Annotated in this window: 52 protein-coding genes (1 of these 52 only partly in view); 19 read left to right on the forward strand and 33 right to left on the reverse strand. The window is 63.6% G+C overall.

What is annotated here, in order from left to right; all coding sequences use genetic code 11:
- The 4 genes from CCR82_RS14965 to CCR82_RS14980 form a co-directional block, all read right to left on the reverse strand.
- Nucleotides 1-973, reverse strand: a 973-nt coding sequence (locus CCR82_RS14965; RefSeq protein ID WP_201246610.1) for an IS481 family transposase, incomplete at its 3' end; no start/stop codon positions are given.
- A gap of 2 nt (nt 974-975) precedes the next feature.
- Entirely contained in the window at nt 976-1215 is a 240-nt protein-coding gene (locus tag CCR82_RS14970; RefSeq protein WP_201246611.1) for a type II toxin-antitoxin system PemK/MazF family toxin, read from the reverse strand.
- Complete coding sequence (locus CCR82_RS14975) at nt 1215-1463, reverse strand: AbrB/MazE/SpoVT family DNA-binding domain-containing protein (RefSeq protein ID WP_242513520.1); 249 nt, start codon at nt 1461-1463, stop codon at nt 1215-1217. The genes CCR82_RS14970 and CCR82_RS14975 overlap by 1 nt, the downstream gene beginning before the upstream one ends.
- A gap of 385 nt (nt 1464-1848) precedes the next feature.
- Nucleotides 1849-3138 (reverse strand): CAP domain-containing protein, encoded by a 1290-nt coding sequence (locus CCR82_RS14980; protein WP_201246612.1) that lies wholly within the window; start codon nt 3136-3138, stop codon nt 1849-1851.
- A gap of 128 nt (nt 3139-3266) precedes the next feature.
- On the opposite strand from CCR82_RS14980, the gene CCR82_RS14985 reads away from it, so the two are divergent.
- Nucleotides 3267-3800 (forward strand): Uma2 family endonuclease, encoded by a 534-nt coding sequence (locus CCR82_RS14985; protein ID WP_201246613.1) that lies wholly within the window; start codon nt 3267-3269, stop codon nt 3798-3800.
- 20 nt (nt 3801-3820) lie between these two features.
- On the opposite strand, the gene CCR82_RS14990 is transcribed toward CCR82_RS14985, so the two are convergent.
- Entirely contained in the window at nt 3821-7567 is a 3747-nt protein-coding gene (locus CCR82_RS14990) for a DUF7948 domain-containing protein (RefSeq protein ID WP_201246614.1), read from the reverse strand.
- A 214-nt stretch (nt 7568-7781) separates the two neighbouring features.
- Nucleotides 7782-8927 (reverse strand): SPM autocatalytic domain-containing protein, encoded by a 1146-nt coding sequence (locus tag CCR82_RS14995; protein ID WP_201246615.1) that lies wholly within the window; start codon nt 8925-8927, stop codon nt 7782-7784.
- A 303-nt stretch (nt 8928-9230) separates the two neighbouring features.
- Between CCR82_RS14995 and CCR82_RS15000 the strand changes: the two genes are divergently transcribed.
- Nucleotides 9231-10802: an AAA-like domain-containing protein gene (locus CCR82_RS15000; RefSeq protein WP_201246715.1), complete on the forward strand. Its 1572-nt coding sequence runs from the start codon at nt 9231-9233 to the stop codon at nt 10800-10802.
- Here CCR82_RS15000 and CCR82_RS15005 read toward each other — a convergent pair.
- Nucleotides 10799-11371 carry an NUDIX hydrolase gene (locus tag CCR82_RS15005; RefSeq protein WP_201246616.1) on the reverse strand — a complete coding sequence of 191 codons (573 nt, stop codon included), beginning with the start codon at nt 11369-11371 and terminating at the stop codon, nt 10799-10801. The genes CCR82_RS15000 and CCR82_RS15005 overlap by 4 nt on opposite strands.
- Nucleotides 11372-11585: 214 nt before the next feature.
- On the opposite strand from CCR82_RS15005, the gene glgX reads away from it, so the two are divergent.
- Both glgX and gnd read left to right on the forward strand, forming a co-directional pair.
- Nucleotides 11586-13658, forward strand: a complete 2073-nt coding sequence (gene glgX / locus CCR82_RS15010) for a glycogen debranching protein GlgX (RefSeq protein WP_201246617.1) — start codon at nt 11586-11588, stop codon at nt 13656-13658.
- A 118-nt stretch (nt 13659-13776) separates the two neighbouring features.
- Entirely contained in the window at nt 13777-14805 is a 1029-nt protein-coding gene (gene gnd / locus CCR82_RS15015; protein WP_201246618.1) for a phosphogluconate dehydrogenase (NAD(+)-dependent, decarboxylating), read from the forward strand.
- Between the two features lie 3 nt (nt 14806-14808).
- Here the strand turns inward: gnd and CCR82_RS15020 are convergent, their stop codons facing one another.
- On the reverse strand, nt 14809-15345 hold the full coding sequence (locus tag CCR82_RS15020; protein WP_201246619.1) for a hypothetical protein: 537 nt from the start codon (nt 15343-15345) through the stop codon (nt 14809-14811).
- Nucleotides 15342-15812 carry a YbhB/YbcL family Raf kinase inhibitor-like protein gene (locus CCR82_RS15025; RefSeq protein WP_201246620.1) on the reverse strand — a complete coding sequence of 157 codons (471 nt, stop codon included), beginning with the start codon at nt 15810-15812 and terminating at the stop codon, nt 15342-15344. Before CCR82_RS15025 ends, CCR82_RS15020 begins: the two co-directional genes overlap by 4 nt.
- 273 nt (nt 15813-16085) lie before the next feature.
- Between CCR82_RS15025 and CCR82_RS15030 the strand changes: the two genes are divergently transcribed.
- Complete coding sequence (locus CCR82_RS15030) at nt 16086-16826, forward strand: HAD family hydrolase (RefSeq protein WP_201246621.1); 741 nt, start codon at nt 16086-16088, stop codon at nt 16824-16826.
- Between the two features lie 60 nt (nt 16827-16886).
- On the opposite strand, the gene lgt is transcribed toward CCR82_RS15030, so the two are convergent.
- The 3 genes from lgt to CCR82_RS15045 all read right to left on the reverse strand — a co-directional run bounded on the left by lgt (nt 16887) and on the right by CCR82_RS15045 (nt 23087).
- Nucleotides 16887-17732: a prolipoprotein diacylglyceryl transferase gene (lgt, locus tag CCR82_RS15035; protein WP_201246622.1), complete on the reverse strand. Its 846-nt coding sequence runs from the start codon at nt 17730-17732 to the stop codon at nt 16887-16889.
- 22 nt (nt 17733-17754) lie between these two features.
- The gene (locus CCR82_RS15040) at nt 17755-21387 is read right to left on the reverse strand and encodes a sulfite exporter TauE/SafE family protein (protein ID WP_201246623.1); all 3633 of its coding nucleotides are present in this window, start codon (nt 21385-21387) and stop codon (nt 17755-17757) included.
- Nucleotides 21388-21668: 281 nt separating this feature from the next.
- Nucleotides 21669-23087, reverse strand: a complete 1419-nt coding sequence (locus CCR82_RS15045; protein ID WP_201246624.1) for an OprD family outer membrane porin — start codon at nt 23085-23087, stop codon at nt 21669-21671.
- 352 nt (nt 23088-23439) lie between these two features.
- Here CCR82_RS15045 and CCR82_RS15050 point away from each other — a divergent pair, with 352 nt between their 5' ends.
- The 5 genes from CCR82_RS15050 to CCR82_RS15070 all read left to right on the forward strand — a co-directional run bounded on the left by CCR82_RS15050 (nt 23440) and on the right by CCR82_RS15070 (nt 27076).
- Nucleotides 23440-24315, forward strand: coding sequence for a metal ABC transporter solute-binding protein, Zn/Mn family (locus CCR82_RS15050; protein WP_201246625.1), 876 nt, complete (start codon nt 23440-23442; stop codon nt 24313-24315).
- Nucleotides 24312-25088, forward strand: coding sequence for a metal ABC transporter ATP-binding protein (locus tag CCR82_RS15055; RefSeq protein WP_201246626.1), 777 nt, complete (start codon nt 24312-24314; stop codon nt 25086-25088). Before CCR82_RS15050 ends, CCR82_RS15055 begins: the two co-directional genes overlap by 4 nt.
- Nucleotides 25081-25938 (forward strand): metal ABC transporter permease, encoded by an 858-nt coding sequence (locus tag CCR82_RS15060; RefSeq protein ID WP_201246627.1) that lies wholly within the window; start codon nt 25081-25083, stop codon nt 25936-25938. Before CCR82_RS15055 ends, CCR82_RS15060 begins: the two co-directional genes overlap by 8 nt.
- Nucleotides 25938-26393 (forward strand): transcriptional repressor, encoded by a 456-nt coding sequence (locus CCR82_RS15065; protein WP_201246628.1) that lies wholly within the window; start codon nt 25938-25940, stop codon nt 26391-26393. The genes CCR82_RS15060 and CCR82_RS15065 overlap by 1 nt, the downstream gene beginning before the upstream one ends.
- 152 nt (nt 26394-26545) lie before the next feature.
- Nucleotides 26546-27076, forward strand: a complete 531-nt coding sequence (locus CCR82_RS15070; RefSeq protein WP_201246629.1) for a DUF3299 domain-containing protein — start codon at nt 26546-26548, stop codon at nt 27074-27076.
- Nucleotides 27077-27120: 44 nt separating this feature from the next.
- Here the strand turns inward: CCR82_RS15070 and nudB are convergent, their stop codons facing one another.
- From nudB to yjgA, 4 genes are all read right to left on the reverse strand, one after another.
- Nucleotides 27121-27591, reverse strand: a complete 471-nt coding sequence (gene nudB / locus CCR82_RS15075; RefSeq protein ID WP_201246630.1) for a dihydroneopterin triphosphate diphosphatase — start codon at nt 27589-27591, stop codon at nt 27121-27123.
- Entirely contained in the window at nt 27584-29362 is a 1779-nt protein-coding gene (aspS, locus tag CCR82_RS15080) for an aspartate--tRNA ligase (RefSeq protein WP_201246631.1), read from the reverse strand. The genes nudB and aspS overlap by 8 nt, the downstream gene beginning before the upstream one ends.
- Before the next feature lie 222 nt (nt 29363-29584).
- The gene (locus CCR82_RS15085; RefSeq protein ID WP_201246632.1) at nt 29585-29950 is read right to left on the reverse strand and encodes an FmdB family zinc ribbon protein; all 366 of its coding nucleotides are present in this window, start codon (nt 29948-29950) and stop codon (nt 29585-29587) included.
- Between the two features lie 83 nt (nt 29951-30033).
- Nucleotides 30034-30606, reverse strand: coding sequence for a ribosome biogenesis factor YjgA (yjgA, locus tag CCR82_RS15090; protein WP_201246633.1), 573 nt, complete (start codon nt 30604-30606; stop codon nt 30034-30036).
- A 138-nt stretch (nt 30607-30744) separates the two neighbouring features.
- Between yjgA and CCR82_RS15095 the strand changes: the two genes are divergently transcribed.
- Entirely contained in the window at nt 30745-31047 is a 303-nt protein-coding gene (locus CCR82_RS15095) for a hypothetical protein (protein WP_201246634.1), read from the forward strand.
- Nucleotides 31048-31129: 82 nt separating this feature from the next.
- On the opposite strand, the gene CCR82_RS15100 is transcribed toward CCR82_RS15095, so the two are convergent.
- The 3 genes from CCR82_RS15100 to CCR82_RS15110 are packed head-to-tail and all read right to left on the reverse strand — an operon-like array spanning nt 31130 to nt 35918.
- Nucleotides 31130-34426 (reverse strand): hybrid sensor histidine kinase/response regulator, encoded by a 3297-nt coding sequence (locus tag CCR82_RS15100; protein ID WP_201246635.1) that lies wholly within the window; start codon nt 34424-34426, stop codon nt 31130-31132.
- A gap of 30 nt (nt 34427-34456) precedes the next feature.
- Nucleotides 34457-35416, reverse strand: a complete 960-nt coding sequence (locus tag CCR82_RS15105) for a GGDEF domain-containing response regulator (RefSeq protein ID WP_201246636.1) — start codon at nt 35414-35416, stop codon at nt 34457-34459.
- A gap of 58 nt (nt 35417-35474) precedes the next feature.
- Nucleotides 35475-35918 (reverse strand): hypothetical protein, encoded by a 444-nt coding sequence (locus CCR82_RS15110; protein ID WP_242513521.1) that lies wholly within the window; start codon nt 35916-35918, stop codon nt 35475-35477.
- Between the two features lie 277 nt (nt 35919-36195).
- On the opposite strand from CCR82_RS15110, the gene lapB reads away from it, so the two are divergent.
- The 4 genes from lapB to CCR82_RS15130 all read left to right on the forward strand — a co-directional run bounded on the left by lapB (nt 36196) and on the right by CCR82_RS15130 (nt 39426).
- Nucleotides 36196-37404: a lipopolysaccharide assembly protein LapB gene (gene lapB, locus CCR82_RS15115; protein WP_338073187.1), complete on the forward strand. Its 1209-nt coding sequence runs from the start codon at nt 36196-36198 to the stop codon at nt 37402-37404.
- A gap of 34 nt (nt 37405-37438) precedes the next feature.
- Complete coding sequence (gene pyrF, locus CCR82_RS15120; RefSeq protein ID WP_201246637.1) at nt 37439-38152, forward strand: orotidine-5'-phosphate decarboxylase; 714 nt, start codon at nt 37439-37441, stop codon at nt 38150-38152.
- A gap of 58 nt (nt 38153-38210) precedes the next feature.
- Nucleotides 38211-39086, forward strand: coding sequence for a UTP--glucose-1-phosphate uridylyltransferase GalU (gene galU / locus CCR82_RS15125; protein WP_201246638.1), 876 nt, complete (start codon nt 38211-38213; stop codon nt 39084-39086).
- Between the two features lie 199 nt (nt 39087-39285).
- On the forward strand, nt 39286-39426 hold the full coding sequence (locus tag CCR82_RS15130) for a hypothetical protein (protein ID WP_201246639.1): 141 nt from the start codon (nt 39286-39288) through the stop codon (nt 39424-39426).
- A gap of 81 nt (nt 39427-39507) precedes the next feature.
- Here the strand turns inward: CCR82_RS15130 and CCR82_RS15135 are convergent, their stop codons facing one another.
- Nucleotides 39508-40236, reverse strand: a complete 729-nt coding sequence (locus CCR82_RS15135) for an alpha/beta hydrolase (RefSeq protein ID WP_201246640.1) — start codon at nt 40234-40236, stop codon at nt 39508-39510.
- Between the two features lie 119 nt (nt 40237-40355).
- Nucleotides 40356-40913, reverse strand: coding sequence for a ferritin (locus CCR82_RS15140; protein ID WP_242513522.1), 558 nt, complete (start codon nt 40911-40913; stop codon nt 40356-40358).
- Between the two features lie 260 nt (nt 40914-41173).
- Here CCR82_RS15140 and CCR82_RS15145 point away from each other — a divergent pair, with 260 nt between their 5' ends.
- Together CCR82_RS15145 and CCR82_RS19155 are read left to right on the forward strand one after the other, a co-directional pair.
- Entirely contained in the window at nt 41174-42595 is a 1422-nt protein-coding gene (locus CCR82_RS15145; RefSeq protein ID WP_201246641.1) for an NAD(P)H-binding protein, read from the forward strand.
- A 46-nt stretch (nt 42596-42641) separates the two neighbouring features.
- Nucleotides 42642-43454 (forward strand): OmpA family protein, encoded by an 813-nt coding sequence (locus tag CCR82_RS19155; protein WP_201246642.1) that lies wholly within the window; start codon nt 42642-42644, stop codon nt 43452-43454.
- 12 nt (nt 43455-43466) lie between these two features.
- On the opposite strand, the gene CCR82_RS15155 is transcribed toward CCR82_RS19155, so the two are convergent.
- Nucleotides 43467-44573: an adenylate/guanylate cyclase domain-containing protein gene (locus CCR82_RS15155; RefSeq protein WP_201246643.1), complete on the reverse strand. Its 1107-nt coding sequence runs from the start codon at nt 44571-44573 to the stop codon at nt 43467-43469.
- Nucleotides 44574-44588: 15 nt separating this feature from the next.
- The gene (locus tag CCR82_RS15160) at nt 44589-46199 is read right to left on the reverse strand and encodes a bifunctional aminoglycoside phosphotransferase/ATP-binding protein (protein ID WP_201246644.1); all 1611 of its coding nucleotides are present in this window, start codon (nt 46197-46199) and stop codon (nt 44589-44591) included.
- Between the two features lie 83 nt (nt 46200-46282).
- Here CCR82_RS15160 and CCR82_RS15165 point away from each other — a divergent pair, with 83 nt between their 5' ends.
- A complete protein-coding gene (locus CCR82_RS15165; RefSeq protein WP_201246645.1) occupies nt 46283-46483 on the forward strand; it encodes a YgaP family membrane protein in 201 nt (66 codons plus the stop codon).
- Nucleotides 46484-46607: 124 nt separating this feature from the next.
- Here the strand turns inward: CCR82_RS15165 and pgl are convergent, their stop codons facing one another.
- On the reverse strand, nt 46608-47315 hold the full coding sequence (pgl, locus tag CCR82_RS15170; RefSeq protein WP_201246646.1) for a 6-phosphogluconolactonase: 708 nt from the start codon (nt 47313-47315) through the stop codon (nt 46608-46610).
- A 175-nt stretch (nt 47316-47490) separates the two neighbouring features.
- Here pgl and CCR82_RS15175 point away from each other — a divergent pair, with 175 nt between their 5' ends.
- Nucleotides 47491-47850, forward strand: coding sequence for a TusE/DsrC/DsvC family sulfur relay protein (locus CCR82_RS15175; RefSeq protein ID WP_201246647.1), 360 nt, complete (start codon nt 47491-47493; stop codon nt 47848-47850).
- A 105-nt stretch (nt 47851-47955) separates the two neighbouring features.
- Here the strand turns inward: CCR82_RS15175 and ccoS are convergent, their stop codons facing one another.
- The 9 genes from ccoS to rpoS form a co-directional block, all read right to left on the reverse strand.
- The gene (gene ccoS / locus CCR82_RS15180; protein ID WP_201246648.1) at nt 47956-48174 is read right to left on the reverse strand and encodes a cbb3-type cytochrome oxidase assembly protein CcoS; all 219 of its coding nucleotides are present in this window, start codon (nt 48172-48174) and stop codon (nt 47956-47958) included.
- Between the two features lie 2 nt (nt 48175-48176).
- Complete coding sequence (locus CCR82_RS15185; protein WP_201246649.1) at nt 48177-50747, reverse strand: heavy metal translocating P-type ATPase; 2571 nt, start codon at nt 50745-50747, stop codon at nt 48177-48179.
- Complete coding sequence (locus CCR82_RS15190) at nt 50698-51252, reverse strand: FixH family protein (RefSeq protein ID WP_201246650.1); 555 nt, start codon at nt 51250-51252, stop codon at nt 50698-50700. Before CCR82_RS15190 ends, CCR82_RS15185 begins: the two co-directional genes overlap by 50 nt.
- A 28-nt stretch (nt 51253-51280) precedes the next feature.
- On the reverse strand, nt 51281-52714 hold the full coding sequence (gene ccoG, locus CCR82_RS15195) for a cytochrome c oxidase accessory protein CcoG (RefSeq protein ID WP_201246651.1): 1434 nt from the start codon (nt 52712-52714) through the stop codon (nt 51281-51283).
- A 185-nt stretch (nt 52715-52899) separates the two neighbouring features.
- On the reverse strand, nt 52900-53826 hold the full coding sequence (ccoP, locus tag CCR82_RS15200; RefSeq protein WP_201246652.1) for a cytochrome-c oxidase, cbb3-type subunit III: 927 nt from the start codon (nt 53824-53826) through the stop codon (nt 52900-52902).
- Complete coding sequence (locus tag CCR82_RS15205) at nt 53813-54028, reverse strand: cbb3-type cytochrome c oxidase subunit 3 (RefSeq protein ID WP_201246653.1); 216 nt, start codon at nt 54026-54028, stop codon at nt 53813-53815. Before CCR82_RS15205 ends, ccoP begins: the two co-directional genes overlap by 14 nt.
- Entirely contained in the window at nt 54021-54878 is an 858-nt protein-coding gene (gene ccoO / locus CCR82_RS15210; protein ID WP_242513523.1) for a cytochrome-c oxidase, cbb3-type subunit II, read from the reverse strand. The genes CCR82_RS15205 and ccoO overlap by 8 nt, the downstream gene beginning before the upstream one ends.
- A gap of 39 nt (nt 54879-54917) precedes the next feature.
- Entirely contained in the window at nt 54918-56369 is a 1452-nt protein-coding gene (ccoN, locus tag CCR82_RS15215; RefSeq protein ID WP_201246654.1) for a cytochrome-c oxidase, cbb3-type subunit I, read from the reverse strand.
- Between the two features lie 184 nt (nt 56370-56553).
- A protein-coding gene (gene rpoS / locus CCR82_RS15220) for an RNA polymerase sigma factor RpoS (RefSeq protein ID WP_201246655.1) crosses the window boundary here: on the reverse strand, nt 56554-56793 show its 3' end. 819 nt of this gene lie beyond the right edge of the window; only the last 240 of its 1059 coding nucleotides appear in the window; the start codon falls outside the window, past its right edge — the gene reads right to left on this strand; it ends in the stop codon at nt 56554-56556.

Genomic DNA, 56793 nt, shown 5'->3' on the forward strand with positions numbered 1-56793 from the left:
TGTCAAGTCCCGGGAGATTGTTAGGATCAACCACGAACAACTCCGGATGGGTTTTATGCCAGTTGATCAGCGCCTGCACCGGGCTGATGTGGCCGAGGTTGCGCTGAGGAATGTGATGATTATAGAGCGCGGCGTAGCGTTGGAGGGTGTCGTGGAGATGCTCGCCGCTGACGAACCGGGTGGTATTGAGCACCTCACTGATGCGCCCGTTGAAGCGCTCGACCATGCCATTGGTCTGCGGACGCCCTGGCTTGATCAAGCGATGCGCGATGCCCTGAGCGGCACAGAGGCGGTCGACGGGGTGGCGACCGGTCGGCTCACGCTCGCCGGTGGCGCAGAAGCGGTCGGTGAACTCTTTGCCGTTATCGCTCATCAGGCGGGTGATCTTAAACGGAGCCGCCGCGAGCAGGCGCTCAAGGAAGCCCCGCGCGTGAGCTGCGGACTTCTTCGGCAAGCGCTCCAGATAGACCCAGCGGGTGGCCCGATCGATAGCTACAAACAGGTAGGTGCGCCCCTCCTCATCGGCCATCTGCGGCAGATACTTGACATCCACATGCACGAAGCCCGGCACATACGCCTTGAAGCCTTTGACCTCCGCCTTGGGCGCGTCCTCCTTGGGCAGCAGATCGGCCAAGCGCGCGACCCCATGGCGGCGCAGACAGCGATCCAGGCCCGAGCGCGAGACGGCCTCGTTGATGAATTCCCGCACCACCGCGAGCAGATCGTCGAGCGGCAACAGCGTGGTGCGGCGCAGCTCAACCACCACCGCCTCCTGCGCCGGAGTCAGCGTGGTCTGCAGCCGTTGCGGACGGTGCGAGGCATCGTTCACGTCGTCCCTGCCACGCCACTTCGCCACCGTCGCCGCACTGAGGTTGTAGCGCCGTGCCAAGCTCTTGTGAGAGCCTTCGGCCACTTGCAGCTCACCACGCACCGCCGGCGTAGTGCGGGCTTGCTTGTGCAGTCGGATCACCATGGTTACTCGTCTCCGTCGGCAGGGGTGCAGCAGGCGGTAGGGCAAGGAAGCGCATCGTCCCCGAGCTGGGCAGCGAGCAGCTCCAGTGCCCCGCGGGCACGCAGCAAAGGATAACTCCTTCGGGGAATATGATCACCCGGGACTAAACAATTAGGGGAGATGACAACACAGGGACGGGTCTTTTGAATCTCACGGCCGACGGTCGGATCGAGTTGCGCGAGCCAAATGTCCCCCGTCTTCATCACCACACCAAGTCATCGTCGTCTTGGTTGGCAAACGCCGGCCAGACCAAGCCATCCTCACCTTCTTGGGCCAGCCGCTCAGCATCCTCCGCCCAGCCTTGCCGTGGATGGCGGTGAAGGGGTCGGATCTCGATCACGCCGTTGCGCACCTGAAGGTCGGCAGCACCCTCAAGCCCAACCTGGGCCAGAATAGGCTTGGGGATCAACACACCTCTGGAGTTTCCCATCTGACGAAGGGTGACTTCCATCTTGGCCTCCTCGGTAAAGACACCACGGAAGCACAATGTTAGCACAGGCGGTCTGGATAGGACCGCACGGATCGAAGCAATCCTCAGTCTGGCGCTGCTGGCTCGCCCTGACTGTGCCCTACCGCTCAAACGGTTTGCGACACAGCACGAGGCGCGGGGGCGTGGTCAGTCGCGACTCAATCTGACCCGAGCGCTCTCCAGTAGGTTGTCGATCAGTAACTTATCTTCTTGAAGAGCCGTCCTCCGACAGACTTATCCACAGCCTGTGTGGATCGTTCCGGGGCTAGACACGCCTGTTGGGTCTGATCCTTGCTTGATGCGCTCCAAGGGCACGGGCTCACAGCTCCGGGAGAGGATCATCGAACTCGGGCGCCTGTGCTGCGGACTAGAGTAGGGCCCAATCGGCATAGGCAGCGAGGCTGGCCGCTGGTCCCGAATCATCAGTGGGGAGGTCCGGTTCCGGTGCCGTATCCAAGGACGACTCCGATGCGGGCTCAAAGGCGGCGGACAAGGAGCGGCCACCGGTCTCCCAATCCTCCAGTGGCTCGGCGGCAAGAAAGCCTTGTGCTCCAGCCTCAAACGCTTCAAATCGGGCCACATCGCGCGCTGCGTCCTTCTCCGCTTGCGAATACCCCGTCGGGCCGCCTGGTCGCGCCGAAACGGGGCTGGCGACGAAAGTAAACACCGGCGCCAGGGTCTCGAAGGCGCCGCTCGGTATCAGTCCTCCGTCATCGCTGTCCGGCTCCAATTGCCGGCTCAGTATCCGCGCAAAGATGGACGTGAGCGAGGTATTCAAGGTCACGGCTTCATCGGCGTGCGCTTCAGCAAGCGTCTGCATGAAGCGGGTCGCGTAGTCGACGGGGTCGACGGTCAGAGGCAACTCGTCCGGTCCCAGCACCAGATCGAGCTTCTCGTTCTCATCCTCGATGGTGATGGTCCTCGTCTCGGGCTCCTCCAGCGCATCGCCTGAGAACACTACATCGTGCGTCCCGGCGGGAACGGCGAGCTGATAACCGCCAGCCTCCCCGGTCTGGGTCTCCAGCCCGAGACCCGGCAGACTCACGGTGATGCCCCCTAAGCCCTCGCCGGGGGTGTAGAAGTCATTACGATCCACATCGTCATAAGCCACGCCGCCCAGGAAGACCTCATTGCCCGAGGTAGCAAAGTTCTGGGTGATCATGGAGGTTTGATAGTCCATGCCTTGATAGGTGAACTCACCCAGCGATTGGCCAACACCAATCTCTCGGAAATGATCAGTTAGGGTGTTGACACGATGTCCAGGACTGAGAAACAAACCCTCATGCTGATCGAGAATATAATCCGTGAGATCTGACGGTCGCGTACCCTCCGTGCCTCTCCAAGAAAGATTCTCACCCCAACTCCAGGGCAGGGTGAATGCATAGCCTGCATCCTCCATGCGATCACCTGGTTCTGATCCGCCCTCACCCGTATGACTGAACGTATTGGTTGCCAGCATCCAATCGCTGTGAGTGTGTGCGGCGTCGATCAGCAGCGAATTGCTGAACACAGGCTGCATGGACAACCCGGACAGGGTGCCGGGATCCAGTCCTTGGTTCAGATCAATCCCATACCGGGCCGCTTCTTCCAGCGGTTGGCTGCGGGCGCGATTGATCAATTCGAGCATGAATTGCTCAAAGCTTGTCGGTTCAGTCATGCTGTTTTGCTCACTGTTCCTCAGTCAATACCAAAAGTTTCGCTTCAAAATCTGGCTGGATGTCACTCGCGCTGTTGCCGAGCGACTGGCCTATACTGGTGAATAGCAACTTAGAGGGAGGGGTATCGATGGCCGTTCAGCAACAGCTCGACTACAGTGTCGAGGACTATCTCGCGATCGAACGCGAAGCGGTGAACGAAAAGTGTGAATATGTCGCCGGCGACGTCTTCGCGATGACCGGCGCGAGCTTCCGTCACAACCTCATCAATACCAACCTCGTTCGCCGGATCGGCAACCAGCTCGAAAAAGGCCCCTGCATGGCGATCGCCAATGACATGCGGGTCCGTATCGAGTCCGCCGATGCCTGCACCTATCCCGATTTCATCGCCCTCTGCGAAACGCCATCCTTTTTCGATGACCGCACGGACACGCTCACCAACCCTGCCCTCATCATCGAGATTCTGTCGCCCTCTACCGCCACTTGCCAAGCCCGCGCAATACGCGCTGATCGCCCAGGACCGGCTGAGCGTCGATCTCTACACGCACCAAGACGACAACCGCTGGCTGCTCACGGCCTACGAGCAGCCAAACGATCAAATCGAGCTGGAGTCGATCGGCTGCAGCGTACGCTTAGGCGATCTCTACGAGAAGATCGATTTTAACGCAGAGGCTGTAGGCGAGGTCAGTGCCGGGCACTGTCGCTGGACTCCATCTGGATGACGAAGTGGCCGCCCTCAACCCCGTTGCTGTGCAGATTGATATCGCGCCCCAGAGACGGAATCGCTGCTGCAGCCTTCATCTCCAGCATCAGATCATCGATGGTGCTGCCTGGAGCCAGTTCTAGCTCGACCGTTGCCAGAATCCCGTCGGGGATGGTGGTCAGGTTGATGCCGTAAGCTACCAGCCGCAGCCAACCCGGCTCGACCACGTTGTAGACGACCTGCTTGCCGACACTGGACAACGCCGCGCCGGTGATGGCCGAAGGATCCTCGACATGTGCTGGATCGTAAAAGATATCGATAAATAACCCTGAGGGCTCATCGCTTGCACTGAGCTTGAGATCGTAGGAGACCGTGCTACCGCTGATCTGCGGTGATACGAAATCAAGCCGTTCGCTAGTCGAGGTGTCCGGATTCACGCCGCTCTCCGAGGATGCGGACAGCGTGCCCATGCCCATGGATTCGCTGACGCTGTCTTCTCCACCGGCTTCATCTTCGCCACCAGTATCAGGTTCTTCCTCTTCTGTTCCAGCAAGATAATTAGCAATGATACTTTGATCGGCGTCTATGCCCTCCATCGGGTTTGCGGAAAGATCAGAAACAGACATCCCAACATAGTTGGTTTTTATGCAGATAGGCCGGCTATCAGTCGTTCCATCAAGAGCAGGACCCGCTGTAGAAGGATCACCAGGACCTGGATCGGTATCAAGATCGAAAGGAAGGGGCGCAGGATTAAGAGCATAAGTCACCGCAGACTGCACCTCGAACAATTGCACCCGTCCGCTGCAGTCGCAGTCGCCGAGTATGTCGTTACAGCGCCGCTCCACGAACCGTGTGCCGGGCAGTCCGGAAATGACATCGTCCAAATCTCCTTCAACAACAGCTGTTGCGACCTCTTGGAGACCTACAACGACCTCTTGAGAGTCAATATCAGCCTCACCGTCGACGAAATCGAAGCTAATAATTGCTAGCTGGCTATCATCAGAATCTAGTCTAGGCCTACCGCCCGGGAGTGTACCTGTACCTGCAGGTTGAAATACAAAAATGTCGCAGACTCCATCTGTACAGGTCAACGGACCGCCAGGTGTTTTATTGGCTTGATTTAAAACAGTTGTGTCCGCCCACTCAAGATTTGGGCTTGCCAAAACAGACGTATCAAAATAAAGCTTTGTCGAAAAAGCGATCACACCTGGATCACCTGGATTTGTGCGATCATCAAGCCGCAACACGAACCCAACGCCATCAATTACTGAAGGAGGGTAAATCGTGTCTGAGAGATAAATCTTTGCAGCATCAGCATCACCAATACTGGAAAAATTATTGTTATCAGGATCAAGAGGATCGGCAGAGTCATCAGCTGAGCCAAGCCGTAATACAGGCAGTCGTGGACCAAGTTCGATCGTATCAAAACGCGCGACAAAGGTATCGATGTCGCCCGCATGCTCTGCTTGAACCGGGCTCTCAATCGGGAACAGTGCCGAATCTTCCTCATCGGTCATGCCAGAAAAGATCACCGATGTATCGCTCGTTGGATTACTCGGCCTGATCGCTACGATTTGATCGGCCTCACTACCGCCGAAATAGCTCGAGAACCGCATCGTCTGTCCGCTACCATCGAGGATAGCCAGGAATCCATCTCCCTCGCCAGCATGATATCCCTGAAAGGCATTCTGGATCGGGAAGGCATTCGAGTCCGTGGTGCCGGCGACATAGACTACATCTTCACCAGCCGCATTGGTGCCTGCAGCAACCGCAAGCGCTCGATCGTCTCCGGCCGCACCAAGATAGGTCGCAAAGTGCCGGAAGCGTCCAGACTTATCGATCTTCACGAGCGTTCCCATCTCATCACCGTCGGGATCGAACGGGTAATTGGGAATGATTGCATTCTCTGTCGGCCAATCCTCGGAGGTGGTGTAACCCGACAAGAGATAATTGCCTTCGGCATCCAAGGCAAAATCGGTGAGCACATCATCGTCCGAGCCGCCGATGTAGGTGCTGAAGACCAATTCCTGACCACCGCGCGCGATGCGGGCAAGGAAGACATCCTGCCCATCTCCGAGCGCGGGCTGCAGCGCATGCTTGACAGGAAAATCCGAGGTCCCATCGCGATCAGTCGCGGATGATTCGGTATGGCCGGCCAGAAATAGATCACCGGTATCGGAAACAAGCGGCCTACTAACAGTGTCGAGACTGTTTGAAACGATCAGCTTCTCGATACTGTCGTCGTCGGAGCCCCCGTAATAGGTTGCATAATCAAGTGATGTGCCATTCGGTGCGAATTGAACAATGAAGCCATCGTCACCACCGGCAAGCCTGGAATAAAGCGGATTCCGCAGGACGAGATCAGGCGCATCGGTGACACCGGCGATATAGATGCTGCCATCGTTATCGACCGCGACGGCATTCGCTGAAGTGTCGCCGTTTCCGCCGTAGTAAGTCGAGAAACCGTTAGCACCCTCGGCAACGAGCGCGCCGGCGGCACTGAGTTTAGTGACGAATGCATTCGTGCCATCCGTCAAGACACGAAAGAGCGGATTAACGAGCGGAAAGTCCTCGGAATCGGTCGAGCCTGCGACATAAATATTGCCACCACTGACCGCCAGGTCACGGATCACATCATCGTCGCTACCGCCCAGTAGAGTGACAAAATCCAGACTGCTCCCATCCGCAGCCATCTGATAGATGAAGCCGATATCTCCTCCTAAAGTACTCTCTCCTTCATCTGTAGGACCTATTTCGGTAGCACCAGCGTTCGTCGCAAAATCCGTCGAATCCGTCCATCCAGCGACGATGGCCTCCTCGGCGCTGGTCACATACATCGCATTGATCGCTTCCTCACCGTCACTGCCAACCAAGCTCGAATAATCCAACGTTGGATCGATAATCAATGCGCGCGAGGGATCATAGTCATCGACCGCAAAGCCATAGACCGGCGCGGCGTCTTCGCCCGCGCGGGAGGCAAGCACCTGGAAGCGCCCGCTCACGGGCTCGCGCTCGCCGTCGCGCTCCTGATAGATGAACGGCGGCTGCTGACGGAACGCGCGGCCATCGGGCAGGGTCGCGCGCAGGCTGCCGTCGGACTCGACGCTCAGCTCTCGCGCGCCCTCGAGCGCAACGCGGATGCTTGCCGGGTTGGCGCCGGGGTGGACGATAAAGTCGTAGGCAAGCCGCTGCTCATGGGTGCGGAAGACCAGGTCGATCTCGGGATAGAGATCGACGTAGCGCAGATCCTCGTAGGTCGGGATGCCTCTGTGCCAGCGCGCCGGGTCTTGGCCGCGATAGTCGTTCACCACCGTGACGCGCTTTGCGCCGGGCTGCGGCTCGGTGGCCTCGGCGGCAAGCGGACGCAAGCGCAGCGTCGCCGGGGCCTCGGCATCGCGCAGACGCAGTTCGACATGATCGCGCTTGAACAATGCGTCGAGATCGGCCGCGCGCGTTAGGTACAACAGCTCCGAGTGTGACCACTGGCCGACATTGGGCACGAATTGCAGGGGCAGTGGCTTGGTGCCGCCGGGTGTGACCACCGTTGCGGGCGTGGCCTCGGTGGCGGCATCGGTGGTCGCCAGCGCACCCAGGGGCGAGAGCGCGAATCCCAGCAGCACCAGCAGCGCGGCGCTGCCGAGCCAGGCTTGCAGGGGGAGACGGTGGACGTGGGCTTGGCGGGCGCCTGCGGCGCGCGCGCGGTTTGGCAATCGGAGCGGATGGAACATGAGGCGTGCCTCCTAAAGAATGGCTTGCTCGTGGACCTAAGCGAATGCGCGGGGTCGCTGATACCCGATCGCCAAGGCCTCCCTGCGTTCCCATGCGGGAACATTTGTAGTCTTAGCACGCCAAGGTGGACGGGTCAAAGCGATTTCGCCCTGACTCAGTGCCGAACGTCAAGGTCGTGCCAAAACCGTGTGCGCCGCGCTCAAGTCGCGCGGCTCACACACTCAAATCGATCTGTTGCGTGGTGCCCACCCTGTTCTCCGTGCTCAGATACAGACCCGTCGCCCGCACGGCGCCAAGGTCGGCATTGTGCTGCCCACGCAGCTCGAACGGAGTTGCAACATTGGCGGTGGAGATCGCCGCGATGCCGGCCTCCTCGAGCGTCAGCAGCTTGCCGTCGCCGCCGGCCTCGGGCAGCCACAGGTAGAGTTGCTCATTGACCGTGTCGGCGGCGTCGATCCAGCCGTTGCCATCCTCATCGAGCGCCTTTAGGTCGGCGTAGCCATCACCGCTGAGGGCGCCGAACAGCTCCGAGCCGTCATTCACGCGCCCGTCGCCGTTGCGATCGAACGCCAGATAGCCACTGCCGCTCGCGAGCAGCGGCAGCGCACTCAGCTCGCCATCGGCATCGAGATCGAACTCGAAGCGTTGATCGCGCAGTTGGGCCGCAGTTCCAGAAAAGTTGATCACCAAAGGGTCTTCGCGCTGGGCGGTGCCCATGCGGATCTGCGTATGGCTAACCTCGCGATAGGAGCGCTGCATCTCGAGTTGCAGGTCGAAGCAGACCCTGGCGCCGTCCGCCGTGCGAATCAGGCCGCGCGCGGAGAAGGTGGTGGCTTCGTGCTCTTCGAGCGAATGGGTCCGGCTGTAGTCGAGCGAAAAGGCCGGCGCCGGCTCGCGAATCGACAGCCGAACGCGCTGAGCGTCAACTGCGGCTGGCTCCTCGGCCAGTTCCTGCGGCGGCGTCTCGGGCGCGGCCGTTTCGAGCCGGAACAGGCTGAGCGAGCGGCCGCTCAGATACTCGACCAAGGCGATCAGCAACTGGTTGGCCGGATCTTTGCGCGCCTCGTCCATCGCGGTTTCCAGGCAGTCGGCGCAGGTCTCACCGCTGGTCTCACCATTGGCCGCATCACCGGCGGCTCGATCCTCGGCGCTGAGCGCCGCCCTCTCCGCCGCCGCGCGCGCCTGTCCCTGGAGCGAGATCAGTACGCGACCGCTCGCCTGCCGGTCCCCTCGGTCTGGCGCTGACGCGGTCGGTGCAACGCGCTCGCCGACACGGATCCGCAAGCGTTCGCTGCTGGTCTCAACGCGGCTATAGCGGTGATTGGATGCCAGAGACATTTCGCTGCTGACGATGCTCATCTTGGGTGACCTCGAGCCATTGAAGGCGATCACATGGAATCTGTATGACACCTTCCTTTATCGGTCGTCAGCGGAAAAACTTGATCAGTTTTCCAGATTGAATGCGTAACGACGCTCGGGACCCTCGAGGCGACGGATGGTGCCGGCGCGCAGCGGGAAGTCCCAGCGGGGAACCTGGGCAAAGCGATTGCAGCCGTTCCGTGAAGGTCTGACCGCCGGCGTGAGCTGCTGGCCATCGGGCTGTGGTAACGTGCCCGCTGGCTTTAACGCGGATATTCGACCGGTCTCGTGCCTGGTACCGCCATGCGCTTCTTCAACACCGAAGGCCCGATCCGCGCTGAGGACCACTACAGCCTGCCGCCGCTATCGCGCTGGGATCTCGAGCAGGTCCTCAGCCTGATCGAGCAGAAGAAATACTTCCTGCTCCACGCCCCGCGGCAGACCGGCAAGACCTCCTGCCTGCTCGCACTGATGGCGCATCTGAATCGGGATGGGCGTTATCGGGCGGTCTATGCCAATCTCGAGGCGGCGCAGACCGCGCGCGAGGATGTCGCCCGTGGCATGGCCGCGATCTGCAGTGTCCTGGGACGTTCGATCAGGCTCTACCTGAACGACCCGCGTTCCGACGAGTGGCAACGCAGCGAGGGTGCGACCTGCGCGCCCGAGGATCGGCTCTCGCGTCTGTTGGAATTCTGGACCGGGCTCGATCCGCGCCCAGCCGTGCTGCTCCTGGATGAAGTCGACGCTCTGGTCGGCGACACCCTCCTCTCCTTGCTACGCCAACTCCGCGCCGGCTACCCGCAGCGCCCGACGGCGTTCCCGCAGACGGTCGTGCTCTGCGGCGTGCGCGATCTGCGCGACTACCGCATCCACGCCCGCTCCGAGCGCGAGGTCATCACCGGCGGCAGCGCCTTCAACATCAAGGCCAAGTCCCTGCGCCTGGGCGACTTCAGCGCCGAGGAGACGCGCACCCTGCTGCTGGAGCACACCCAAGAGACCGGGCAGGTCTTCACGCCCGAGGCGCTGGAGCAGATCTGGACGCTGACCCAGGGCCAACCTTGGTTGGTCAATGCGCTGGCCTATCGCGCTTGTTTCGAGCTGCCCGCAGGACGCGACCGGACTCAACCGATCACGCGAGCGCTGATCGATAAGGCCAAGGAGCAGATGATCCTTGAGCGCGTGACCCATCTCGATCAGCTCGCCCATAAGCTCCAGGAACCGCGCGTGCGCCGCGTGATCGAGCCGATGCTCGCCGGGACCGCGCTCGGCGATGTGCCCGATGACGACATTCAGTATCTGCTCGATCTGGGCTTGTTGCGCCTGCAAGACGGTGGCCTGAGGGTGGCCAATCCGCTCTACCGCGAGGTGTTGCCACGGATGCTGGCCTTCACGCCGCAGGCCTCCATGCCCCAAATCGCGCCGACGTGGCTCAAGGCCGATGGCAGCCTGGATCCCGCCGCGCTCCTCGACGCCTTTCTCGCCTTCTGGCGTCAGCACGGCGAGCCGCTGCTCGGCAGCGCGCCCTATCACGAAATCGCCCCGCATCTGGTGCTGATGGCCTTCCTGCATCGGGTCATCAACGGTGGCGGGACGTTGGAGCGCGAATACGCCATCGGCTCTGGGCGCATGGATCTGTGCCTGCGCTATGGCGCGGTGACGTTGGGCATCGAGCTGAAGGTCCGGCGCGATGGACGGCCCGATCCGCTCGCTGAAGGGCTGAAGCAGCTCGATGCCTATCTGGCGGGATTGGGGCTGGATACCGGCTGGCTGGTGATCTTCGACCGGCGCAGCGGACAGCCACCGATCGAAGCGCGTACCCGTAGTGAGGAGATAGCCAGCCCCGAGGAGCGGCGGATCGTCGTGGTGCGCGCCTAGTTTTCCAGATCGAATGCGTAACGACGCTCGGGGCCCTCGAGGCGACGGATGGTGCCGGCGCGCAGCGGGAAGTGCCCGGCGGCGCGGTCGCGGAAGTAGAGCTTGAGCGACTCATGGATCACCGGGAAGGCGATCTCCTCCCAGGGAATCTCGGACTCGCGCATCAGCTCGGTCTCCAGGCTTTCGCTGCCCGGCCCGAACTCGGGCGCGAGCAGGCGCGCGCGAAACAGCATGTAGACCTGATTGATGTGCGGCAGGTTGAACAGCGCATAGAGGGCACCGACCTCGACCCGCGCCTCGGCCTCTTCCAGCGTCTCGCGCGCCGCGCCCTGCTGCACCGTCTCGCCGTTCTCCATGAACCCCGCCGGCAGGGTCCAGAGCCCATAACGCGGCTCGATGGCGCGCTTGCACAGCAGCAGCCGATCTTCCCACTCTGGAAGACAGCCGACCACGACCTTCGGATTTTGGTAATGGATGATGCCGCACTCGACACAGATGTGCCGCGGCATGTTGTCGCCCTCGGGCACCCGCAGGGTGACGCCTGCCCCACATTGACTGCAATATCGCATCAGTGACACTCGAACAAACGGATCAGAGGGCGATTCTACGCCCTTGCGTGCCAAAGACTTCGCGCGCGTGATGGAGGCCGACATATCCGCCGCGCCCGCGAGCCATTACCATGGGGGTGCCGGCGCACCGGCATCGACGCATCGGCACCAGCCCGCGCGCACCGCATCCGACGACCTTCGACGACATCGTCGACCGACCAGGAATCTTCGCTCCATGGCAGCACCGCATTATCGTACTCGAGCCGGCGACTGGGGTCTCTCCGGCGCCACCTTCGCCGACAACGGCGTCAACTTCTGTTGCTTCTCACGGCATGCGACCAAGGTCGAGCTGCTGCTGTTCGAGCACGAGGACAGCCGCGAGCCGTTCCAGATCATCGAACTCGATCCGCGCGAGAACCACACCTTCTTCTTCTGGCATGTGCTGGTCGAGGATCTGCCCGATGGGATCTGCTACGGCTGGCGCATCGACGGCCCGAGCGATACGCGCGAGAGCGGTTGCCGGCATGATCCGGACAAGCTGCTGCTCGACCCCTGGTGTACGACGGTGAGCGATCGGCTCTGGGATCGCGCGGCCGCCTGTCGCCCGGGCAGCAATCTCGCCACCGCGATGCGCTCGGTGCTGATGCGCGATGCGTACGACTGGGAGGGCGATCAGCATCTGCATGTGCCGCTCACCGAGGCGGTGATCTATGAGCTGCACGTTGGCGGCTTCAGCCGTCATCCCTCGGCGGATACCCAACATCCGGGCACCTTCCGCGCCATCATCGAGAAGATCCCCTATCTCACCGAGCTGGGCATCACCCATGTCGAGCTGCTGCCGGTGATGGCCTTCGATCTGCAGGACGTGCCGCCGAACACCGCGCGCCTGGGCTTGGAGAACGTCTGGGGCTACAGCACGCATAGCTTCTTCGCGCCACATCCGCACTATGCCTGCGACCCGCGCCACGCGCGCGATGAGTTCCGCGACATGGTCAAGGCGCTGCATCGCGCCGGTATCGGCGTCATCCTCGACGTGGTCTACAACCACACCGCCGAGGGCGGCGCCGAGGGTCCGATCATCAACTTCAAGGGCATGGGCAACGAGGTCTTCTACCACCTCGATGGCGACGACCTGAGCCAGTATCGCGACTACACCGGCTGCGGCAACACCGTCAACTGCAACCATCCGCTGGTCACGCGCTTCTTGATCGACTCGCTGCACTATTGGGCGCGCGAGATGCACGTCGATGGCTTTCGTTTCGATCTGGCCAGCGCCATGGCGCGCGGTGAGGACGGTACCCCGGAACACCACGCGCCGGTGCTCTGGTCGGTCGAACTCTCGCCCGAACTCGGACGCGCGCACATCATCGCCGAGGCCTGGGATGCCGCCGGGCTCTATCAGGTCGGCGACTTCCCCGGCTTTCGCTGGGCGGAATGGAATGGCCACTATCGCGACGTGATACGCGCCTTCGTGCGTGGCGATGGCGGCCTCATCGGCGATGTCGCCACCCGCATCGCCGGCTCCAGCGATCTCTACGAGAGCCGTGGCCGCCGCCCGGCCAACTCGATCAATCTGATCACCTGTCACGATGGCTTCACCCTCAATGACCTGGTCAGCTACAACGAGAAGCACAACCAGGCCAATGGCGAGGACAACCGCGATGGCCATGACCACAATCTCAGTTGGAACGGCGGCGTCGAGGGCCCCACCGATGACCCCGAGATCCAGGCCTTGCGCCGCCAACAGGCGCGCAACTTCATCGCGCTGCTGCTGCTGAGCCAAGGCGTGCCCATGCTGCTCGCCGGTGATGAGTTGCTGCGCACCAAACAGGGCAACAACAACACCTATTGTCAGAACAACGAGCTGTCCTGGATCGACTGGCGCCTGGCCGAGGAGAACCGCGCCATGCTCGACTTCACCCGTGCCATGGTCGCCTTCCGGCAGCGGCATGCGACGCTGCGGCGCAACCATTTCCTCACCGGCGAGCCAACGCATGCAGGCGGCATCCCGGATATCCGCTGGCACGGCGTCAAGCTCGATAAGCCGCGCTGGGACGATCCGAATACGCGCGTGCTCGCCTTTACGCTGGCCGGCCTCGAGCAAGACGAGCCGCATCTGCATGTGATGATGAACATGTGGAAAGAGCCGATGGAATTCGAGCTGCCATCGGTGCCAGGCCGGCGCTGGTACGGTGCCATCGATACCGCCCAGGCACCCTATGGTTGGTCATTGCACGAGCAGCAGCGTCTCGATCGCGACGGCCTGCGTGCGCAGGCCCGCAGCATTGTGGTGCTCGAGGCTCGCTGAAGCAGCGTGCGCGTCGAGACCGGTCTCCGTCTGTTGAACACCCGCGCGGTCGAGGTCTACTGACCGCACACCCCTTGCCAAATGTCGGCAGAAACCACGACAGAGAGGATATCCCAGCATGCAACTCGGAATGATCGGCCTCGGGCGCATGGGCGCCAACATGGTGCAACGATTGATGCGCGCCGGCCATGAGTGCGTCGTCTACGACACCGACCCCAAGGCTGTCGCCGACCTCGAGACAGAAGGCGCCACCGGCAGCAGCGATATCGCCGATTTCTGCGCCAAGCTCCGCCCGCCGCGCGCGGCCTGGGTGATGGTGCCAGCGGCCGTGGTCGATACCGTCATCGATCAGCTCGAGCCGCATTTGCAGGCCGGCGACATCATCATCGACGGCGGCAATTCCTATTACCAGGACGATATCCGCCACGCCAAACGGCTGCACGCGAAGGACATCCAGTTCGTCGACTGCGGCACCAGTGGCGGCGTCTTCGGCCTCGAGCGCGGCTACTGCCTGATGATCGGCGGCGACACCCAGGCGGTCGAGCAGCTCGATCCGATCTTCGCCGCGCTCGCCCCTGGCGCCGGTGCGATCGAGCGCACCGAGGGCCGCAGCGGCGACTATGATCGCGCCGAACTCGGCTATCTGCACTGCGGGCCGAACGGCGCCGGGCATTTCGTCAAGATGGTCCACAACGGCATCGAATACGGACTCATGGCCGCCTATGCCGAGGGCTTCAACCTCCTCAAGCACGCCGGCGTCGGTCGTGCCGATCATGCCGTCGATGCCGAGACCGCGCCGCTCTCCGACCCGGCGTTCTACCAATACGAGATGGACCTGGCGCGCATCGCCGAGGTCTGGCGGCGCGGCTCGGTGGTCTCGTCCTGGCTGCTGGACCTGACCGCCAACGCCCTCCAGGGTGATCCAGAGCTGAAGACCTTCGGTGGGCGCGTCTCGGATTCCGGCGAGGGCCGCTGGACCAGCATCGCCGCGATCGAGACCGGCACGCCGGCGCCGGTGCTCACCTCCGCGCTCTATGAGCGCTTCACCTCACGCGGCGAGGCCGAGTTCGCCAATCAGATCCTGTCGGCGATGCGCTATCAATTCGGCGGCCACCACGAGAAGCCGGAGACGCCTGCGCGCGGCTGAGGCTCAACCTTGCTGAGCGATCCAGATCAGCACCGGCGGCTCGGCGTCGATCAACTGCTCGGGCGCGAGGAGCATGCCGTGATCGAGCCGCCAGGCGAGGATGGTGCGCTCGTCGACGCGATCCCGGCGCGGCGGCCCGAGCCGCGTGGTCGTGTCCTCGATCAAGGCTTCATGCCAGCGGCCCCGGTAATCGATGCGCACCGCCACGAGCGCCTCATCCTTCCAGTCGAGCCGCGCCTGGCGCGCCGGGATGCCGTTGAACGAGCCGATCGACGCCTCGCACTGGCGCTCACCGAGCGCGCTCGGCACATCGGCGCAAGTGAACGCAACGCGCGGGAACTGACGGAGCAGGACGTCCTCGTCGAGCCCAGGGCGCAGCTTGGCGACGGCCAGATTGAACGGCTGATGACCGAACAGGTGCAGCAGGAACAGATCGCTGCGGCGCTTGCCATCCTCGGTCAGCACCAGCCAGATGAAGGGGCCGGCAACCATGCAGAGGGCAAGCAGCAGCGTGTAGGTCTTTGGCAGCTTGAGATTCATCGCTCGTAGGTGCCGATCAGGGTCGCCTGCTCGATGATATGCCCGCGCATCGCCCGCTCGAGATCGGCCTTGGTCGGCCGCAGCAGGCCTTGCAGCATCATATCGAGCGCATAGAGCTTGTGGAAATAACGGTGACGGCCGATCGGCGGACAAGGCCCCCCATAGGCGGTGCGGCGCCAGTCGTTGATGCCCTCGCCAATGGCGATCGCGAGCGTCGCCGGCTCGAAGGCCTCGGGCAAATGGGTCAGCGTCGGCGGCAGATTGTAGAGCACCCAATGCACATAGGTGCGCTGCGGTGCCGCCGGGTCGGGCGCGTCCGGGTCATCGACGATCAGCGCCAGACTCTGCGTGCCCTCGGGCACGCCGTCCCACGCCAGCGGCGGCGAGCGATCCTCGCCATCGCAGCTGTATTGGACCGGGATCGCCCCGCCTTCCGCGAACGCGCTCGATCGAATCGTCAACGGCATGATCACCTCGATGCAGCTAAAGGACACGGCCAAAATTGAACGCTAGCAGTGGCCGATTGTACAGGTTGCAAGCCATTACACCGCCCAACATCCCCTGCCCCAGGCGAGACACCGGCCAAGCAAAGCCCTTGATCAACCGCAATCCGGCCGACGCCACCGCCACACCCAATGTGCGAAAATCACGCCGCCGCGCGGGATGATCGCGACCGAAGCACCGAGACAGGCGCACCGCAAGGCCCTTCGAACCCCTCATTGCCGAGCCGACTGTACGCAATGTTTAACAACGCACGCCTTGTGATCCTCGACGCTGATGGCACCACCATCGACGCCTTTCGCGCCATCGAGAAGGCCTTTACCCATCTTGGCATGGACATCGGCCCGCTCGCGCGCTTTCAGAAGCGGCGCAACCTGTTCAAATACATCGGCGGTTTCAAGGAGATGCCGCAAAATCTCAGGCGCCAGATCGGCCCCGGGCGGCGCACCAAGCTCATCGACACCCTGACCGAGGTCTACCGCGAGGAGGCCTGCATGTTCGACGGCATCGAGGCCCTGGTGCATCGGCTCGCGGCGGCTGCTGATGTGCGCGTCGGCATCGTCACGCGCAACATCACCAATGACCCGGTGGTGACCCTGACCAAACTCTTCGATCGACACGGCATCGAGCCGGATCTGCTCGACTTCTTGGTGCATCTGCCCCTGAGCGAGGACAAGCTCGGCTACTTCCGCCAGACCCGCGAGCGGTTCAATATCAATCCGGCCTGTGCCTTTGCCTGCGGCGACGAGGCCAAGGACTTTCGCGCCGCGATCAACTCCGGCATGCATCCGTTCATGGTCTCCTACGGCTTCGAGGACTTCGAGCGGCTGCATGGCAAGCATGAGATCCCGGCCGAGGTCATCAGTCGCTCACCAGACGAACTGGCTTGGCGCGTGCTGCACGCGCTGCAGCTTGCCCCAGAGCCGACGCTCGGTTCCGTGACCGCACCACGACGCAGCGAGACGATAAATACCGCGTGACCTGCATGGCCCGAGCTTTCTAACCAGTGTCCACTGAGCAACGGCGCAACCGCAGCTCGCTTACCCTGTTGACGAGGCCTGTTGATGGGGCCGTCGGTAGGCGAGGATGAGCAGCAGCGCGCCGCCGAGGAGCATGGGCAGGGTCAGCAGCTGACCCATGGTGAGCCAGTCGAACGCTAGATACCCAATGTGGGCATCGGGCAACCGCACGAACTCGACGCTGAACCGGAATAGGCCATAGAGCACCAGGAAGAGCCCCGAGACCGCCATCATCGGTCGTGGCCGGCTCGAGAACCACCACAGGATGATGAACAATACCAAGCCTTCGAGACCGGCCTCGTAGAGCTGCGAGGCATGCACCGGCAGGCTCCATTCGGCATCGAGCGGCAGCCCGGCGCAGTACGCCGGGAAACGCTCGCAGGGCAGGCGCATGCCCCAGGGCAGGTTGGTCGCGTGCCCCCACAGCTCGCCATTGATGAAGTTGCCGATGCGCCCGGTCAACAGGCCGATCGGCACCAGCGGGGCGATGAAGTCGCCGACCGCGAACACGCGCATCCCGTGCTTGCGCGCGAACAGCCAGACCGCCAGGATGACGCCGATCAACCCGCCGTGGAAGGACATCCCGCCCTCCCAGACCTTGAGCAGATTGAGCGGATTGGCCAGGATCTGATCGAAGCCGTAAAACAGCATGTAGCCGAGGCGACCACCGGCGATGACACCGATCACGCCGTAGAAGACCACATCGTCGACCTGCTCGGCGCTCCAGCCCGAGCCTGGCCGTGACGCCCGCCAGCGCCCGAGCAGCCAGGCGGCGGCGAAGCCGATCAGATACATGAGCCCATACCAATGGACCTTGAGCGGGCCCAGAGCGAAGGCGACGGGGTCGATGGCGGGATAGGTCAACATGGGCGCGGATAGTAGCATGAGATTATTGCAATCCGACGGGCAGCTCGATTTCCAATGCGCGCAGGTCAGCACCGGCACGCCCGGCGAAGAGTCGCAGATCGTCGCTCACCATCGCCCAACAGCGCGGCCCGATCCGTTCCGGCGCGCCGCTGAAGTCGGTCTCGAAGCGCATCCGGCGTCCATCGAAGGTGATACGGATACCCAGCATGACCGCATTGGAATCGGCGTGGTCTTGGCGCTGGCTATCGGCACCCACCTGAACCTCCGTATTCGGATCGCCATCGGCTGAGCGCGGATAGATCGCCACACTGATCTCGACAAGCTCGGTTGCCAGGCGCGGGGTATTGGTCTCGATGCGGGTCAGCGTGCAATCCGGATTGCGGCAGCGCTCGCGCAACGCGAACGAGAACTCACGATCGACAAACACGCCGATCGCGTGCTCGACCTCCTCGAGCTGGCGCTGACAACGGCGCAGATGTTTCGGATAGGCATTGTCATCCCGTAATTGCTCGCGGATGACCTTGCGCAGCCGGTCGAATCGCTTCGGCAAGGTGCCGCTATGAAAGCCGCGACACATGAGCCTGCGCATGGTCTCGGCATGCGCGCCAACACTGGCCGGCTCGACCGCGATCGCGGGCGTCTGCTCGGCATCGGATGAGCCCAGCGGCTCGCGATGGTTGGCTTCATAGAGCTTCCAGTTCTCCTTCAGCTCCCAGACCAGGAAGCCAAATAAGCCGGGCAACAAAACGATCGTCAGCGTCACCAGCGGATAGGCGATTACCTTCGGCAAGACCGACTCGGTGACCTCGACGAAGGCCGTGGTAATGGCGGGCAGGAAAGGCAACAACAGCTTGTGGCCGATGGTTACGATCGGGAAGTGCTTGACTGGATTGACCTGCGGCTCTACCAGCACCGTGACATAAAACTGGATCAGGGCCTCGGAGAGACGCCATAGCGGCGACAGTAGGGTCTTGACGGCAAGGCTGCTCCAGCGCTCGCTGAGATGGTGAGTCAACCCCTCGTCAACGCGGTGCAACACCTGCGAGAAACGGCGCGTTACCTCTTTGAAGAAGAACAGCAGCTGCTGGATCAGCCCGATAAACAGGGCCTGATTGATGCGTTGCAGGTAAGCAGCGATGCGCGTGCTCAGATTATCCAGGAAGCGACGCCCAGCCGGTGTATTACGCGCCAGGGTGCCAAGCGCGAAGGCCAGCCCAAATAACCACAGGCCAGGCTCAATGGGGACCTCGTCCACCAACACCGCTAACGCGATAATTGGCACCAGCGGCAGGATGCCGATCAGCAGCGGCTGGATCAGGTTGCGCCCCAGCCCGCGCATTAGGCCGGTGCTCAATAAACCAGCAATGGGCCACCAGCGAATCAACTCACGCGGTCCATCCCACGCCAAGAAGCGCAGGACACGCCAGCCCCCGAAGGTGACAGCCTCTGCAAGATGGCGGCCGATTCCGGTGTAGGCGATGAGATTGATCAGGCTACCAATGAGGATGACGGAGGTTGGCTCGGTCAGATAAAAGCGCTTATCGATGAACGGGAATAGCGCCATCAGCAAATCCATGCTTTTAAGCACCAGATAGGCGCCGCCAAAGGGCAAAAATAGATAGCGCAGGAGATCGCGCCCGAGTGGGGTCCCGAACAGCGGCGCCCCCAACTGCTGCAAGCCCTTGATGTAGATCTCACCGGGACGATAGACACCGGGCAAAGCCCGCTGAGCGGTGCGATCGAAGCGCCGCAGCCGGTCACCACGGAAGAATTCACCCCAGTTTGGGTCCGGCAAGCGCAGAATATTGCGAGCGACGATATCGCGGACATCAGTGAATTTGAGATGGCGCCGATGTTTGATCACATCGAGCAGTTCCAGCTTCATCTTGTGTGCGGCGACGATCTCGCGGTGATTGCGCGGAATAAAATCAGCCTCCCGCATCGCCTGCTCGAGACGCGGCGTCAGCTCGGTATCGAGCCGGTCGGTGATCGCGCGGTTCAATGTCCGCAACAGGGTCGAGAAGCGTTCTAGATCGGTGATTGGCCAGAACAGTTCTTCGAGCCGAGCGCGGCTGGTTTCGAGGGCTCGCAGGGCCTTGAGCATCGGCTGGAACGGTAATAGCTCGCGGATCTGAGTGCGGCCTAGGTGCAGCAGCCAAGGCCCGACACGAAGCCGGTAATAATCGGTGGGGCCTTCACGCATCAACTGCTCGAGGCAGCCCAGGAGCCCTTGGGCCGCGGGCGAGCCATCACGCGCACGATCATCCTCCGCCAGGCGATGGATCAATGCCCGCAGCTCGGTACGGCTGTGCGTATCCACCGCCCAACGCTCGGCCAAGCCCTCTGCGAAACGAGTCTCGACCAATGTCTCGCGTCCTGCAACGACCCGCTCGAGCGCGACCGGCAAGGCCAGCGCATCAGGCATTAAGCGCCGTGCCAAGCGCCGTGCCGCCGCCAACCGTCGCAATGCCAACGCAAGATAGCCACCACGCTGAGCGCGGATGGCCGCTGACACGGTCTGCTCGAACAAGGCGATATCGGCACGCAGGTCGGCCTCGCGCTGCAAACGGTTGCCGGCGGCAGCCACCCGACTCCGGCGCCCAAGCAGCCGCCAGGGCAGCACTGGCGGCACCCAGCGCAAGACCCCAAGCAGCCGAGTCCACCAAATGCCCAGTTGGTCGCCGAGGCGCTCGATCCAGTCTGGCTGCAGATCCAATCTTGAGCCATGCGCGAAGGCATCCAGCAGCCTTTGCTCGAGACATTCCTCTGTCAGGGATCCGGGCTCTGCCTGAGTGCCGCCCGGCTGCGCCCGCGCTCGGCCCTTGCTCGCCTGAGCGACATGCACAGGATGCGTCAACGCACTCGCGCGCGCTGTGCGCGCGAGCACTTCCACGAGGTCCGGATCGCTGCGCCCATAGGGAAGGGCTGTCGGCAACAAGGGCACATCGTCGCGCAAGCGTGCGCCACTGCCCGGGCGACTCTTAAGCAGCAGGCGCGGCAGTCGTTCATCGACCAAGGGACGCGGCAGATCGAGACCAGCCACCGACAGCCAACGATCGACTCGGGGCCAGACCTGAATAGCGGGAAAGAAGAACCCACGCGCGCCTGGTGCGAAGTAGCGCAGCCTGACCACAAACGCGACAAAACTGCGGCAGATGAGATCATCGTCCCACACTGGAAGGATCAGGCCATCATGGGCCAGCACCTCGCGCACCTCGGCGAAGGCATCATGACCAATCAACGCACGCAGCGAACCCGCATTGAGCCCTGCACCCTCTTCCTCGCAATCGCGCGCGTCTTGCCAGGTCCTTGCGACTTCAGCCTCGAACGAGCGCGCCCAGTAGTCGTAGCGCAGGCGCGTGAAGCTGCGTTGTTCCAAGCGTTGATTCGGTGGACTCGGGAGCAGGATGACATGCTCGGGCAACCGCAGCCCCTCGATCACCGACAGCGCTTCGGCGTTTTCGGTCTCGAGGCCGAGCAGAAAATCCGCTCGCGGCATCAAATAATAAGGTAGGTCGGGGATCGTGACCCCCACCAGACGCTCGCCCAGCTGGCCCTCGATCAGGCGCTCGATGGCACGTGCATGGAACAGAAACAGGCCCTCGGCCGGTTTCATGATCTGCTGGCGGAAAGCCTTGGCGGTAACGATGGACATGCTGGACTGGCTGGCGGCGACAGCGAGCGCTCATCTGGCGAGCAATCCCGGCGGCTTGCCCAACGCTCATAGTTAGATCATCGAGAAGGTGAGGACAGACTCAGCGAATGGGACAGCCGCAGGTTTTGCGCAACTCTAACCGATTACCTCGCCTGATGGCGGGCTTTTACCACAGCAATGGGACTCGGCCGAGACTTCACGACCTTGCATGCCAAGCACGACCGGTTTCCTCACCCGGCCGTGCTCGTTAGGGCTCATGAGGGATCATGAGCCGCGGGGGATCAGAAGCTGTAGGTCGCGATCAGACGCCAATGGCTCATGGTGGCGTCAGCCTTGTTGCCCGTGCGTGGATTGACGAACCCATCGTATTCGCTGGTCCGGTTGACATAGAAGGTCTTGAGCGCCAGTCCTTTGATCTGCTTCGGCTTGTAGACTAGCGCCAGATCGATCTCTTCGGCGTCCTTGGTCGGCGTCGCCGCTGGTGTCACATTGAGCACTCCGCCGGTGGTCTCGGACTGGCCGTAGTCGAAATAGGCCGCCATGAAGCGCAGACCCGGCATGATCTGGTAGCTCGCGCGCAGTCCCCAGGCGTTGACATCCTTGCGGTAGGCATTGCGCGAGAAGATGGAGCTGGTAAACGCGGGATCGCCGCCAAAGGCGTTTAAGAAGGCGGTATCGCCATTGGATTGGTTCCACATCACATGGGCGGTCCAGCGCTTCTTGGGCCCGATCACTCCCGCTTTGAGTCCGAACAGGTTGTAGTCGAGATCCCCGTCACCGAAGTTGGCCCGAATGGCCGGGCCACCCTGGATCCCCTGGGTGCCATCGCCAACATCGTCTTGACGCAGATATTGCGCGCCGAGGTCGAGCTTCATGCCCTGCAGCGGAATCTTCGCGTCGACCTCGGCATAGACGTTATTGGCGATGTCCTGAACATGGTAGTTCCAGAGCGACAGCGTGGTATGCGGCAGCCCCGCATAGCGCAAGCTCGCAACGGTCATGCCGGAGATGTCGTCGGCCCTCGGCCCCAGCGCGATCTGCCCCAGGTTGAAGAACCTGGCTTGACCCAATCCGGCTTGATTCGGCGCCTGCGCAACACCTGCGGTCCCGGTGGCCTCGCCGATGAAGCCCCAGTCGGTCATCGCGCGGGTTCCAAGGGACATCTGCGTCACCTGCCCGAGCGAGATATCCAGCCCCTCGATCGGCTTGGCGCCGACCCGCAGCACCGTGTACGCATTCGGCACCAGGTTATAGGTGTTCTTGGTCAACGGTGTCTCGAGCTGGCCGCGCCCCGCGAAGGCATAGAGTTGCTTGCTGGCGAAGGTCAGATTGATGTTGGTGAGCTGGCCTTTCTGGGCGCCGGTGTCATTCAGGAACAGGCCGCGCGCGGTGCGTTCCTTGCCGGCCTTTGGATCGAAGTCGGTACTGTTGAAGATGTCGCCATTGAGGGAGGCCGCCGCGTTGAAGCGAAAGCCGTTCCACGCCGGACTCTTGTAACCGGCCGTCACCGCGTAGCCATGACCACTGCTCGGGTCCCATCCGTTGTCTCTTGCCGACAGGATGCTGATGGCTCGGATCCGCCCCTTGAGTTCGCCGTAATCATGGTCCTGGAACTTGAGTTCATAGGCGCCGGCGCCTGCACCGCCTAGGCCCATGGATAGGCCGACGGTTGCAATCCCGATCTGTCTTCGCATCATCATCACCCTTCTCCTCGTCTCGTCTGGTTGGTGGTCGCCATCTTTGTTTCTTGTTGGCAACAAAAATACTACAGTTCTGCAACATATGTGGCGCAAAATGGCGCCCGCGCTGCCATTCCGCCCACTACAGAATGATTGATTGACAGATATCAAAATCACCAGCCCGCAATCATCCACGCACAGCCTTCACGCCCACTCACACGAACGCCACACCAAGATGCATCGCGCTTCTAGCGCGATGCCCGCAGCAGAGTGTTATAATGTTGCGAAAATCATCGTGGTGCCGCTTGATACCGAGGTTCCAGCCGTGCGCAGACTCAGGTTGCTATTCGTTCTTTCGCTCTTGTGTGCTGGCATGCCATCGCTCGCCGATGACGGGGCGCCCGCGCTCAAGGTCTTCGCCAGCGTGTTGCCGGTCCAAACCTTCGTCGATGCCGTCGGGGGCGAGCGTGTCGACACCGAGGTCATGGTGCGACCAGGACAAAGCCCGGCCACCTATGACCCGAGCCCGAAACAGGTCGCAGCGCTCGCCGAGGCCGATCTCTATGTGCGCGTCGGTGTGCCCTTCGAGAACGCCTGGATGAAACGCATCCAGGCCGCGAATCCGGGCATGCCGATCCTCGATCTGCGTGACGGGCTGCCATTGCGGACCCTCAAGGCGCACGATCATGGCCACGACCATGCTCACGATCAGGCGCACCCCGATCAGGACGCCGAGGCCATGGACCCGCACATCTGGACCAGCCCGCCACTGGTGCGCGCGATGGCCACCGCCCTGCGCGAGCGCCTGAGCGCACTCGACCCCGAGGGCGCGGCACTCTACGCACGCAATCAGCAGCGCTTCGATGCCGAGCTTCAGGCCTTGCATGAAGCGCTCGAGGCCCGCTTGGCTGAACTCGACCAGCGCGCCTTTCTGGTCTATCACCCGGCCTGGGGCTATTTTGCCGACACCTACGACCTCGAGCAGATCCCGATCGAGCGCGCCGGCAAGGAACCCGGGCCGCGCCGGCTCTCGGCATTGATCGACCAAGCGCAGGCCACCGGCGCCCGGGCCATCTTCGTGCAGCCGGAGTTCGATCAACGCGCCGCCCAACAGATCGCCCGCAGCATCGGCGGGCGGGTCGAGTCGGCGACCCCGCTGGCTGGGGATTACGCCGCCAATCTGCGCCGCTTCGCGCGCATCCTGGTCGAGGCTGATCCGACGTCCAACCGGTCGACAGACGACGAATGAAGCCCAGCTCCGCCGCCATCGAGACTCAGCAGGTCGGTTTCGCCTACGGCGATGTGCCGGTGCTGGAAGATGTCAGTGTGCGGGTCGAGGCCGGTGAATTCCTCGGCCTCGTCGGCCCCAATGCCGGTGGCAAGAGCACGCTGTTGAAGCTCATCCTCGGCCTGCTCAGCCCCCAGCAAGGCCAGATCCAGGTCCTCGGTCGCACGCCGAAACAGGCCAGACGCCACCTCGGTTACGTGCCGCAATACCCGGCCTTCCCGCGCGAGTTTCCGATCCAGGTGCTGGATGTGGTGCTCATGGGCCGGCTCGGGCTCGCTGCCACACCCTGGCACAGGGTGGGCGGCTGGCGCCGTGCCGACCGGGAGATCGCGCGACGCACATTGGCCGATGTCGAGGCCGGCGATCTCGCGGCCGCACCCATCGGCGCGCTGTCGGGGGGGCAGTTGCAGCGCGTACTGCTCGCGCGCGCGCTGGTCGGCGAGCCCGAGATCCTGATCCTCGATGAGCCGACGGCGAATATCGATCAGCGCCTGGAAGGCGAGATCTTCGAGCTGCTGAGCCAGTTGAACGACCATCTGACCATCGTCGTGGTCTCGCACGATATCGGTTTCATCTCGAGCTATGTCAGTCGGGTGGCCTGCCTGAATCGCACCCTGATCTGTCATCGCACCGAGGCCATCGATGGGGATGTCATCAATGACCTCTATGGCGAGCGGGTGCGCCTGATCAACCATGCACACGGGGGCAACCAGGGGCACGCCGAGCATGGCTGAATTCTTCAATGCATTGGTCCAACACGGCTTTCTGCAGCAGGCCCTGGTCGCCGGGCTGCTCGCCAGCATCGGCTGTGGTCTGATCGGCCCCTTCGTCGTCGTCAAACGCATCACCTTCCTAGCCGGCGGCATTGCCCACTCGGTGCTCGCCGGCATGGGGGCGGCCCTGTTCTACGGCTACGACCCGCTCAGTGGCGCCCTGGCCGCCGCCGTGGTCGCGGCCTTGTTGATCGGCTGGGTCAGGCTGCGCTGGCGCACCGGAGAGGACACCGCCATCGGTGCGCTCTGGGCCATCGGCATGGCGGTCGGCATCCTCTTCGTCTCGCAAACACCCGGCTATGCCACCGACTTGATGAGTTTTCTGTTCGGCAACATCCTCTTGGTTCCGACCCGCGAACTCGGCTTCATGGCCATGCTCGACCTGGTGCTGCTGGTGACCGTCGCGCTGTTCTATCGGCACTTCGTCGCCATTGCCTTCGACGACGAGTTCGCGCGCTTGCGCGGCGTGCCCGTCGATTTCTTCTATTTGCTGCTGCTGGTGCTGGTGGCGGTCACGGTGGTGTTGATGATCCAGGTCGTTGGCCTGATCCTGGTCATCGCGCTGCTGACCCTGCCGGCGGCGGTCGCTGGTCAATGGACCAGAACCCTGGCCGGCATGATGATCGGCGCGACGCTGATCGGCGCCCTACTCACCAGCGGCGGGCTGGCCCTGTCCTACGCACCGGATCTGCCCACCGGGCCCACCATCATCCTACTGGCGGGCGCGCTCTATCTGGTCTCCGCCATGACCGCCAGCGTCCGCGCCAAGCGCCGCGCGCGCAGAGCACTCCGAGCAACCACGACCCCCTAATGGACGAAGACACCCTGCATCAGGCCCTGAGCACGGCCGAACGGCTGTGCGCACAACGCGGCGTGCGCTTCACCGCGCAACGTCGCCGAGTCCTGGAACTCGTCTGTCGCGCCGAACGTCCCATCGGCGCCTACGAGATCCTCGACCAGTTGCGCGAGGGCTCCACGGCGGCACCGCCGACGGTCTACCGCGCGCTCGATTTCCTCCTCGAGCAAGGATTGGTGCACAAGCTGGAAACCCTGCATGCGTTCATCGGCTGCACCCATCCCGAGCACCCGCACGCGAGCCAGTTCCTGATCTGCGCCGATTGCGGGCGCGTCAATGAACTCGAGAGCGAGGCCATTGCCGGGGAGCTGCGCGCCCTGGAGCAAGAGACGGGGTTTCGTCCCGAGCGCCCGGTGATCGAAGTCCTCGGCACCTGTGCGCATTGCACCCATAAGCCCCGTAAGACCTAAGGATCAGCCGATCCCGTTGAGCCATGACCCCATTTCACAGCGCCGCATCCCTTTGCATCCTCCCACTCGACGCTAACACTGCATCAGCACCCGAAGCGGACGGACGGACTCCAGGCCCTCGGCGGCTGTGTCGGGTCCGCCAGGCCGGAGCGATGCTCGGGCTTTTGGCACTGCTGCTCGCAGGCTGCGGGGGCGCGCCGGACGACGGCAAGGGTCTCGCCGAGGAGGAGCTTGAACTCTCCTGGGATGACCTGATCCCCGCCGATTGGCAGCCGGAGACGCTGATGGAGGAGTACGACGCCGAGAGCCTCAGCGACGATGATCCGCGCGCCCTGGAATTGATGGACAAGCTCAGGGCGCTTTGGGCCGAGGCACCGGTGGTCGCGGCGCTCGATGGCCGACAGGTGCGTCTGCCCGGCTTCGTGGTGCCGCTGGAAATGGATGCGACCCGCATCCGGGAGTTCCTGCTGGTGCCCTACTTCGGCGCCTGCATCCATGTCCCGCCACCCCCGGCGAATCAGACCATCCTGGTCACCACACCGGATGATCAGCCCTATCCCGGCGGCCTCTTCGATACCGTCTGGGTCGAGGGCCATCTGCGCGTCGAGCCCTTCAGCGACGAACTCGGCGATGCCGGCTACCAGATCGAAGAGGCCAAGGTCAGCCTCTACGAGGAGCGTTGATCAGCCCAACGGGCTGAGCGCATTTGTCCCTATCAGCGGCCTGTCTAAGCGGGCTCGAAGTGCAAGGGCGCTTGCTGGCAGAGCCGCGCGAGCAGCCGCATCGCCTCACGATTCGTCCAGGAGCCGGCGCGTTCGATGGCTTTCTCGAACGGCAGCCAGAGCACCTCGCTGTGCTCGGCCGGGTCGATGCGGATATGTCGCCGATAGGGAAGCCGCAGCGCGAACCAATGCTCGCGATTGAAGCAGATGCCCTGCGCGTAGCGTTTGCGCCACGGGTTGATGATCGGGAACAGGCGCGATTGGTGCAGATCGATCAGCCCGGAGGCGCCGAGCAGCCCGGTCTCCTCCTTAAGCTCGCGCAGTGCGGCACTGCGCGGGGATTCACCCGGCAGCAGGCTGCCGGTGACCGATTGCCAGAACCCGCTCGGCCTGACGCGATTGAGCAGCATGAACTCGCCGGCGGTGTTGAACACCACCACCAGCACCGAGATCGGGCGCTTGAGCGGCTCAGGCACGCAGCTTGATCCGCAGCGCCAGCTCCTTGAGCTGCGCCTCGTCGACCGTCGAGGGCGCGTCGGTGAGCAGACAGGAGGCGGTCTGCGTCTTCGGGAAGGCCATCACATCGCGGATCGAGTGGCTGCCGGTCATCAGCATCACCAGCCGGTCGAGCCCGAAGGCGATGCCGCCGTGGGGCGGGCAGCCGTACTTGAGCGCGTTGAGCAGGAAGCCGAAGCGATCGTTGGCATCCTCGTCGCTGATCTTCAGTAGCCGGAAGATGCTGCGCTGAACCTCTTCGCGGTGGATACGGATCGAGCCACCGCCCAGCTCGGTGCCGTTGAGCACCAGATCATAGGCCCGCGACAGGCAGCTGCCCGGATCGGACTCGAGCTGATCGAGCTGCGCCTCCTTGGGCGCCGTGAATGGATGATGCAGCGCCATCCAGCGACCGGTGTGCGGCTCCTTCTCGAACATCGGAAAGTCGACCACCCAGAGCGGCCGCCAGCCCGCCTCCATCAGCCCTCGATCCTGGCCGAGCTTGACCCGCAGCGCACCCAGCGCCTCATTGACCACGGTCGCCTTGTCGGCACCGAAGAAGACCAGGTCGCCGTCCTCAGCCCCCGTGCGCGCCATGATGCCCTCGACCGCGCTATCGGGCAGGAACTTGAGGATCGGTGACTGCAGCCCCTCACGGCCCTTCGCCGACCAGTCGTTGACCTTGATATAGGCCAGCCCCTTAGCGCCGTAGATGCCGACGAACTGGGTGTAGTCGTCGATCTCCTTGCGCGTCAGCGCGCCGCCCTTGGGCAGGCGCAGCGCCGCGACCCGGCCCTCCGGGTCGGCCGCCGGACCGGCGAAGACCTTGAACTCGACCTCGCCCATCAGATCGGCGACATCGATCAGCTCCAGCGGCACGCGCAGATCGGGCCGATCGGAGCCGAAGCGGCGCACCGCCTCGGCATAGGTCATGCGCGGGAAGGGCTCGGGCAGTGCGACTTCGAGCACGCTCGCGAACAGCTCGCGCACCATCTGTTCCATCAACTCGGTGAGCTGGGCCTCGTCCAGGAACGAGGTCTCGATGTCGAGCTGGGTGAACTCGGGCTGGCGATCGGCGCGCAGATCCTCGTCGCGGAAGCAGCGCGCGATCTGATAATAGCGATCGAGCCCCGACATCATCAGCAACTGCTTGAACAACTGCGGCGACTGCGGCAGCGCGTAGAACTCGCCCGGATGCACCCGACTCGGCACCAGGTAATCGCGCGCGCCCTCGGGGGTCGATTTGGTCAGGATCGGCGTCTCGATATCGAGGAAACCATGCGCGTCGAGGAAGTTACGCAGGGTCTGGGTGATGCGGCTGCGCAGGCGCAGGCGCTCCTGCATCTCGGGGCGGCGCAGGTCGATATAGCGGTAGCGCAGCCGGACCTCCTCGGAGGTGTCGGCGCCGTGCTCATCGAGCTGGAACGGCGGCGTCTCGGCGGCGTTCAGCACCTGCAGCGAGAGCCCCAGCACCTCGACCTGGCCGGTCGGCAGATCCGGGTTCTCGGTGCCCTCGGGCCGGGCGCGCACGCGGCCGCTGAGCGCCAGCACGTATTCGCTGCGCACCTGCTCGGCGAGCGCGAAGATGTCGGCGCGATCGGGGTCGAAGACCACCTGCACCAGCCCGCTGCGATCGCGCAGATCGATGAAGATCACGCCACCGTGATCGCGGCGGCGATGGACCCACCCGCAAAGACTGACCTCGCGGTCGATGAGCCCGCTCTCGAGCTCGCCGCAATAATGACTGCGCATGCCGTTCGATCCCCGTTAGACTGATCACCGGCAACGGTCTCTAGCCGGTGGAAAACAGGCGGCGAGCGCCGCCCGAAAAAACACGTCAAGATAACGGTCGGCCGGGCGCTGCGCAACCAGCGACTCGCGCGAGCGGGCGGTGCAACACCGTCTCAGTGTTGCGCGGGCATCAGTCTCAGCGTTGTGCAGGCGTCAAATCTTCAGCCTCGCGCAGGCATCACTTCAGTCCGCTGCTGCTTTGGCCTTTGGGGTGCTTTTCGTGGCTGGCTTGGCCGCTGGCGCATCCGATTTGGGCTTGGTCTCGGTGGCCGGCTTCTCCTTTGTCTTATCGCCTGCGGTTTTCTCGCCCGTTCCCTTCTCCTTGGCCGCCTCCCCGTCTTGATGCAGATTCTTGCGCTTGTCCTTCTCTTTCTTGAAGTCGGTCTCGTACCAACCGCTGCCCTTGAGCCGGAAGGCGGCGGCGGTGATCTGTTTGGTCAGGGCCGAGGCGCCACAGGCCGGACACTCGGTCAATGGCGGATCACTGATCTTCTGCAGTGCATCCAGCTCATGGCCGCATTCCCCGCATCGATACGCATAGATAGGCATGGTCTCACTCACCAAACAACGGTTGGATAACCGCGCGAATATGGGGTTTTGACTGCGATTTTCAAGGGCCTTCGGTAGTCCGCTCAATCCTCGGCCTTGTCGAGCACTGCACGCAGATGACGAAACAGCCGCCGGGACGCCTCGGGGCGGTGGCGTTCGCTATCGCGCTGGGCGGCGCGCACCAGGCTGCGTAGCTGCTGGCGATCGATCTGCGGATAGGCGCTGATCAGCTCGGCAAGGGCCTCATCGCCCTCGGCGATCAGGCGCTCGCGCCAGCGCTCGACCTGATGCTGACGCGCGCTCGCGGCGCGCGCCAGCGCCTCGCGTTGGGCCAGTAGTGCCTGCAGGGGCTCGGTGTTCTCGCGCGCCAGGCAGTTGGCGATGCGTTTGTAGTGTCGGCGCAGTGCGCGCTGATCCTTGATACGCGCGGTCTCGTCGATCGCCACCCAGGTCGCCTCGCTGAGCGAGAGATCCTCGAGTAGCGCGCGCGGCAGCCCCAGGAGTTGCTCGGCCAAGGCCTGCAGTGCCTGATGTTCGCGCTTGACTTGGCTGCGGCTCGGGCGCTCGTCGAGTGGTTCCCGCGCGCTGGCCGGCACGCTGGCTGCGTCAGGCTGAGTCCGCTCAAGCTGAGTATCGATGGGGTCGTGCTGATTCATAGGGATCATCAAAGCGTCGTGAAGAATGTCCGTCGGCGAGCGCTGCCCCATTCACTTCCAACATGTTACTCTCCGAGACGGTCATTCTGAACAGATTTTTCGGATCTCATGGGGTCCAGGTTTCTCGCCAACGGAGGAATGAAGACTGTGAAGGTACTGCCGCTGCTTGCGCTACTGCTCATGATCCTCGGCTGGGTACTCACCCTACTGACCGGCATAACGCTCCTCTCTGGGCCCTATGAGGAGGGGCGGACCTGCCAGACGGAGTGCGTCCAGACAATGTTCTTCTCAGGATTAGGCGCTACCGTCGTTGCCCTGCTGATCGCCGGACTCGCGCTCAGACTGTCCGACGGGCGTGCGCTGACTTACATCAGCCTGGTGCTGCTGGTCCCTCTCGGCATGATCTATGCTGGTTTGATCGTGATCGGCGAGTTGGCCTGATCAACAGCTCGATCGCTTGCCGACCCCACGTGTCTGTGGCCGTCGGCGGCGCCCTGCTCCCGCCGCGCCGCTGCGCTGCGGCTCAGCCTTCAACCTGATCACAGTACTCCAGCAGCTCGGCGAGCGCGGTCCGGCCGGCCTTGAAGTCGAAGCGGCGCACGGGCTGGATCACGGCCTCGAGGGATTGGCGCAACTGCGGGTCCATCACCCGTGGCGCCAGTGCCTCGAGTTCGGCTCGGGCGCGGAGATTCTGCGCAGCCAAGAGCGCATCAAGCCGGAGCAGCTCCGTTTTCAGACTAACCGCATCCAACGCATCGGAATCGTCGATGGCAGCGGCGGTCTCGGACCCCGCGGCAACCGTGGACACCGGAGCCCGCATCGCAATCGAGCGCAACGCCTCGTCTAGGGCCGCTTCAATCGCGGGAAGCCATGATATCGCCGAACCATCGGCGCGAGCGATGCACTGCTCGAGTTCTTTTGCCGTCGCGCCAACCCGCGGCAGGCCCAGGCTCAGGGCCACGCCCGCCAAGGCATGGGCGGCGGCTTTGGCCGCCACCGGGTCGCCAACCTCGAGCCGGGCGCGAATCTGGGCCGGATGATCGGAAAAACGTTCGGCGAAGCGGCGCAACCGATCCTGATGCACAGCCTGATCCTCGTCCACCGGCTCGAGCCCCGGACCAAGATTCGCGCTCGGCGCGGATACGGGTTGACCCGCAGTTGCGGGCGCGTCGGCCAGGTGAGGGTCGGGATCGTTTGAACGACGCAATGGTCGCAGCATTGCGATCAGCCGTGAGCGCTCAAGCGGCTTACCGAGGTGCCCATCCAACCCGGCCGCGAGACAGCGCGCGCGCTCCGCCTCGGTGACATGGGCGGTCATCGCAATGATCGGCAACGCCGCGCACTCGGGTAGGGCGCGAATCCGGCGCGCGGTTTCGTAACCATCCATCCCGGGCAGTTGCAGATCCATGAGGATCACATCGACACCCGCGCACCTTGATCCGTCTCCTGATTCACCCCCTGACTCAACCATGTACTCGAGCGCCTCGGCGCCAGACTCGGCGACCCTCACCTCGGCCCCGGCGCGACTGAGGATCGCAGCCGCGATCTCATGATTGAGCGGCTGATCCTCGACCAACAGCACGCGCAGGCCGCTCAACGCATCACTCGCATCCAGCTCCGACGGTAAGCGTGTCGCGCGCGTGCCAGGCGCCGCCACCTCCAGCTCGACGGCGAACGCAAAGCGACTGCCGACGCCGATGCGGCTGCTCAGCTCGATCTCGCTGCCCATCTGGCGCACCAGGCGTTGGCAGATGGCAAGGCCCAGCCCGGTGCCGCCGAAGCGCCGGGTAATCGACGCATCGGCCTGGGTGAACGGCTCGAACACCTGCGCGCGCTGCTCGTCGCGAATGCCGATGCCGGTGTCGCGCACGGCCAGCGCGAGCAGAATCCGCTCGGGCGCGTTCGGCTCATCGGGCGCGCGCGCCTCGCAACCGACCTCGAGCACGACCTCGCCGCGCTCGGTGAACTTGACGGCATTGTTGAGCAGGTTCGCCAGCACCTGGCGCAAGCGGGCCTCGTCGCCGAGCACCCAGCAATCCGCGACGCCCGCGTGCTCGATGCGCAGCGCCAAGCCCTTGGCCTCGGCGCTCAGCGCCACCAGGTCGCGGGCATCCTCGGCCAGGGTGGCGACGCTGAAGGCGGCCCGCTCCAGCGCGAGGTGGCCGACCTCGATCCTGGAGAAATCGAGTAGATCCTGGATCAGGTCCATCAGCGCCCGCGCGGCCCGCTCGGCCTTGGTCACATAGTCGCGCTGGGCGGCGCTGAGCGGGCTGCTGTCGAGCAGGTGGATGAAGCCGACGATGGCGTTCATCGGCGTTCGCAGTTCGTGGCTCATATTGGCCAGGAACTCGGATTTTGCCTGATTCGCCGCCTCGGCCTTCAGCTCCGCGCGCCGTCGCACCTCGGCCTCGACGCGCAACTGTTGGTTGGAGGCGCGCAGCTCGTGTAGGCCCGCCTGCACCCGGGATTCGAGTTCATCATTGAGCCGATTGAGCTTGTCGTTCGACTGCTGGAGCGCCTCGGCATAGCTCGCCTGCATCGCGCGGTGTTGCTCCTCGAGCAGATAGAAGCGATCGGTCACCGCGAAGGCCAGGATCACCGCATCCAAAGCGGAGCCGATCTGCGTCGCCCAGGTGGTGATGAAGTTGGTCGGGATGAGACCGAAGGCATTGAGCGCGTAGATCACCATGAAGCCGAGCAGGACCGTCCAGCCAAGCGAGTAGTAGCGCGCGGGACGAAAGCCCCGCAGCCCGATTCTGAAGCCGACCAGGATGAACAGCACGACGCTGAACACCAGTGCCACCGCAAAGCGCAGCGCTAGCTCGTAGGGCGCGACCAACGCCAGCACCATGCCAACCACGGCGAGCCAGCGCAGCGCACCGAGGATGCGGTGGATGATCGGCGCGTTGGTCGCGGTATCCAGGATCGAGCGCGTGAACAGCACCCCGGCGAAATAGGCCGCGGAGAGGAAGAACGGCAGGCTGACGTTGGCCCACCACGGCTGATTGGGCCAGAAGAACTGGAACGAGATCCCGCTCAGCGCGAGCTGAAAAGCAACGTAGAGGCTGACGAAGAGCGCGTAATAGGCGGCATTGATATCGCGCAGGCGCCAAAAGTGATAGAGGTTGTAGATCACCAGCATCAGCAGCGCCCCATAATAGAGCGCCAACACGCTGTACTCGGTCGCCATGCGCGCGAACGCGGCATTGCGCGAAAGCAGCTCGATCGGCAGATTCAGCGAGCCCGCCGTCTCGAGGCGCAGATAGATGCTGAGCGATTGGCCGGGCTGCAAGGGCACCGGAAACAGGAAGGTGCGCGCCCTGATCGGCCGCGCGGCGAAGGGTTGCCGATCGCCGGTTTCATAGCGCCTGAGCCCGTCCGGCGCGTCGATGTAGACGATCACCGAATCGAGCAGTGGATAGGCCAGTTCGAGGTAATAGGTCCGCGGGTGATCGAGGTGGCTGTCGAGCTGCAAGCGTGCCCAATGCACGCGGCGATCGAAGCCCAGGTTGTCCATCTCGCTGTGCGCCGGCGCGAAGGCCGCCGACCAGGGCGGCGAGCGGATGTCGTCGATGTCGAGATGCCCTTGCGGGTCGAGCAAGAGTTGCAGATGGCCGACCGTGCTGTACTCGCGCTGATCGCCCGAGACCCGCAGAGGTCTGATCCCGGAGGCTGCCGCAGTCGCATCAACCGGTGGCGGGCTGACCTCTTCACTGACCGAGCCGCCCAATGTCGAGCCCGTTGTCGAGCCAGCTGCTGAGCCAGCGACCAACCCCACCATCACCAGCATCCAGGTCAAGCGTGCCGACAGTCGGAGCATGGCGAGCACCGTGCCTCAACCACCCGACCTCTAGCGGGTCGATTCCCAATGCTGAAGCCACAGCTGACCCGGGCCACTTTGCATGGCCTGCTCCAACGCCTGGGTCGCCGCTAATGCAAGGTCCTGTCCATGCAGCGGCTCGGCCTTGTCCCGCATTGCACAATCCGCCGTGATCCCGCCCACGCTCGCGGTCAATGAACCCTTGGAACCAGGGGGCTTGATAGCGAGCGCAGCGACGGCCTCGATGATCGTGGCCGCGCGCTCGAAGGCGGCCTCGGCATCCGCTTGGGGCAGTAGGATCGCGAACCGAGATCCGCCGTAATGGGCGCAGAGATCAAGCGGACTCGAGATCCGACCTACAATCAGGGCGCCGATCGCTTGCGCGACGCGCTCGAGCAGGCGCTGAAGGGCGGGCTGTGCGGTCGTATCTGCGATCGCGTCAAAATCATCGAGACCCACCAGCAGAAACGACAGCCTTGTGCCTTCGAACTCGGCGCGCGTGGTCTCACGCGCGAGCAGCGCGTCACAGGCGGCGCGGTTGGGCAGGCCGGCAATGGCCTCGACGTTGGCGAGCGCTCGCAGCCGATCCCGACTCGCCTTGAGCTGCAGGTGCGTCTCGACCCGCGCCCGGACCCGCAGCCGTTTGATCGGCTTGGTGATGTAATCGACCGCGCCGACCGCGAAGCCCTTAGCTTCATCCTCGAGTTCGGTCTTGGCGGTGACGAAGATCACCGGGATCTCGGCGAGCCGGGGCTCGAGCTTGAGTAGACGGCAGACCTCGTAGCCATCGACCTCGGGCATCATGATATCGAGCAGGATCAGATCGATGCGCCGATTCAGCGCGATCTCGATCACCTCCTCGCCCGAGATGGCAAAGAAAACCTCGTAATCATCGCCAAGCGCGGCGGCCAGCACCTCGATGTTCTCTGGAACATCGTCGACGAGCAGCAGATGCGGGCGTTGTTCCGTAGCCGGGTCGGTGGTTACCATCTGCGCCGTTCTCGCGGTGGCGTTCTCATGCGCTCGAGGGCGTCGTGCCAGGAGAGCGCTAAGGGAACTGTTCGAGCCGATCCATGGTCTCCTCGTAGCGCTCGCGCAACCGATCGCGCAGCTTGGCCTGCTTGGCGCCGGAACAGCCGCCCAGCTCCTGCAAGCGCGCCAGGAAGTCTTCGCGCATGCGCGCCTGCGCATCACGGTAGTAGCCTTCCGGGAAGAGATCGTCCTGGGCATCGAGCACGGTCATCCGAAAACCGCTCGCGAGAACCTTGTTGAGGTTCTCGCTACGGCGCCCCGAGCGATCTTGTCGACAGCGATTGTTGTAGAGATCGAGTTCAAAGGCCGCCTCGACCGCGTCGATGATGAGCTCTTTAGTCGCCTCATCAAGCAACTCTCGGGCGTCACCATCGATGGGCATGAGCAGCGTTAACGCGATCAGCGCGCCGAGGATCATGCAGGTGCTCAGGCGCGTCCATTCGGTAGGTACTAACTGCATCTGCGCCTAGCTCCGGGGAAATTGACTGGTCAGTGGACAACAACAGGGATAGCAAAGGGCATCGCAGGGGCCTAGCGATGACCACAAAGCGTCGGGGTTGCCGACCTCCACCGCGCTGCCCCTCAACGTAAATCTATCTGGCCGACCTGTAAATGCTACGCGCATCCATCCCTGTCATCCATGCGACCCCCGGAGGTTCCCTGTATCATGGGGGTTTGATGAAGTCACCGTAAAGAGGCCTGGCTTTGCCGCGCACATCGACAGTAGCTGGCATCTGATGCAATGGCTTTTCCTATTGTTACCGATCGCGGCCGCCTCCGGGTGGCTCGTCGCGCGCCGCGCGGTCTCCGGGCGGCGTGGCGAGAGCGGCTGCGGGAGTACCGATCCCGTCTTCTTCCGCGGCTTGAATTACCTGCTCAACGAGCAGCCGGACAAGGCGCTCGATGTCTTCCTGAGGTTGGCCGAGGTCGATGGCGAAACCGCCGAGACCCATCTTGCACTCGGGGCCTTGTTTCGACGCCGCGGCGAGGTTGATCGCGCCATCCGCATCCACCAGAACCTGGTCGCGCGTGAGACGCTCAGCAGCGCCCAACGCGGCTATGCGCTCTATGAACTCGGACGCGACTATATGCTCGCCGGGCTCTTCGATCGCGCCGAGAGCCTATTCCTGGAGCTGGTCGAGCAGGGTCTACAGGATCGGCGCGCCTTGCGCAGCCTGATCGAGATCTATCAGGCTGAGAAGGACTGGCGCCGTTGCCTGGAAACGGCCGAACAGTTACGGCAACGCTGCGACTGGCCGATCCAGACCGAGATCGCCCATTATCACTGCGAGCTGGCCGATAAATGCCGCCGCCACGGACAGCGCGACGAGGCCCGCGCGCACCTGCTTGACGCCCAGGCCGTCGACCCGAATTGCATCCGCGCCACCTTGATTCAGGCGCGCATGGAGATGGAGGGCGGCGATTCGGCCTCCGCCTTGATGCTTTACCGCCACCTCGCCCGACGTGGACCCGACTATCTCCCGGCCATGCTGCCGGAGCTACTCCACTGCTGCGAACGACTCGGCCGTCAAGGCGTCGCCCGGGAATTGGGCGAGCTGTTCGCGGCGCATCCGTCTTCGCCCTTGATGCTCGAACTCTCGCGCGCGATCGAGCGCGAGCAAGGTCCCCAAGCGGCACTGCGTTTTCTCGACGATTATCTCGGCCATTATGCCGATCTAGTGGGCGCCGAGCGGCTCCTGGAACTACGCCTCTCCGGCGTCCCGCAACAGGCCGCCGAAGGCGATCAGCAACTGCTTGAGGTCATCAGGCACCTAGTAGACGCGCAACCAAGTTATCGCTGCGATCAGTGCGGCTTTGAAGCGCGTGCGCTGCATTGGCAATGCCCGAGCTGCAAACACTGGGGCAGTATCAAGGCCGTCGCTCCGCCATTACTGTGTCAGCCCGCGGGTGCCACCGCCATAGACTCGGGCGCCAATCGTCTTTAGCCAGATCACCAGCCTACATCCAGGACAGAGTGCCTTGACCGAGACCCGAATCATCGTTGCCCTCGACTACGCGTCCGCTGACGCAGCCCTCACCCTCGCCGACCGGCTCGATCCACACCGCTGTCGGGTCAAGGTCGGCAAGGAATTGTTCACTCGCGCCGGACCGGCCGTGGTCGAGCAGCTCGTCAAGCGCGGATTCGATGTCTTTCTCGATCTCAAATATCACGACATCCCAAACACCGTCGCCGCCGCCTGCGCGGCAGCTGCGGACCTTGGGGTCTGGATGCTCAACGTGCATGCTTCTGGTGGGGTAGCAATGATGCAAGCCGCACGCGAGCGCCTTGCGTCTTTGCCGCGGCGACCGTTGCTGATCGCGGTAACCTTGCTCACCAGTCTCGACGACGATGATCTGACGGCGATCGGCTGTCCGGGCCATGCTCGTGAGCGCGTCGCCTTGCTCGCCGAGCTGAGCGCGGAGGCGGATCTAGATGGCGTCGTCTGCTCCGCACGCGAGGCCAGCGACCTGCGCGCGCGTCTGGGTCCAGAACGGTTGCTGGTGACACCCGGTGTGCGCCCCGCCGACAGCGCCAATGGCGATCAGAAACGCATCATGACACCGAGCCGCGCCATCGCCGCTGGTGCCGATCATCTGGTGATCGGGCGGCCCATCACGGCCGCGGCCGATCCTCAAGCCGCGCTCTCGGCCATCGAGGCCGAATTAGCCGTGGGATCTGCCACGCCCCGCTGAGCCCTCACGCCCAACCTGTTCCATCGCCTGACCAATCAACAACACGAAAGGAGCCCCCATGGCTAAGATCAACAAGGCTGTCTTCCCGGTTGCCGGCCTCGGCACACGTTTCTTGCCGGTCACCAAGGCCAGTCCCAAGGAGATGTTGCCGATCGTCGACAAACCCTTGATCCAATACGCCGCCGAGGAGGCCGAACAAGCCGGCGCGACCCAACTGGTGTTCATCACCGGCCGCCATAAGCGCTCGATCGAGGATCATTTCGACAAGGCCCCCGAACTCGAGGCCGAACTCAAGGACGCCGGCAAGGACAAGCTGCTCAACATCGTGCGCACCATCCTGCCCGACCATGTCAATTGCATCTACCTGCGCCAGCCCGAGGCGCTCGGACTCGGACATGCGGTGCTCTGCGCCAAGCCGGTGATCGGCAATGAGCCCTTCGCGATCCTGCTCGCCGATGACCTGATCGACAATGCCGGCAAGGGCGTCTGCGAGCAGATGGCCGATCTGCACGCGCGCAGCGGTGGCGCCAGTATCCTCAGCGTGCAGGAAGTGCCGCCGAGCGAAACGCACAAGTACGGCATCGTCGAGACCGAGACACAGCCCGATGGCACGCTGCGGGTGACCTCGATGGTGGAGAAACCCAAGCCCGAGGACGCGCCGTCGAATCTCGCGGTGGTTGGGCGTTACCTGCTCACGCCGGCGATCTTCGAGAAGCTCGAGCAGACCCAGGTCGGAGCTGGCGGCGAGATCCAGCTCACCGACGCGATCGCGGCATTGCTCGATGAAGAGGTGGTGATCGCCCACCCCTTCGAGGGCAAGCGCTACGACTGCGGCAGCAAGGAAGGCTATCTCCAAGCCACGGTCGAACTCGCGCTCAACCATCCAGAACTCGGCGATGACTTCCGCAGCTATTTGAAATCACTCGTGCTCTAAACCGAAGCGAAGGTCGGGAGCAGCGTCCGAAACAGTTGGGGCTCAGGCGGCGCTGAGTCCCGAGGCTTAAGCAAAACTTTTGCTTCCATAAGAAATCCCGATTGCTAAAACAGAGCGGATCAGTAGGATACTGCCGCAGCCTTTGGCAACCACCCTATATGACTGACGCCGAACAGCGTCGGCGAGGAGGCGAGGAACGGTGAAAAACTGCAAACTCTGTCGACTGAGCCGGCATTGCAATGACCTTCCCGGCATTTGCATACTAATCCCTTACCTGACGGTGGCCGTGCTCACGGTCTCGATCGGCTATCTATTCCTCACCCAGGAAGTCTTCACTTAGCCGCCTGCTCCCACAGCCGCCTCCCGGCCTTGACGATCCCTAGGCGCTCATCCAGATCTCGAGGATCGTCCTGGTTCGTGCTCAGGGGGTTGGCTTTGAACGAGCGACGGGATGCGAACCGCAGCTCGGGGCCATATCCCCACAGCTCTCGTCATCGCGCTCGCAGAAATCAAAGCAGGTCACCAGGCGCCCCTCGAAGGTCGCCTCGACCTCCAGCCCATGTTGAGTTCGATGCACGTTGAACCCCTCCTGCGTCACCGGCGTTTGACCTACCAGACGCAACCGCTGAGCCGGGTAATCGATACTCAAGACAACCCGCATCGGATAGTAGCCATCCAAGAAGCGGCGCATATAAGGACCATTGCGCAGCCGGAATAGGCCGTCGCCGAGCGACTGCAAGGCACGACTCTCGGCCTGTATACAGAGTTCGGCATTGGGCCCGACATCCTCGAGCTGCACGCTATGGCCGTCTACCCAAGCGCGACCAATATCGCGGCTATGATCGACCGCGAGATCGCGAATCCCATCGGCGCGAAACAGGATCTGCGCGGCCGGAACCGGGTCAAGATTCTCATGGCATTGCGTCAGCTCAACCCAGCCCTGCTCGAGACTGGCTTCGCTGATCGCGATCCGGTTGCGGTGGTAGTGTGCACCAGCCGCAGCGTCCGTCGGGATGAACTCAAGCTCGCCATCATTGACCAGCGCGACCCGCGTGGCCAGATCAGCCTCCTCCGGCCAGCCCTCGGGCCAATCATCGGTTGCGCCCCAGGCGGGCACGGAGATGCCGTCCAGTAAGGGGATTAGGAGCACAACCCATAAGAGATCCGTTTGCTTGCGTTTTGGACAACTCTTGCAGCGCTTTCCTTCCTTATATTTTTTGCAGCATTTACCGTTCTTCTTGGGCATGGTCGGGCCCTGATTTGAGGTGCTTAGGCGTCGGTCGAGGCCGTCGAGGCCGCGCCGCTGATCTTCTTGGCGGCAGCTGCAAGCTCGTTATCGATCATCAACAGCCCCTGCCCCTGATCACCGAAGAGCCGTAAGCGGCCTAGAATATCGTTAACAGTGGCTTCTTCCTCGATCTGTTCGGTGACGAACCACTGCAGGAAGATATGGGTCGCGTGGTCTTTCTCCTGACCTGCATGATCGACCAGATCGTTGATCGCTTCGGTGACGCTGCGCTCGTGATTCAGGGTGCGCTCAAACATATCCATAATGCCGGCGGTCTTCGCCGGCGGCGCTGATACCGCCTCGAGTTGAACGGTCGAATCCTGATCAAGAAGATAGCGATACATCTTCAGCGCATGGGTCATTTCCTCCCCGTGCTTGGCCATGAACCAAGCTGCCGTCCCATTAAGATTGCTGCTCTCGGCCTGCGCAGACAGGCCAAGATAGAAGTAGGCAGAGAAGAGTTCACGGTTGATCTGCGCATTGATGCGCGATGCCATCTCGTTGGAAATCATCGACAGGTCTCCGTTATTACCCAGCATGGGACGTCAAGCGCACCTTGAACACGCCGATCTAGGCGGACTGCTCTGGGTGGACTGAATCGGACGACGCGATGCGCCGCAAATCGATGAGGTTGCGAGTCGATCTCGATTTTCAAGAGAACCTTGGTCATTGAAGCCAAAGCCCGGTGCCGTTTCCGCCCCTGAGGCAAGCCTGTAGAATCCACATGCTTCGCCAGACACGCCCCTATGGTCGTTCTGCCTGATCCGCCGACCCGCCCTTGGAAACCACTGGCCCAACGATGACCCAACCTCCCCGCCGAGCCCGCGTTGCCGTCGCCGGCGCCAATGGCTTCATCGGCACCGCCCTCTGTCCGCTGCTCGCCGAGCGCTTCGAGGTCGTCGCCCTGACGCGCTCGCCCGCCCGCGCCCGCACCCCGGACCCGGAGGGATTGGTCCACTGGCGCCAGTGCGACCTGTTCTGCGCGCGTGAGTTGAGCGCCGCCCTGACCGATATCGATGTGGCGGTCTATCTGGTGCACTCGCTCGCGCCCTCCTCGCGCCTGACCCAGGCCCGCCCGCGCGACATGGATCTGGTGCTCGCCGATAACTTCGCGCGCGCGGCCGCCAGCAATGGCCTCGAGCAGATCGTCTTCGTCAGTGGCGTGATGCCCGAGAGCTTTCACTTCTCGCCCCTGCTCTGGAGCCGGCGCGAGGTCGAGATGGTGCTCGGCTCCCGGGGCACGCCGGTGACCGCGCTGCGCGCCAGCCTGGTGATGGGGCCCGGCGGCACCGGCCCGGGGTTGCTGCTCGATCTGGTGCGGCGCCTGCCCGTGCTGCTGTTGCCACCGGCCGCTGACTCCTCGACCCGGCCCATCGCGCTGCGTGATCTGGTGCGGGCCATCCTGCACTGTTTGGGACGGCCCGAGCGCTTCCGCGGAGCCTTCGATATCGGCGGGGCCGACGTGCTCAGCTACGAGACCATGCTGCGCGAGACGGCCGAGGTGCTCGGGCTGCGGCGCCGGTTCATCAAGGTGCCACTGTTGCCGGTCGGCCTCGCCTCGCTGACGGCGCGCGCGGTCAGCGGCGCGCCGGCGGCCATGGTCGGCGCCATCGTCGAGAGCCTGCCGCAGGATACGCGCATGCGCGACAACCCGGTACAACAGGCGATCGCGCCGGATGCGCTCGGTTTTCGCGCCGCGCTCGAGGCCAGTATCGACCCGAGCAGCAAACGCCTGTTGCCCAGCCCGCGCGCGCGCCTCCAGGAACAAGACCGCGAACGCATGCGCGAGCAATCGCTGGTGCGCTCGATCCAGCGCGCCATCCTGCCACCCGGCCAGGATGCCGCCTGGCTGGCCGGCAATTATTTCCGCTGGCTCGGTCGCTGCTGCTGGCCGCTGGTGCGCAGCCGGGTCGCGGACAACGGTGATGTCGAGGTCTGGTCGCGGCTACCGAGGCTGAGGATGCTCGCCTTGCGCCGGATGGCGCACGAGAGCACGCCCGAGCGCCAGATCTATGAGATCGCCGGCGGCCTCCTGGCACGCGCCGGCGATGGTCGCGCCCGCTTCGAGTTCCAGACCCTGCTCGATGGGCGTTACACCATGACCGCGATCCATGATTACGCCCCGGCATTGCCCTGGTATCTCTATATGCTCACCCAGGCGCTGGCGCATCGGCTGGTGATGCGCCGCTATCAGTCGCGTCTCGCGCGCCTTGCCCGCTGACCGCCCCTGATGCGCGCGCGACGACTTCGCCAATAGGATGTACGACGTGTCCGACTCATCGCAATCGATCTGGAAACCCTTGTTCTGGCTCCTGTTCGCCGCGTTGATCAGCGTCTCTCTGCTCTATCGGCATCACAGCGATCAGCTGCGCCAAACCCTCGCTCAGGAGCGCCAGGCGTTGCGCTCGCTCGATCGCAGCCTCAATGCCCGCGAGTCCGAACTCGCCAAGGCGACACGGGCGCTGGATGCGGCCCGCACCGAGATCAGCGCGCTCGAAACGGCCCATGCCGAGGCGCTCGCGTCGGCGGACGGGCAGACGGAGCGCGCGCGCCAGGGCGCCACTGCAGCAATGAAGCAAACGCCTCTTGCCGAGCCGGGTGAGCAGCGCAACAGCAGCCTGTGCGAGGACGCCATCGAGCAGGCCTCAGAGCAGGCGACTGATCAGGTTCACGCCTTCTACGAAGACCTCATACCGCTCGGCGCGCGGCTCACCGAGCGCGGAGTACGGATCGATCTTCGTGGCGACAGGATGCGCTTTGCCAGCGGCAGCGCCACCTTGCCCGCTGAGGCGGCGCCCACCTTGGACCAGATCGCGGCGATCTTGCTCGATCATCCAGACCTGCAGGTGCTGATTCAAGGCCACACCGACAGCGCCGGTTCCCGCGAACTCAACCTGCGGCTTTCGCAGCAGCGCGCTACCACCGTGCGCCAAGCACTCGCCGAGCGCGGGGTCGAGACCGCGCGATTTCGCGTCCAGGGCCTCGGTTCAGCGGTCCCGGTCGCTGACAACGCAAGCGCCGCTGGGCGCCAACGCAATCGCCGGGTCGAACTCTATCTGGCGCGCGAGCAGAACCGCTAACCGACTATAGCCTCACCGGCGCCACAGCGACTCATCGATGAGATCCTTGAGGCGCTGATGCGTCGGCGTTTCCACTGACGTCAGCTCCAGGCTGGTGCGGTAACGGCCCTCCCAAGGCACGCTTCGCACCACCCGTGCATAGACCTCGTCGATGCTGGAAAAACCCTGTTGCGGCGCCAGATTGATCACGACATCGGAGGCATCCGGCAGCCCGAGCGGCAGATCAGCGCGCAAGCCGTGGTAGCTGAGATCATTGATCAGGCCAGGGATTTTCCCCGGGCGGATGCGCTTTTGGTCGATCTGGCGAAAGGTGGCATCGAGGTGGACCTGGATACGCGGAGAACGGCGCACCTCGGTCGGCAGGATCTCGATCCGCTGGGGGGCATTGACGGCCTGCAGCTCATAGAGCTGGACCGGCTGCGTGATGCCCTTGAAACGCACCTCATTGGCCGCGCCGACCTCGATCGAGGCGGCCGCCTCGGCGCGGGTCGATTCGCTGATCAGCACCTGACCGCGCAGCGCGAATGACTCCATGCGCGAGACGAGATTGACCACATCGCCGAGCACCGTATATTCGCTATGCGCCGCAGCGCCAAAGCTGCCAGCGACCAGCGGACCGGTGTTGACGGCGATACCGGCAAAGAGTGTGGGCAGTCCTCGCGCCTCGTTGGCCTGATTCAACGCCCGCATCACCCGTTGCATCTCGGCTGCGCAGGCGAGCGCGCGCAGTGGATCATCGGTGTGCGCCTCGGGCACCCCGAAGACCGCCATCACCGCATCGCCGATGAATTTATCCACGGCGCCACCGAAATGCTCGATGACCTCGGTCATGGCCACGAACCAGCGATTCAGCAGACAGACCATGGTCGGCATCGGCAATGACGCCATCAGCGCCGTAAACCCGCGAATGTCGGCGATCAACACCGTTGCTCGGGTCTCGATCCGGGGCTGGGCCTCGAGCAGAAAGGCATCGAGCACCGGATTGAGGCGTTGCTCGAGGGCTTGCTGCAGGCGATGCGGCGGCTGCGGAGTCGTCAGCCGGAGCAACCCCTCCCCCTCGAGGTCGCGTATGACCTGTTCGATGCGCGCAAATAGCGGGTCCCGATCACGATGTTGCATGGAGGCGACGGGCACTCAGTGGCGGCGAGAAGTCCTATTATGCCCCGTGATGCGCGCGAGCACCGATTCGATCTGCATCGGCGCTGCCGTATTGAGAAAGACCGCGTGGCGATGCTCGGCCTCGGTGAGAGGCTCACGCTGGGCGATCTGCAGACTCAGCACATCGATATCGGCATCCGAGGCATCATTGCCCGCGCCATTGCGCGCGCTGATGCGTTCGCGCAACAGAGGCATCGGCGCCTGCAGCGAGAGGATGCGACAGGGGCATTGCAATTCCTCGGCGAGCGCGAGGAAGGGCGCGCGCTGTGCGTGGGCGAGAAAGGTCGCGTCGACCAGGACGCTGAAGCCGGCGGCGATCAATTCGCGCGCCAGCGCCAGCAGCCGGCGATAGGTGCGCTCGGTGGCCTCGGCGCCATAGAGCGGCACATCCTGATGCGCCGGCGGCCGATGCTGCTCCGGGATGCCGAACAAGCGTTTGCGCTCGACATCGGAGCGGATCTGGATGATCGGCAGATGCTCGCGCAGCCGATGCCCGAGCCAGGTCTTGCCGCTGCCGGAGAGCCCGTGCGTGATGAACAGTTGCGGGTGATGGCGTCCCGTGCAGCTACGGGCTAGCGCCAGATAATGCTGCATCCTCTGACGGGCCTTGGCGCTCGCCGCATCGCTCTCTTCAGAGATGGCCTGGAGCCGTTGAATGGCGCTGACCTTGGCCCGCACCAGCGCCCGATAGACCTGGTAGAAGCGCAAGAGGCGCAAGCCGGCGTAGTCGCCGCTCACCTCGAGGTAGCGGTTGAGGAGGCGCCGAGCCAAGCCGTGTGCGCCGCTCTCGGCCAGGTCCATGGTGAGGAAGGCGATCTCGCTCATGGTGTCGATCCAGCGCAGGCTGGGATTGAACTCGATGCAGTCGAAGATCACCGGCTCGCCATCGAGCACGACGATGTTGCCGCGATGCATGTCACCGTGGCATTCGCGGATGTAGCCGCCGCGCCGGCGCTGCTCGAGTTCGGGACTCAGGCGCGCGAAACGCTTGCGCGTCCAGCGCTCGAGACGTTGCAGGCAGCGTGCCGCCGCCGCCTCCTCGGGTGCCTCGAGGGTGGCGATGGCCGCCCGTAAGGGCTCAAAATTATCCAACATCGGCGCCAGCACCGCCGCTGGCTCCCCATACGGGGTGTCCGCAGGCGCGGGGACCAGGCTGGCGTGGAAATCGGCCACGCGCTCGGCCAGCCGATCGATCAACGGCCCCTCAAGCGGCTTCTGCGAGAGCAAGGCCTGTTGCGGGAACCGACGCATGCGCACCGCATAGTCGATCACCTCGCCCTCGCCCTCGCCCTGCGCGCCGAAGCGAACACGCTCGCCCTCGCGCACCACGGGGACCACAGCGAGGTAGAGCTGCGGTGCCAGACGACGGTTGAGTCGCAGTTCCTCCTCGCAGTAGAAACGCCGCCGCTCGAGGGTCGAGAAGTCGACGAACCCAAGCGAGACGGGACGCTTGAGTTTGTAGGCAAAATCGCCGGCCAGGAACAGCTGCGAGATATGGGTGCTCAGACCCTCGACCCGTTCGACCGGATGCGGATAGGCGCGCGGCTCGAGCAGGTCGGCAAGCGCTGTCAATTCATCGGCGAGCATCAGCAGGCTTGCGAAAATGAGCGCTGTTTCAATACACTATGGAACATTGCCTGATTCATGCCTATCGCTTTGAGGTTCATTTGATGAGTATCGAACGTATCGTTTTCGCCGTCGCTGGCGCTTTTGTGCTGATCTCGGCCATCCTCGCCGCCACGCTCAGCCCGCTCTGGCTCTGGTTCACCGGCTTCGTCGGGCTCAATCTGCTGCAGTCGGCCTTCACCGGCTTCTGCCCGCTGGCGGTGATCCTGAAGAAGTTCGGCAAGGAGCCGGGCCCGGCTTTCTGAGCCAGCATGCTGAAGGTCACGCGCGGCCACACCCCATCTGGATGGCCGCGCGACCCTGACCCGATCGCGCCGACCAGGTCCAGCCAGGCCAACGCGCGCCAAGCAGCCCATCAAGCCACCCCGATCAAACCGCCGCAGCCGCTCGATCCATGAGCACACGGCTCCGGGCCCGAGCCGCCCGCGCCACCCGCGCAATCGGTAGATCCTCGCCCTGGCGCCAGCGTTTCACTGCCTCCGCCTTCCCGTCTCCAGTCACCAGGATCAGCACCTGCTGGCTGTTGGCCAGTGCCTGCAACGTCAACGATACCCGGTCTGGTGGCGGTTTCGGCGCATCGAAAACCGGCATCACCAGCCGATCCTCGGGGATCTCACGGCCTGGGAAAAGGCTCGCCGTGTGCCCGTCTTCGCCCATTCCCAGGAGCACGAGATCAAACGGCAAGGCGGTCCAGACGATCAGCTCGTAGGCCGCCGCGCCGATCTCGGCACCCAATTCTACCGGGATCGCGTGTATCTGCAGCCTCGGCACGGGAACATGATCGAGCCAAGCCTCGCCGGCCGCGCTGCTGTTGCGCTCGCCATCGCGCGCCGGCGAACAGCGCTCGTCACCGTGATAGATCCACCAATGCGCCCAGTCCGCCTCGGCGTCCTTCAGCCGCGCATAGGCGGCGGTTGGCGTGGTGCCGCCGGCAAGACAGAGCCTGAAGCGGCCGTGGTGCTCGATCGCGGTGGTCGCCGCCGCCAGGATACGCTCGGCGACGGCGTCGGCAACGGCCGTCGTGTCGGCAAACAGCTCCGTGTCGGCACCCGGCAGGACAATCGCATCAGAGAGCATATTGAATCTCCTTCGTCAGGTCGGCTCCGCGCTCATGTCACCAGTAGAATCGCACATCAATGGCAAGCCCGCACGCAACGCGCGAGCACTCCCAAGCCGCCATCACTTGACCAGCGCCGAGGCATCGCGTAGTAACCTAGGCACCACAATCCCTGAGCGATGAGGAGAGGCACCCATGGCAGAGACGATGCGCGACATCATGAACCCTGGCGCGAACAATCACGACCCCCGGTTCCCGCAGGCCCCGGGCGATTGGGCCACCGCCGACGCCGAACAGCAAGCCGTTGAAGAAGGGCTGAGCCTGAGCGACGATCACTGGGAGGCGATCCGCGCGCTGCAGGCCTTTTTCGCCCAAGAAGAGCAACCCAACCCACGGGCATTGCATGACGCGCTCGAGGAGCATTTCCATGACCGTGGTGGCCTCAAATATCTGTACGAGATCTTCCCCGGCGGCCCGGTTGCGCAAGGCTGCCGATTGGCCGGGTTGAAACCACCCGCCGGCGCGGTCGACAGCTCCTTTGGCAGCGTTCAGTAGCGCTCAGGCCGGCAAGGCGCCGCTAGAGCCACTCAGGGCCCGCGCTGCGGGCCCCTCATCTGAGAGCGTCAGTCAAATCGCCGATACCTGGCGGCTGTGGCGGGGTCACCCACGCCCCTCCCCCGTCGGTTCGGACTGACGATCCGTCTCCGCGTCCGGGAAGCGACGCGCATCTTCGGTCTCAACGTCCTCATCCATCAGGATCCGCTGACCGTCCCCCTCGAGATCATCGAACTGACCGCTACGCGCGGCCCAGAACAGGACGCCGACCGCGACCAGCCCCAGCAGCAACATGCCGGGGATCAGGCCATAGATGACTTCCATCGTTATCCTCGCTGTTTGAATAAGCCGCGCAGGCGCGCCGAATTGCCGATCACCGCCAGTGAACTGAGCGGCATCGAGATCGCCGCGACCAGGGGCGTGATCAAGGCCGCCATCGCCAGCGGCACCATGATCAGATTGTAGGTGATCGAGAGCCCGATATTCTGGCGGATGGCGCGCAGGGTCCGGCGCGACAGCGCTGCGGCATCACGCACGCGCATCAGCTCGGTGCTCATCAAGACGATATCGGCGCTGGCGATCGAGACATCGGTGCCGCTGCCAACGGCGATGCCGACATCGGCTCGCACCAGCGCCGGCGCATCATTGATGCCATCGCCGATCATGGCCACCCGCTCACCGCGCTGTTGCAGCTCGGTGATCACCCGATCCTTGTCCTCGGGACGCACCTCGGCGATCACCTCGATCGCGCCGAGCTGCGCGGCGATGCACCGCGCCACGGCCTCGCGATCGCCGGTGAGCAGGGTCACTTTGATGCCGTCCGCCTGGAGTTGCCGCACCACCTCGGCGGCATCGGGTCGCAGGCGGTCGGCGGCCACCAGGCGCAGGCACTCGACGCCGTCGATCGCGCAATGCAGCCGGGTGCCGAGCGGATGCGGCTCGGCTTCGGAGTCAAGCTCGGCATTAGGCGCTCGCCCGTCGAGTCCATGCACTTCGACCCCATTGGCGATGAGCCAATCGTGGGTTCCGATCAGCACCTGATGTCCATCCACGGTGCCGGCGATCCCGGCCCCAGGCTCGACCCGAACCGCGTGCACCCGCACCGTGCTCAACCCCACCCGCGCGGCCTTGGCGAGACGCACGACAGCGCGCGCGAAGGGATGCTCGGAGACCTGCTCCAGCGCCGCTGCCAGGCGCAGTCGCTCGCGCTGCTCGGCATCCAGGGTCGCGGCCCCGGAATGGGTTTGCCAAGACGCGCTGGGCGTGGACGCTCGGCTCTGGATGTCGACCACCTCGGGGCGGCCTTCGGTCAAGGTGCCGGTCTTGTCGAAGACGACGTGCTTGATGTCGGAGAGGGTCTCGAGCACCGCGCCCTGCTTGATCAGGATGCCGTGGCGGGCACCGAGCCCGGAGGCGACCGCGATGGCCATCGGCGTCGCCAGCCCAAAGGCGCAGGGACAGGTGATGATCAACACCGAGGTGGCCGCCATCAGGGCCGTCTCCAGATCGCGCCCCATCCAGACCCCGAAGGTCAGCAGGGCCAGCGCCAGGGTGAGGGCGACGAACCAGGGCACGATGCGATCGGCCAGCGACTGGATCGGCGCCTTGCTCGATTGCGCCTCCTCGACCAGTTGGATGATACGCCCGAGCGCGGTCTCGCGCAGCAGCCCGGTGACCTCGATGGTGAGCACGCCGGCGCCGTTGAGCGTGCCGGCCGCCACCGGCTCGCCGACGCCGCGCGCGACCGGCTCCGACTCGCCGCTGAGCATGGCCTCGTCGACCTCGCTGCGGCCCTCGCTGATGAGGCCATCGGCCGGGATGGTCTCCCCCGGGCGCACCAGCACGTGATCGCCCGGCTTGACCGCGCGGATCGGCAGCACCACCGGTTCGCCCTCGCGCAGCACCGTCACCACCTTCGGCTGCAGGTCCAGCAGGCGCTGAGTGGACGCCACCGCTTGGCGCTTGGACATCGCCTCGAGGAAGCGACCGACCAGGATCACGAACAGGAAGTTGACCACCGTGTCCCAATACACCTGCCCGCTGCCACCCAGGGTGACATAGAGCGAGTAGAGGTAGGTGATGGAGGCGCCGATCGCGATCGGCAGGTCCATCGTCAGCGCCCCCTGCCGCAGCCCGAGCCAAGCCCCGCGCAAAAAGGGCCAGCCGGCGTAGAGCAAGGTCGGCGTGGCGATGGCGAAGCCAATCCAGTGGAAGAGACCGCGAAACTCCCCTTGATCGGCGCCGGCATAGAGCGCGATCGAGATCCACATCAGGTTCATCGCCGCGAAGCCGGCGAAGGCCATGCGGTAGAGTAGTGCGCGATTGCCCCGCTGCAGGGCACCCTCGGCAGCCTCGGGGTCGAAGGGCACGGCCGTATAGCCGATCCGACTCAGCCGCTCCAGCAGGCTCGACAGGTGCAGGCGCGTGTTATCCCACTTCACCCGCAAGCGGCGCCCGGTCAGGTTGACCCGCGCCTCCTCGACGCCGGGCATCCGTGCGAGCCCGGTCTCGATCAGCCACACGCAGGCGGCGCAGTGGATCCCCTCGACGTGCAGGTTGACCTCACGCCGATCGGTGCTGGTGTCGAGATAGGCCGCTTGCACTTCCTCGAGATCGTAGAGCGCAAGCTGTTTCGGCGGCTCCGGCGGCGGCCCGAGCACCTCGCCCTCGGGCGTGCGGCGGTAGAAGCCCTCGAGGCCGGCGGCGTGGATCGCCTCGCAGACGGACTGGCAGCCGGCGCAGCAAAACGGCCGTTCGGCGCCGGCGACAGCGGCTTGCACCGGCTCGGCGGGATCGACCGGGAGCCCGCAGTGGAAGCAGCGCGCCAGCGTCGAGGCCTGGCGCGGCTTAACGGCTCGCAACGCCGATGCGCTGGTCGAAGACCACCTCTTGGCCATCGGTTTCAGCCGCCACCAGGGTGTCCCACAGCCCAGCCATCGCAAAGCGCACCTCGACCGCGTAGCGTCCGGGCGCTTCCTCGATCATCGGCCGCGAGAAGTCCGCCGAGGCGTCCGAGGGCCGATAGGCATAATAGGTCACCCGCTCCGGGCGCACCGGCTGGCCGACAGCGTCGACCACATGGAAACGCACCGTGGTCGCGCGGCCCTTGGTGACATCGGCGGGCGTATCCAGACTCATGGTCCAGCCCGGTGCCTCGGCGCGGCGCGTGGTCATGGTCCGCTCGACGGTGCGCCCACGCTCGTAGTAGTCATCGATGACCAGTCCAGGATTGGTCGCGAAGGCGAGCACGATCATGGTGGCGTTGACCGCCAGCACGACCAGGATCAGGCCCACCCAGCCAATGACCCAAGGGCTGCCCCAAGCCGAATTGGGATCTCGCCCGGAGACGTCCAACCTGGCTCTCAGGCCGGCCAAAAGCTGTGCAGTCGTCGCATGACTCATCGTTGACTCCTTACTCTTGACCCACGGCTCAGCGGGCTGGCCCAAAGAATGCGCTCTCACGCTCTGCGGTGATCTCGGTGCCATCATCGAACTCGGCGGTCGCCTTAAAGGTGAGCGGCACGCGCTCGCCGTCGAGGTCCGAGCGCTCGACCTTGACGAACACGATCATCGGCGTGACCTCGCCGCGGGTCGTGGGCAGTGGCTCGTCGGCACCCACCAGGCTGATCGGGATCGCGCTGTCGGCGCTGATCTCGACGCGCAGATCCTGCTCGCTCTTGTTCAAGACCTTCAGCGTGTACTTGTTCTGGATCGAGCCATCCGAGAGCTGCACGAACAGGGGCGCGCGCTCGTGCAGCACCTTCAGCTCGATCGCCGCGAGGCTCGACAGTCCATACAGGATGCCGGTGAGCGCGAGCGCCAGGATCGCAGTGTAGACCCAGACCCGAGCGCGCAACAGCATCGGTTTCACGGGCTTGCCTTCCATCTCGTCCAATGAGGCATAGCGGATCAACCCGCGTGGGCGACCGACCTTGTCCATGACCGTGTCACAGGCATCGAGGCACAGGGCGCAGGTGATGCAGCCCTCCTGCTGGCCGTTGCGGATATCGATGCCGGTCGGACAGACCGCGACGCATTGATTGCAGTCGACGCAGTCACCGGTGCTGCGCTGCTCGCTCGTCTCGTCCTTCTTGACGCGACCACGCGGCTCGCCGCGTGCGACGTCATAGGTGGGGACGATGGTCGACTGATCGAGCATCACGCCCTGGATACGCGCATAGGGACAGAGCCAGAAACAGACCTGCTCGCGCAGCCAGCCGGCGAGCACATAGGTGCCGCCGGTGAACAAGGCCACCGAGGCATAGACGACGAGGTTGGCCTCACCGACGAAGAAGTCGCGCCAGAGCGGCCAGGCGCCGTAGAACCAGGCGACGAAGCTAAAGCCGGTGAGAAACCCGATCAGCAGCCACAGCGCATGCTTGGTGAGCTTGATGCGCAGCTTTCTCGCATCGAGCGCGGCCTTGTCGAGCTTGCGCCGCTGCGGCGGACTGCCTTCGAGCATCTCCTCGATCCAGGTGAAGACATCGGTCCACACCGTCTGGAAGCAGAAATAGCCGCAATAGACCCGGCCGGCCAGCGCGGTGACGACCGCCAACAGGATGGCGAAGAACAGCAACAGCAACGAGAGCATCCAGAAATCTTGCGGCAGTACCGTGACCCCGAAGAGGTGGTACTGCCGATCCGGGATATCGAACAGTACCGCCTGGTGGCCGTTCCAGCGCAGATAGGGCCCGAGGAAGAAGATCAGCCAGACCGAGGCGGCAAACCACTTGATGCGGCGCCACTTCCCCGGGATGCGCTTGGCGTGGATGGTTTCGTCACCGGTGTTGACCTCCCAATGATGGGCCTCGGCGTAGAGGTCGTCGATGGCAGCGCCGGAGCTGCGCGAAGGAGTCTCATTCATAAGTAAACAGCGTTATCGTTGCTCGCTCTTATGTCGTTGTGCGTCTTCGTTCATCAGCCTGATCACCTTATAGACTAGATAACCGATGATGATGACGGCGAGCGCCACGCTGATGATAGAACCCCAAAACACCGCATCTAGGTGCATGTCATCCCCCCGCTCTCTCGTTGTATTTCAAGCCATCGCTATTGGCCGCCACCGAGGCTATGCACGTAAATCGCCAGCTTCTTGATCTGATCCGGCTCGAGCTTACCCTCGAGACTACCCGCCGCGTCACCAAACGCCGGCATCACTGCATCACGCGTTTGTTCCACATTGGGCTGATTCACGCCGTAGAGAATCGTGTGCTTGGCGCTCTCATAACCACCCGGTTCAAAGCGCCAGAGGCTATCGGTCAGGTTCGCGGCACCAACCGTCACGATACTGCCATCGGGCAACTCCGCGAGGATACCGTTTGCCTCTTGTCCGTGGCAGGCCGTGCAGCCCTTTTCGTTAAAGAGCTTCCAGCCGGCTTCCCTGCCCTCGCCACCTTCAGCAAGTTCGACTGTGAACCGCGCGAGTTGGTCGACCTCAGCCTCGGTCAGGATATCCTTGTGCGCCGTCATCGCGCCCTTGCGGCCGTTAGTGATTGATTCGCTGATCTTCGCCAGTGAACCGCCATAGAGCCAATTGTCATCGGCAAGCACCGGATAGCCGGGATTGCCTTGACCGCCACTGCCGTGGCACGCGGAACAGTAATCGCCAAAGAGCACCTTGGCGGACGCCAGGGTGTACTGCGTCAGCCCTGGGTCCTCAAGCACCTGCTCGGCACTCATGTCAGCGATCTGATCCTCGTACTCGGCCCGCACGGCCTCGACCTGCGCCACCCCCTGTTCGTATTCCTGGATCGAGGTCCAGCCGAGCAGGCCCTTGGAGAATCCGCCCTCCTCTTGCGACTGCCAGGGCATGACCGGAAACATGGGATAAAGGATGCCGTAGAGGACGAACCAGGCAACCGATACCCAGAGCGCGATCATCCACCATTGCGGTGGTGGGTTATTCAGCTCACGGATATTGTCATCCCAGAAATGCCCAGTGTTGTTTTCGCCAGGAAACGGATTATGGTCGGCCATCGTTCTCTCCGCGGTCCTCATGATCGTCTTCAAACGGGATATGCTTTCTCGCTTCGAGCTTGTCCCGATTCTTCGGCCGAAAGACCTGGACATAGGCCACGACCATGAGCACGAAGATGACCACGGTCAGGATGGTCCCGACCCAGTCGGTGGCCGTCATCGCCGCCCAATCGGTCTCGAAGTAGTCCGCGAGGCTACTCACGGTACATCACTCCCGGATCGAGCTTGGCCATGGTGCCAAGGACCTGGAGATAGGCCACCATCGCATCCATGCCCGTCTTGCCCTGCACCAGACCCGGCGCCGCCGCGATATCGGCATCGCTATAGGGCACGCCGACGGCGCGCAACCCCTTCATGTGACGCTGGATTTTGTTCGGGTTGAGCCTCTGGCGGTCGAGCCAGGGGTAGCCCGGCATCACCGATTCCGGCACCATCGAGCGCGGATCACGCAGATGTTGACGGTGCCATTCGTCGGAGTACTTGCCGCCGACACGCGCCATGTCCGGGCCGGTGCGCTTGGAACCCCACTGGAAGGGATGGTCGAACATCGACTCCGAGGCGAGCGAGTAATGCCCATAGCGCTCGCGCTCGTCGCGGAAGGGCCGAACCTGCTGTGAATGGCACAGATAGCAGCCCTCGCGCTGATAGATGTCGCGCCCGGCCAGCTCGAGCGCGGTGTATGGGCGGATGCCGTCACCGGGCTGCCAGTTCCAGGTCGTCTCCACGGCGCGGACCTGACCGCGCCTCGGGTCCTGCACGAAAGCGCCGGTGTCCTTCTTCAGGAACTGGCCTTGGTCGTCGGTCTTGAAGCGTAACGGGTTACCGGAGGCATCGGTGTCGTAAGTGACGGCAACGATGGGTGTGCTGCCGGCCTCCTGCCACACGATCTCGGGGAAGCGATTCGCCTCCTCGGTGCTCTTGAGATAGAACAGCGGCACGATCTCGACGATGCCCCCGACCGAGAGCACGATCGCCACCACGATCAATAACCCCCAGATGTTGCGCTCCATGCGCTCCTGTATGCCCTTCGGTGGTGTGGTCTTCTCAGCCATGTGTGTTGACTCCTCGGGATGCTGACGGTTGCACCGGACTCAGGCCGCAGCCACGGCCGGCGTGCCGCGTGCTTCGCGCAGACTCCCGGCGGATGCCGATTTCCATACCGTCATCAGCACGTTGAACAGCATGATGATGGCGCCGAGCAGGAAGATGCCGCCGCCGACCGCGCGCATGGCGTAGTACGGATGCATGGCCGCGACCGATTCGACGAAGGTGTAGGCCAGGGTGCCGTACTCGTCATAGGCGCGCCACATCAGCCCCTGCATGATGCCCGAGACCCACATCGCGACCACATAGATCACGGTGCCGATGGTGGCGGTCCAGAAGTGGACGTTGACCAGCTTCTCGGACCACATCTCGGTGTGCCAGAGGCGCGTCATCAGGTGGTAGATGGCGCCGATCGAGATCCCCGCGACCCAGCCCAGGGCGCCGGAATGGACATGGCCGATGGTCCAGTCGGTGTAGTGCGAGAGGGCGTTGACCGTCTTCAGCGACATCACCGGCCCCTCGAAGGTCGACATCGCGTAGAAGGCGAGCGCGATGATCAGGAAACGCATCACATAGTCGGTGCGCAGTTTGTCCCAGGCGCCCGAGAGGGTCATCATGCCGTTCACCGCGCCACCCCAGGAGGGGATGATCATCGCCAGCGACACCGCCGCGCCGAGCGAGCCGGTCCAGTCCGGCAATGCGGTGTACTGCAGATGGTGCGCGCCAAGCCAGACATAGCCGAACATCAGCGCCCAGAAGTGGATCACCGAGAGCCGATAGGAGTAGATCGGCCGGTTCGCTTGCTTGGGCACGAAGTAGTACATGATGCCGAGGAAGCCGGCGGTGAGGTAGAAGCCAACCGCGTTATGGCCCCACCACCATTGGATCATCGCGTCCTGCACGCCCGAGAACAGGCTGTAGGACTTCATCAGCCCGACCGGGATCGCCAGGCTGTTGACCACGTGCAGGTAGACGATCATCACCATCATGCCGAGGAAGAACCAGTTCGACACATAGATGTGCGAGGTCTTGCGGTTGGCGATGGTCATGATGAAGTTGAAGGTGAAGGAGAGCCAGACGACGGCGATCAGGATGTCGATCGGCCACTCGAGTTCGGCGTACTCCTTGGACTGGGTGAAGCCCAGCGGCAGCGTGAGCACCGCCAGGGCGATGATCGCGTTCCAGCCCCAGAAGGTGAACCAGGCCAGCCGGTTGCTCCACAGGCTGACCCCGCAGGTGCGTTGCACGGTGTAGAACGCGGTGCCCATCAGGGTACAGCCACCGAACGCGAAGATGACGGCGTTGGTGTGCACGGGCCGCAGCCGACCGAACGAGATGTACGGATTATCGAAATTCAAAAACGGCCAAGCGAGTTCGGATGCGATATAGACACCAACGCCCGCGCCTACCACCAGGTAGACGACGGCCATGATGGTGAACCAGCGCACGACATCGAAATCGTACTTTCGCTCCGCTGTGTAGTCGGCTGTGGCTTCCATAGACCCCCCAAACAGGCTGGGAAAAAGAGGTGGCAGGGCACTCCAGCCCGATGTTGTGAGTGGCGTGCCTCCCCCTGGCACGTGACCGCGCAATAAGACGGGATCGATTGATAAAAGTCAAGACAATAAGACTTTATTCTTATAAGGTTATCTTATAAGGTTGTCGTCTGAGCGTGGCAGCTCGTCACTTGAAGAAGGACTCGAGCGAGAAGCCCTCTTTCTCGAGGATATCGCGCAGGCGGCGAAGGGCATCCATCTGGATCTGGCGCACCCGTTCACGGGTCACGCCCAGCTCCTGTGCAACCCGCTCCAGGGTCGAGTGCTCATAGCCATGCAGGCCGAAGCGACGCTCGACCACCTCGCGCTGCTTGTCGTTGAGCTTCTCGAGCCAGTGGTCGAGGTGGTGGTGGATATCATCGTCCTG

Source organism: Halochromatium salexigens (genome assembly GCF_016653295.1).
Lineage (GTDB): Bacteria > Pseudomonadota > Gammaproteobacteria > Chromatiales > Chromatiaceae > Lamprobacter > Lamprobacter salexigens.

Excerpts from the sequence above, each read along its gene's own strand:
- CCR82_RS15110 (WP_242513521.1), bottom strand. The coding sequence starts at position 35,918 with ATGCAGTTAGTACCTACCGAATGGACGCGCCTGAGCACCTGCATGATC.
- glgX (WP_201246617.1), top strand. The coding sequence starts at position 11,586 with ATGGCAGCACCGCATTATCGTACTCGAGCCGGCGACTGGGGTCTCTCC.
- ccoO (WP_242513523.1), bottom strand. The coding sequence starts at position 54,878 with ATGGCTGAGAAGACCACACCACCGAAGGGCATACAGGAGCGCATGGAG.
- pgl (WP_201246646.1), bottom strand. The coding sequence starts at position 47,315 with ATGCTCTCTGATGCGATTGTCCTGCCGGGTGCCGACACGGAGCTGTTT.
- galU (WP_201246638.1), top strand. The coding sequence starts at position 38,211 with ATGGCTAAGATCAACAAGGCTGTCTTCCCGGTTGCCGGCCTCGGCACA.
- CCR82_RS15040 (WP_201246623.1), bottom strand. The coding sequence starts at position 21,387 with ATGTCCATCGTTACCGCCAAGGCTTTCCGCCAGCAGATCATGAAACCG.
- CCR82_RS15160 (WP_201246644.1), bottom strand. The coding sequence starts at position 46,199 with ATGCTCGCCGATGAATTGACAGCGCTTGCCGACCTGCTCGAGCCGCGC.
- ccoG (WP_201246651.1), bottom strand. The coding sequence starts at position 52,714 with ATGAATGAGACTCCTTCGCGCAGCTCCGGCGCTGCCATCGACGACCTC.
- CCR82_RS15045 (WP_201246624.1), bottom strand. The coding sequence starts at position 23,087 with ATGATGATGCGAAGACAGATCGGGATTGCAACCGTCGGCCTATCCATG.
- gnd (WP_201246618.1), top strand. The coding sequence starts at position 13,777 with ATGCAACTCGGAATGATCGGCCTCGGGCGCATGGGCGCCAACATGGTG.
- ccoS (WP_201246648.1), bottom strand. The coding sequence starts at position 48,174 with ATGGAAGTCATCTATGGCCTGATCCCCGGCATGTTGCTGCTGGGGCTG.
- ccoN (WP_201246654.1), bottom strand. The coding sequence starts at position 56,369 with ATGGAAGCCACAGCCGACTACACAGCGGAGCGAAAGTACGATTTCGAT.
- CCR82_RS14995 (WP_201246615.1), bottom strand. The coding sequence starts at position 8,927 with ATGAGCATCGTCAGCAGCGAAATGTCTCTGGCATCCAATCACCGCTAT.
- CCR82_RS15155 (WP_201246643.1), bottom strand. The coding sequence starts at position 44,573 with ATGCAACATCGTGATCGGGACCCGCTATTTGCGCGCATCGAACAGGTC.
- CCR82_RS15145 (WP_201246641.1), top strand. The coding sequence starts at position 41,174 with ATGACCCAACCTCCCCGCCGAGCCCGCGTTGCCGTCGCCGGCGCCAAT.
- CCR82_RS15190 (WP_201246650.1), bottom strand. The coding sequence starts at position 51,252 with ATGAGTCATGCGACGACTGCACAGCTTTTGGCCGGCCTGAGAGCCAGG.
- CCR82_RS15070 (WP_201246629.1), top strand. The coding sequence starts at position 26,546 with ATGCTCGGGCTTTTGGCACTGCTGCTCGCAGGCTGCGGGGGCGCGCCG.
- CCR82_RS14970 (WP_201246611.1), bottom strand. The coding sequence starts at position 1,215 with ATGAAGACGGGGGACATTTGGCTCGCGCAACTCGATCCGACCGTCGGC.
- CCR82_RS14980 (WP_201246612.1), bottom strand. The coding sequence starts at position 3,138 with ATGACTGAACCGACAAGCTTTGAGCAATTCATGCTCGAATTGATCAAT.
- aspS (WP_201246631.1), bottom strand. The coding sequence starts at position 29,362 with ATGCGCAGTCATTATTGCGGCGAGCTCGAGAGCGGGCTCATCGACCGC.
- CCR82_RS15165 (WP_201246645.1), top strand. The coding sequence starts at position 46,283 with ATGAGTATCGAACGTATCGTTTTCGCCGTCGCTGGCGCTTTTGTGCTG.
- CCR82_RS15030 (WP_201246621.1), top strand. The coding sequence starts at position 16,086 with ATGTTTAACAACGCACGCCTTGTGATCCTCGACGCTGATGGCACCACC.
- lapB (WP_338073187.1), top strand. The coding sequence starts at position 36,196 with ATGCAATGGCTTTTCCTATTGTTACCGATCGCGGCCGCCTCCGGGTGG.
- CCR82_RS15105 (WP_201246636.1), bottom strand. The coding sequence starts at position 35,416 with ATGGTAACCACCGACCCGGCTACGGAACAACGCCCGCATCTGCTGCTC.
- ccoP (WP_201246652.1), bottom strand. The coding sequence starts at position 53,826 with ATGGCCGACCATAATCCGTTTCCTGGCGAAAACAACACTGGGCATTTC.
- CCR82_RS15140 (WP_242513522.1), bottom strand. The coding sequence starts at position 40,913 with ATGCTGGGTAATAACGGAGACCTGTCGATGATTTCCAACGAGATGGCA.
- CCR82_RS15000 (WP_201246715.1), top strand. The coding sequence starts at position 9,231 with ATGCGCTTCTTCAACACCGAAGGCCCGATCCGCGCTGAGGACCACTAC.
- CCR82_RS15185 (WP_201246649.1), bottom strand. The coding sequence starts at position 50,747 with ATGGCCAAGAGGTGGTCTTCGACCAGCGCATCGGCGTTGCGAGCCGTT.
- CCR82_RS15055 (WP_201246626.1), top strand. The coding sequence starts at position 24,312 with ATGAAGCCCAGCTCCGCCGCCATCGAGACTCAGCAGGTCGGTTTCGCC.
- CCR82_RS14990 (WP_201246614.1), bottom strand. The coding sequence starts at position 7,567 with ATGTTCCATCCGCTCCGATTGCCAAACCGCGCGCGCGCCGCAGGCGCC.
- CCR82_RS15100 (WP_201246635.1), bottom strand. The coding sequence starts at position 34,426 with ATGCTCCGACTGTCGGCACGCTTGACCTGGATGCTGGTGATGGTGGGG.
- yjgA (WP_201246633.1), bottom strand. The coding sequence starts at position 30,606 with ATGAATCAGCACGACCCCATCGATACTCAGCTTGAGCGGACTCAGCCT.
- CCR82_RS15025 (WP_201246620.1), bottom strand. The coding sequence starts at position 15,812 with ATGCCGTTGACGATTCGATCGAGCGCGTTCGCGGAAGGCGGGGCGATC.
- CCR82_RS14985 (WP_201246613.1), top strand. The coding sequence starts at position 3,267 with ATGGCCGTTCAGCAACAGCTCGACTACAGTGTCGAGGACTATCTCGCG.
- CCR82_RS15060 (WP_201246627.1), top strand. The coding sequence starts at position 25,081 with ATGGCTGAATTCTTCAATGCATTGGTCCAACACGGCTTTCTGCAGCAG.
- lgt (WP_201246622.1), bottom strand. The coding sequence starts at position 17,732 with ATGTTGACCTATCCCGCCATCGACCCCGTCGCCTTCGCTCTGGGCCCG.
- CCR82_RS15085 (WP_201246632.1), bottom strand. The coding sequence starts at position 29,950 with ATGCCTATCTATGCGTATCGATGCGGGGAATGCGGCCATGAGCTGGAT.
- CCR82_RS15095 (WP_201246634.1), top strand. The coding sequence starts at position 30,745 with ATGAAGACTGTGAAGGTACTGCCGCTGCTTGCGCTACTGCTCATGATC.
- CCR82_RS14975 (WP_242513520.1), bottom strand. The coding sequence starts at position 1,463 with ATGGAAGTCACCCTTCGTCAGATGGGAAACTCCAGAGGTGTGTTGATC.
- CCR82_RS15005 (WP_201246616.1), bottom strand. The coding sequence starts at position 11,371 with ATGCGATATTGCAGTCAATGTGGGGCAGGCGTCACCCTGCGGGTGCCC.
- CCR82_RS15065 (WP_201246628.1), top strand. The coding sequence starts at position 25,938 with ATGGACGAAGACACCCTGCATCAGGCCCTGAGCACGGCCGAACGGCTG.
- CCR82_RS15175 (WP_201246647.1), top strand. The coding sequence starts at position 47,491 with ATGGCAGAGACGATGCGCGACATCATGAACCCTGGCGCGAACAATCAC.
- CCR82_RS15020 (WP_201246619.1), bottom strand. The coding sequence starts at position 15,345 with ATGAATCTCAAGCTGCCAAAGACCTACACGCTGCTGCTTGCCCTCTGC.
- CCR82_RS15050 (WP_201246625.1), top strand. The coding sequence starts at position 23,440 with ATGCCATCGCTCGCCGATGACGGGGCGCCCGCGCTCAAGGTCTTCGCC.